The following is a 55863-nucleotide window of genomic DNA, read 5'->3' on the forward strand; positions in this document are numbered from 1 at the left end:
CGATGCGCATAAAAAATCCGAAACCAATCAATAGGTTTCGGATTTTCACACATCAGAAGGATCGGTCAATGGATCCTTAACTGATCGGCATTAGGAGCCAGGCTCCCCTCTTTTCATGCTCAGAGCGGATCGGCCTTGAGGCAGGAGACCGCATGGCTGAAGTTCCCCTCCAGCACGGGGCGGGTCTTGGCGCACTCGGGGCCGGCCTGGGGGCAGCGGGTGCGGAACACACAGCCCGACGGGGGATTCATGGGAGAGGGCAGGTCCCCTTCCAGGATCTGGATGGTCTTGCTGCGCTCCAGGTCCGGGTCCGGGATCGGTACCGCCGACATCAGGGCCTTGGTATAGGGGTGCAGGGGGTTGGCGTAGATCTCCTTGCCTTCACCGAGCTCCACCGCATTGCCCAGATACATCACCAGCACCCGATCCGAGATATGTTTGACCACGGAGAGATCGTGAGCGATGAAGATAAGCGACAGCCCCATCTCCTTTTGCAAGGACTTGAGCAGGTTGACCACCTGAGCCTGAATCGACACATCCAGCGCCGAGACCGGCTCGTCGCAGATGATCATCTTGGGCTCGAGGATGAGCGCCCGGGCGATGCCAATACGCTGACACTGACCACCGGAGAACTCGTGGGGATAACGGTTCACCAGGTTCGGCAGCAGGCCCACCTTGCTCATCATGGCGCGAACCCGTCCCTTCACCTCATCCCGGGTCAGGTTCGGGTAGAAGGTGATAAGCGGCTCGGCGATGATGTCGCCTATGGTCATGCGCGGATTGAGCGAGGCCAGCGGGTCCTGAAAGATCATCTGGATCTCTTTGCGCTTCTCGCGCAGCGCCTGGTGATCCAGCTTGGTCAGGTCGTTACCGAGCCACACCACCTTGCCCGCGGTGCTCGGCACCAGGCCTATGATGGCACGGGCGAAGGTCGACTTGCCGCAGCCCGACTCCCCCACCACACCCAGGGTCTCCCCCTCATAGAGGCGCAGGGTCACCCCGTCTACCGCCTTGAGAGTGGAGGGTTTGGCCCAGGGCCAGGCCCGATCGCTCTTGATACTGAAATGAACCTTGAGGTCGGAGACCTCGAGCAGCAATTTCTTCTCGACTGTCATACCGCCTCCTTGCCCATGACTTCAGAGACCCAGTGGCAGGCCCGCTGGCGCCCATCGCCAAACGGAGTCAGCACGGGGGACTGGCTGCGACAGAGGTCGCTCACCCGGTGGCAACGCTCCTGGAAGGGGCAGCCCACGGGCAGACGCAGCAAGTTGGGCGGGTTGCCCGGTATGGTCGGCAACACCTCACCCTCGGTGTCGAGGCGGGGAATGGCGCGCAGCAACCCTTCGGTATAGGGATGGCTCGGGCGGTAGAAGATGTCATTGACCTTGCCGTACTCCATGGTACGGCCGGCGTACATCACCAGCACCTTGTCGCAGATGCCGGCCACCACCCCGAGATCATGGGTGATCATGATGATGGCGGTGTTGAACTCACGCTTGAGCTCTGCCATCAACTCCATGATCTGGGCCTGTACCGTCACATCCAGCGCCGTGGTCGGCTCATCGGCGATAAGCAGCTGGGGCCGGCACAAGAGCGCCATGGCGATCATCACCCGCTGACGCATGCCGCCAGAGAACTCGTGGGGGTACATGCCCATGCGCTTGCGCGCCTCGGGGATCTTCACCGCATCGAGCATACGCACCGACTCCTCGAAGGCCGCAGCCCGGGTCAACCCCTTGTGCAGCATCAGCACTTCCATCAGCTGATCCTTCACCTTCATGTAGGGGTTCAGCGAGGTCATGGGGTCCTGGAAGATCATGGCGATCTTCTCGGAGCGAATACGGTTGAGCTTGGACTCGGGCAGGTTCAGGATCTCGTCGCCCTGAAACTTGGCCGAACCGGTGATGATGCCATTCTTGGCAAGCAGCCCCATGATGGCAAATGCGGTCTGGGACTTGCCCGAGCCGGACTCACCCACGATGCCGAGGGTCTCGCCGGCCGCCAGAGAGAAGTTGAGGTCGTTCACGGCCACCACATTGCCGTCCGGGGTCTTGAACTCGACCCGCAGATCTTTCACATCGAGCAACTGCATAAGAACTCCTTAGCGATCTTTCGGGTCGAGGGCGTCACGCAGACCATCCCCGAGGAAGTTGAAGCAGAACAGGGTCACCACCATGAAGCTGGCGGGGAACAAGAGCTGCCAGGGGGCGACTTCCATCGCCTTGGAGCCTTCATCCAGCAGGGCACCCCAACTGGTCATCGGCTCCTGGACCCCGAGGCCAAGGAAACTCAGGAAGGATTCGAACATGATCATGCCCGGCACCAGCAAGGTGGCGTAGACAGCCACGATGCCGAGCACGTTCGGCACGATATGGCGGGTGATGATCTTCCACTTCGACACACCGCAAACATGGGCTGCCTCGATAAACTCCTTGCTCTTTAGGCTCAGGGTCTGACCGCGCACGATACGGGCCATGTCGAGCCAGCTCACCGCCCCGATGGCAAGGAAGATAAGTGCCAGGTTACGGCCGAAGAAGGTCACCAGCATGATGACGAAGAACATGAAGGGGAAGGCGTTGAGCACCTCGAGCAGTCGCATCATCAGGCTGTCGACGCGTCCGCCGATAAAGCCCGATGCGGCGCCATACAGGGTACCTATGATGACGGCCACCAGGGCCCCCATGATGCCGACCATCAGCGAGATACGCCCACCGAGCAGGGTACGCACGAAGAGATCACGTCCCAGGCTGTCGGTACCAAACCAGTGACCCGTCTCCATGTCCGGAGCGGACTGCATGGCATTCCAGTCCGGATCATCGAAGGTGTACTGGGAGAGATGCGGACCCACCATGACCGCCACCGAGATGATGGCCAGAATGATAAGGCTGGTGAGCGCCGCCTTGTTACGGAAGAAACGCCGCCGTGCATCCTGCCACAGGGAGCGCCCCTCAACCTCCATCTGCTGGGCGAACGTTTCAACCGCAGCACGCTTTTCTGTTGATACAACCATGATCTACTCCCTGATCAGTAACGGATTTTCGGGTCGATAAAGGCATACAGGATATCGACCACGGCGTTGAAGGTGATGGTGAGTGCACCGACCAGAATGGTCAGGCCAAGCACCATGGAGTAGTCACGGTTCAGCGCTCCGTTGACGAACAGCTGACCTATTCCCGGCAGGCCGAAAATGGTCTCGATCACCACAGACCCCGTGATGATGCCCACAAACGCCGGGCCCAGGTAGGAGACCACCGGCAGCATGGCCGGGCGCAGGGCGTGGCGCAGTATGATGTAACGCAGGGGCAGCCCCTTGGCGCGGGCGGTACGGATGAAGTTGGAGTTCATGGTCTCGATCATGCTGCCACGCATGATGCGGGAGATAGCCGAGATGTAGTACATCATCATGCCAAACACCGGCAGCACCATAAACTGGATACCGCCCCCCTGCCAGCCACCGGCCGGCAGCCAGCCCAGGTGGATACTGAAGAAGAGCACCAGCAAGGGCGCCAGCACGAAGCCCGGGATCACCACCCCCGCCATGGCCGACGACATCAGCAGATAGTCGATAAGGGTGTTTTGCTTGAGAGCGGCTATGGTGCCGAAGGTCACCCCGAGCAGCACGGCAAACAGGAAGGCCACCGAGCCGATCTTGGCAGAGACCGGCAGCGCCTCACTCACCAGATCGTTGACGGAGAAGTCCTTGTACTTGAAAGAGGGACCGAGATCACCCTGCACCAGGTTACCCAGGTAGGTGAGGTACTGCACCCCGATCGGTTTGTCGAGCCCGTACTTGGCCTCGATGTTGGCCATGACTTCGGGCGGCAGGGAGCGTTCGCTGCTAAAGGGGTTACCCGGCGCGAAACGCATCATGAAAAAGGAGACGGTGATGAGCACCAGCAGCGTCGGAATCGCTTCCAGAAGACGCTTGAAGATAAATTTCAACATAGACAATACCTGTCCTAACTGCTTCCAAAGGGTCGCTTTGTAATGAGGGGCCCACCCGGCGGGTGGACCCCCTGCTTGTTATGCGACTCGACCCATCAATGGGCGATGATGTACATGTCCTTGCTGTAGAGGTTGTCCAGCGGGTTGGCCGGATAACCGCCCAGGTAGGGCTTGACCATACGAGCGGTCACGTACTGGTAGATGGGGGCGATGGGCATATCCTTGGCCAGGATCTCTTCGGCCTGGACATAGAGCTTGTTACGGGACTCGCTATCCACCTGGTTGCGCGACTCACTCATCAGCTTGTCGAACTCGGGGTTGGAGTACTTGCCGTCGTTGTTGCCATGGGTGGTCTGCATCAGATCCAGCATGGAGGAGGCTTCGTTGTAGTCAGCGATCCAGCCGGCACGGCCCACGTCAAACTGCCCCTGCTTCTTGGTCTCCAGGTAGGTCTTCCACTCCTGGTTGACCAGGCTCACCTGCACGCCGAGCTTCTTCCACATGGAGGCCACGGCCACCGCCACCTTCTTGTGGTTGTCATCGGTGTTGTAGAGCAGCTCGAACTTGAGGGGGTTGCCCGGACCGAAGCCGGCCTCGGTCAGCATCTCTTTGGCCTTGGCATCACGCTCGGCCTGGGTCAGCTTGGACCATGCAGGAGCGACCGGTTTGAAACCGTCGACGAAGTCCGGCACGAGCGTGTAGCCCGGGGTCTGCCCCTGACCCATCACCTTGTCGGCGATCACGTTGCGATCGATGGCGTAGGAGAGGGCGGTACGCACGCGCACGTCGTCAAAGGGCTTCTTCTTGAAGTTGTACTGGTAGTAGTAAGTTCCTACATAGCCGGTCACCTTCAACTCATCGCCTTTCTCTTTCTTCATCTGCTTGAAGCGCTCGATAGGCAGGTTGTAGGTCATGTCCACTTCACCGGCCAGATAGCGGTTCAATTCGGCATTGGTGGACTGGATCGGCAGATAGGTCACCTTGTTGATGACGGTCTTGGCGTCATTCCAGTAATTTTTGTTCCGCTCGAGCTCAACCTTCTCGTTGACTACCCAGTTTTTCAGCACGTAGGCACCGTTGGATACCATGTTGCCAGGCTGGGTCCACTTGTCACCAAACTGCTCGATCACCTTCTTCGGCACCGGGTAGGTGGTGGTGTGGGAGAGCATGCTGACAAAGTAGGGAATGGCTTTCTCGAGCTGCACCTCGAAGGTGTAGTCATCGGTCGCCTTGACGCCCAGGGTGTCGGCCGGTTTCTTGCCTGCGATGATGTCGGAGGCGTTGACGATGGTCGGGATCTCCAGATACCAGGAGTAGGGAGAGGCGGTCTTGGGATCCACGGCGCGCTGGAAGGCGAAGACAAAATCGTGAGCAGTGACCGGGTCACCGTTGGACCACTTGGCGTTTTTACGCAGGTGGAAGACGTAGTGCTTGTTGTCCTTGGTCTCCCAGGACTCCGCCATGGCAGGCAGCACTTCCCCGTTGGGGCCGGAGGCGACCAGTCCTTCAAACAGGTCGCGCAGAATATTGGATTCGACCGTTCCTTCAGTCTTGTGCGGGTCCAGGGTGGCAGGCTCGGAGCCGTTCCCCTTCACCAACTCTTGCACATCCGCCAGTTTGGTACCGGCGGGAACCTCGGCGGCCTGAACCGAACCGCCAAACAGGGCTGCAACCAACAGGGTATTTATAATCGTTTTTTGGTGAGTCATTTCCATACTCCAACAAGAACATTCCATGCTTACATCCATTCACGAGAAAAGAATCCCGCTTGGCGCATGATTCCCTGCACTATTGAATAATGCAATAGTTTCGTGCGCACACTATGGCTTTTCATGGATGAAAAACCATCAAATCCCAATCCTGGCAGAATTTCTCAACGCGAAAATGGCGCTTTTTTATACAAATCCGCTCGATTGTAGGGAATCGCCCCCCAAAAGGAAACAAATAAAAAACCGGCCAGAAGGCCGGTTTTTTATTGGTGAAAGCGATCACATCAGGGCAGGAAACATCGCCTTGATTCCGGCCACCATGATCTCGATGCCCAGAGCCATCATGATAAGACCCATGATACGGGTCACCACGTTGATACCCGTGTTGCCCATCAGCTTGAACAGCAGGGGCGCGGCGCGGAAGATGAGCCAGGAGCAGAACGAGAAGATCACCACCACGATGGACATGCCAATCAGCTGCTGCCAGTGGCTCTGGCTGGCATAGACGATGACCGAGGAGATGGCACCGGGGCCCGCCATCAGGGGAAGAGCCAGGGGTACGACAGCAATCGACTCACGGGCGGCCAGCTCCCCCTTCTCTTCTTTGTTATGTTTTACCTCGCCGAGTTTGCCTTGCAGCATGGACCAGGCGATCAGAGTGATGAGCGATCCGCCGGCGATACGAAACGAGGCCAGGGAAATACCAAACCCGTCGAGAATGAGCTGCCCCAGATACATGGAGACCAACAGGATCACCATGACGGCCAGGTTGGCGGTGGTATTGGTCTTCATCCGCTCGGCCGGGCTCTGGTGGCTGGTCAGGCTGACAAAGACAGGCAGCAACCCGAGCGGGTTGATGATGGCGATAAGGCCGATGAAAAATTTCAGGTAGAGGGAGAAGTCGAGTTCAGCCATGGCATCCTGTTCACACTGAGGGCACGATTAAATCGTGCGTAAATTTACATCAAGCCACCCGTCTCTACCAATTAGTTAATCTGGGTCATCTCCCCCCGTTCCAGATAATCCGGCTAATAACACACAAATATGCAACACGGCGTGCGTTAACAACCGCCCACCCACCACTACATCCGGAACAAATGCGCAACAAGGGCCCCACATTCCTCCCCTGATCCCCTGGCCTCTCCCCGAAGCAGGCTCATCGCCCTCGCCCAGGCAGACAAATTCACCCTCTTTAAGACATATTGGAAGAGAAAATCTCTGACGACTTTCTCCCTCTGCCCCTGCACACTCTCTAGCCAGAGGGGAGGCAAATACTGATAAAGGGGATAAAAACAGCAATAATGCATTGTTTTGAAAGAACAAAAAAAACGTATGTCGCATATAACACCGGCTGGAGCGCCAGGGGTTACACGATGAGCCCGTCCATGAAAAAAAATTTCTTTTGTTCTTTTGTTACATTTGATCGCGATCAATTTTTTGAGGCATCCCTCCCCCCTATAATCGGTGTCGAAAGCAGTTTAACAAGGCATGCAATACCCCGATGGGGTGAATGGATAACGCGGCTGTGGCTATAATTGCCGGGCCTGAAAAAATCTCACAACGTTTTGTTAAACAGTTTTCAAAAATCATCAGGAGATGACATCTATGGCAGTAACCAACCTGGCAGAACTGGATGCACTGGTCGCCCGTGTGAAGGAAGCTCAGCGTGAGTTCGCTACTTTCTCTCAAGAGCAGGTCGACAAGATCTTCCGCGCCGCCGCCCTGGCCGCCAACAACGCCCGTATCCCTCTGGCCCAGATGGCCGTCGAAGAGTCCGGCATGGGTATCATCGAAGACAAGGTGATCAAGAACCACTTCGCCTCCGAATACATCTACAACAAGTATAAAGAAGAGAAGACCTGCGGCATCCTGAGCGAGGATGACGAGATGGGCACCATCACCATCGCCGAGCCGGTGGGCATCATCTGCGGTATCGTACCGACCACCAACCCGACCTCCACCGCGATCTTCAAGTCCCTGATCTCCCTGAAGACCCGTAACGCCATCATCTTCTCTCCGCACCCCCGCGCCAAGAACGCCACCAACACCGCCGCCAAGCTGGTGCTGGATGCCGCCATTGCTGCCGGTGCCCCGAAAGACATCATCGGCTGGATCGACCAACCCTCCGTCGAGCTCTCCAACGCCCTGATGAAGCACAACGACATCAACCTGATCCTGGCCACCGGTGGCCCGGGTATGGTGAAGGCTGCTTACTCCTCCGGTAAGCCGGCCATCGGCGTGGGTGCCGGTAACGTACCGGTGGTCATCGACGAAACCGCCGATGTCAAGCGTGCCGTCGCCTCCGTGCTGATGTCCAAGACCTTCGACAACGGCGTAGTCTGCGCCTCCGAGCAGGCCGTCATCGTGGTTGACGCCGTCTACGACCAGGTCAAAGAGCGTTTCGCCTCCCACAAGGGCTATGTACTGGCCAAGGACGAAGCCGACAAGGTTCGCAAGGTCATCCTGATCAACGGTGCCCTGAACGCCAACATCGTGGGCCAGCCTGCGACCAAGATCGCCGAAATGGCCGGTGTCTCCGTGCCTGCCGACACCAAGATCCTGATCGGCGAAGGCCTCAAGATCTGTGAAGAGGAAGAGTTCGCTCACGAGAAACTCTCCCCGCTGCTCGGTATGTTCCGTGCCAAGACCTTCGAAGAAGCCGTCGAAATGGCCTGTGACATGGTCAACCTGGGTGGTATCGGCCACACCTCCGGCCTCTACACCGACCAGGATCGCAACGCCGACCGTATCAAGTACTTCGGCGACAAGATGAAGACCGCTCGTATTCTGATCAACACCCCGACCACTCAGGGTGGTATCGGCGACCTGTACAACTTCGCCATGGCTCCGTCCCTGACTCTGGGTTGCGGCTCCTGGGGTGGTAACTCCATCTCCGAGAACGTGGGTCCCAAGCACCTGATCAACAAGAAGACAGTCGCAAAACGGGCAGAAAACATGCTGTGGCACAAACTTCCGAAATCCATCTACTTCCGTCGTGGCTCCCTGCCGATCGCCCTGGGCGACCTGGAAGGCAAGAAGCGCGCCATGATCGTGACCGACCGTTTCCTGTTCAACAACGGCTATGCCGATGAAGTGGTTCGCCTGCTCAAGGGCATGAACATGGAAGTGGAAGTCTTCTACGAAGTGGAAGCCGACCCGACCCTGACCGTGGTGCGCAAGGGTGCCGAGATGGCCAACTCCTTCAAGCCGGACGTGATCGTCGCCCTGGGCGGTGGTTCTCCGATGGATGCGGCCAAGATCATGTGGGTGATGTACGAGCACCCGAACACCGCCTTCGAAGACCTGGCCATGCGCTTCATGGACATCCGCAAGCGTATCTACAAGTTCCCGAAGATGGGTGTGAAGGCCGAGCTGGTCTGTATCACCACCACTTCCGGTACCGGCTCCGAAGTGACTCCGTTCGCCGTGGTGACCGACGACGCTACCGGCGTGAAGTATCCGCTGGCTGACTACGAGCTGACCCCGAACATGGCCATCGTTGACGCCAACCTGGTCATGGGTATGCCGAAATCCCTGTGTGCCTTCGGTGGTATCGATGCCGTGACCCACGCCATGGAAGCCTATGTTTCCGTGCTGGCCAACGAGTACTCCGACGGTCAGGCTCTGCAAGCCCTGAAGCTGCTGAAGGACTACCTGCCCTCCAGCTACCAGAACGGCGCCAACGACCCGATCGCCCGTGAGAAGGTGCACAACGCCGCCACCATCGCCGGTATCGCGTTTGCCAACGCCTTCCTGGGTGTGTGCCACTCCATGGCCCACAAGCTGGGTGCCGAGTTCCACATTCCGCACGGCCTGGCCAACGCCCTGCTGATCAGCAACGTCATTCGCTACAACGCGAACGACAACCCGACCAAGCAGACCGCGTTCTCCCAGTACGACCGTCCGCAGGCTCGCCGTCGTTACGCCGAAGTGGCCGACCATCTGGGTCTGACTGCCGCCGGTGACCGTACCGCCGTCAAGATCGAGAAGCTGCTGACCTGGTTGGACGAGTTGAAAGCCACTCTGGGCATCCCGGCCTCCATCCGCGAAGCCGGTGTGCAGGAAGAGGCCTTCCTGGCTGCCGTTGACCAGCTGGCCGTTGAAGCCTTCGATGACCAGTGCACCGGCGCCAACCCGCGCTACCCGCTGATCAGCGAACTCAAGCAGGTGCTGCTGGACTCCTACTATGGTCGTCCCTTCACCGAAGGCACCGTCGCCGCCGCCGAAGCCCCCAAGGTAGAGAAGGCTGACAGCAAGAAAAAGGCCAAAGCCTAATATTCTTGGCCCCAAATGGAAGCCCGCGCACAGCGCGGGCTTTTCTTTTCTGCTATCTCCTTGCTAGGTTTAGCTATATCGCGCAAAGGGATAACACCATGCCACTGATCCAGGCCTCCATTGAGCAGTTGAGAGTCGGTCACTTCGTCCATCTCCCCGGGGGATGGAAGAACCACCCCTTCATGTTCAATGCGTTCAAGATAAAGGATGAGGATCAGCTCAACATCATTCGCCATCTGGACTCCGCCATGTTGGTGATGGTGGACACGGACAAGAGTGATCTCCCCCTCGAGCCACTGATCCGCGGTGAGGTGATCGAAGAGGCGCCTCCCCCACCCCAGATCGATGAGCCCTCCGGGCCTCCCCCTTTCGACGAGAAGGCGTTTCGTCGCTCCATGCGAGTGGCCGAGAAGGCCTTCAGCCAATCGGTCTCCGAGTTGCGCGATGCACTTGGTGCTCTCAACCTCAAGCCCGACGAAGGATTGGCCAACACGGCACAGATAGTGCGCAATGCCGCCGCCCAGATCGCCCTGCACGAGGGCCCCCTCGGCCTGCACCTTATCCGCTCGACTCACACGGACGTCCTGCTGCAGCACAGCCTCAACGTCGCCTATCTGGCCATGTTGATCGCCAGGGAGCTCGGCATGAATCCGGTCGAGATCGAGGAGGTGGGGCTGGCGGGGCTGATACATGACATCGGAGAGCTCAGGGTCCCGACCCAGATCACCCAAAAGCGCGGCGAGCTCAGCAAGGCCGAGATCAACTTCCTGCGCATGCATCCCCAGTACGGCTTCGAGATGCTGGCCCAACTCAAGGCCTTCGAACCCAAGGTGCGTGCCGTCGCCATTCAGCACCACGAGCGACTCGACGGTAGCGGCTATCCCAAGGGGCTCAAGGGGGAGGAGATCTCCCCACTGGCGCGCCTCATCGGTCTGGTCGATTACTATGACGAGCTGCTCCATCCGCGCATGAGTGGCTTTCCGGCCCCACCCAACCAGGTGGTCAGCCAGCTCTTCAAGCAGTCGCAAGGCAAGTTCGAGCCAGACCAGGTCAAGCTGCTCATCAAGATATTGGGGATCTATCCCCCGGGGACCCTGGTTCAGCTCTCGGACGAGAGTATTGCACTGGTGCTCTCCTCCGAGCCCTCCTCCACCCTCAAACCCAAGATCCTGCCCTACATCAAGGGACAGAGGCCTGAGGGGGTTGCCATGGTGGACCTCAAAGAGGATGAGCGCACCATAGTGCGAGCCTGCCTCATCGAGGAGCTCGACGAGGCGCAGCGTCAGTTTTTCAACCTGACCCGTCGCTTCAGTTATTATTTTGCTTTCTGAGTTATCCCCAGAAGCTGGGGATAACTCATTGGACAACCATGAATAATCAGCCCTGACCTCTCATTTCCAGCCCCGAGAAGGGGTGCGCAAAAAATCGACTGGTCTTGAGCCCGTTATCGCCGAAGGGGGGAAGTGTGAGAGGGATCCCGTTATGGCATCCCCACGCTTCCACTGCTGACCCCAGTGCGTACCATGGCGCCGGTTTTCAGCAAGGATGAATAAGATGCTGCTGGTTCTCTCCCTGCTGCAACAGATGAGCGTCTTTCTGGTCATCGCTTACCTCTTCTCCAAGACGCCCCTCTTCCACCCCCTGGTCAACTACTCGGTGCGCCTGCCCCACAAGGTGGTCATCTACTTTCTCTTCTCCTCGTTTTGCGTCATGGGCACCTATTTTGGCCTGGAGATCCAGGGGGCCATCGCCAACACCCGAGCCGTCGGAGCCGTGCTGGGAGGCCTGCTCGGAGGCCCTCTCACCGGCCTGCTGGTGGGTCTCACCGGTGGTCTGCATCGCTGGACCCTGGGCGGGTTTACCGATGTGGCCTGCGCCATCTCCACCACGGTTGAGGGACTGCTCGGTGGCCTGGTGCACTGGTATCTGCTGCGTCGGGATCGTCTCGATGCCCTGTTTCACCCTCAGGTAGCCCTCATCACCACCTTCGTGGCCGAGGCGTTGCAGATGATCATCATACTGCTGGTGGCCAAACCCTCCGGTGAGGCCCTGGAGCTGGTGCGCCATATCGCCATCCCCATGCTGACCGCCAATGCGCTGGGGGCAGCCCTCTTTATCAGCATGATCCGCGATCAGAAATGGATGTATGAGAAGTTCTCGAGCGATTCGTCGGCCAAGGCCCTGCGTATCGCCCAGCGCACTGTGGGGCTGCTCCACGACGGCTTTACCCCGGAGGCGAGCCGCGCCATCGCCCGCATCGTGCACGAAGAGACAGGCGTTGGCGCCGTCGCCATCACGGATCGACATGCCATCCTCGCCTTCACCGGTATCGGCCAGGATCACCACCTGCCCGGCACGCCCATCTCCTCGCCCCTCACCCTGGATGCCATGGCCCAAAACCGGGTACTGTTCGCCGATGGCAACAGCACGCCCTATCAGTGTTCGCTGGCCAGTCGCTGCCCCCTCGGCTCGGTGCTGGTGATCCCGCTGCAAGGGGAGCAGGAGGTGATCGGCACCATCAAGCTCTATGAACCCAGGCAGCGACTCTTTCTCAAGTTCAACCGGACTCTGGGTGAGGGCATCGCCACTCTGCTCTCCCACCAGCTGCTCAGCGGCCGTCTGGAGCAACAAAAACATCAGCTGATGCAGGCCGAGCTCAGGGTGCTGCACACCCAGGTCAATCCCCATTTCCTCTTTAACACCCTCAACACCATAGGCGCCATCACCCGCAGCAACCCCCAGCGCGCGCGGGAGTTGCTGCTGCACCTCTCCCGTTTCTTTCGCAAAAACCTCAAACGTCCGGAGGGACTCTCGACCCTGGCCGAGGAGCTGGCGCACTGTGACGACTACCTGGAGATAGAGCTGGCCCGCTTCGGGGATCATCTGAGCGTCGAGCGCCACATCGATCCCGCCCATCTGACGTTGAAACTGCCGAGTTTTACCCTGCAGCCCCTCATCGAGAACGCCATCAAGCACGGTACGGCGCAACTGCTGAGCCAGGGAAAGATCCTCATCGCCAGCGAAGAGAGGGGGGAGGAGATAGCACTCATCATCGAGGACAACGCCGGCCTGTGGCGCCAACATGAGGGGGGAGAGGGACTTGGCATGACGCTGGTGGAGCGTCGCCTCAAGAGCGCCTGTGGTCCCCGTGCCGCCCTGACGGTGGAGTGCCAACCCGACTGTCATACTCGCATCATACTGAGCCTGCCCAGAGAGCACCCATGATCACCGCCCTCATCATCGACGACGAACGCTATGCCCGTGCCGAGCTCAGGACACTGCTGGCCGAGCAGAGCGACTTCCAGATCCTCGGCGAGGCGGCCAACGCCATCGAGGCCCTCGCCCTGATCCGGCAGCACAGACCCGATGTGCTGTTTCTCGATATCCAGATGCCCCAGTTAAGCGGCATGGAACTGTTGGCCCTGCTCACCCCCCCCCTGCCCCGGGTCGTCTTCGTCACCGCCTTCGACGACTATGCGGTGCAGGCGTTCGAGGAGAACGCCTTCGACTATCTGCTCAAACCCATAGAGCCGTGCCGTCTCGAGAAGACCCTGCAGCGGCTGCGTCAGGATCTTACCCCCCAGGCTCTCGCCCCCCTGGTGCCGCCCCTCACCCGCCTGCCCGCATACTGCCACGACAGGGTCAGGGTCGTCCCCCTCGATGAGGTGGCGATCGCCTTCTCCGACCCCGGCGGCGTTCATATCTACACCCGTGAAGGGGAGCTGCTGCACACGCAGTTGACCCTCAAGACGCTGGAGGAGCGCACCCCCCTGATACGCTGCCATCGCCAGTATCTGGTCCACCCTGCCGCCATTCGGGAGCTGCGCACCGATGGTCATCAGGTGGAACTCATCACACCCGGCGATCAGGCCGTGCCGGTGAGCCGTCGTTTCCTGCGCCCCATCCGTGAGCAACTCGGCCTGGCGTGAGGCAGATCACAAGCGATGACCGCTTATCGAGCCAGATCGCCGCTCACGGCAAAGTGGCTGCCCCCTGGTCTGCACGCTCCTACTATGCGAGACACGATAAAAGAAAAGGAGCGTCGAAATGATCTGGTTCTTCCTCTGTGTCGGTCTGCTCGTGGCCGGCTACTTCTTCTACGGCAAGTTCGTAGAAAACATCTTCGGGCCCAGGCCCGAACAGGCTACCCCGGCAGTCACCATGGCCGACGGGGTGGATTACGTCCCCATGTCGGACAAGAAGGTCTACCTGGTACAGCTGCTCAACATCGCCGGCGTCGGTCCCATCTTCGGCCCTATCCTGGGTGCCCTCTATGGCCCGGTTGCCATGCTCTGGATCGTCTTCGGCTGCATCTTCGCCGGTGCGGTACACGACTACTTCTCCGGCATGCTGTCGGTACGGGCCAGAGGCGCGTCGGTCCCGACCGTGGTCGGTGAGCATCTGGGCAAGGCCGCCAAGCACTTCATGAACCTCTTCGCCGTGCTGCTTCTGATGCTGGTGGGCGTGGTGTTCGTACTGAGCCCGGCGGGTCTGCTCGCCAACCTCACCTCCATCGATCTGGTCTACTGGATTGGCGCCATCTTCGCCTACTACATCCTCGCGACCATAGTCCCCATCGACAAGATCATCGGTCGCTTCTACCCCATCTTCGGCGCCCTGCTGGTCTTCATGTCGGTCGGCCTCATCATCGGCCTCATCGCCTCGGGCAAGGGGTTCTACAACACAGGGATGGATTTTTCCAACCTGCACCCGACCGAGCTGCCCCTGTGGCCCCTGCTCTTCATCACCATCGCCTGCGGCGCCGTGTCCGGCTTTCACGCCACCCAGTCCCCGCTGATGGCGCGCTGCATGCAGAACGAAAAATCCGGCCGCTTCATTTTCTACGGCGCCATGATTGGTGAAGGGATCATCGCCCTCATCTGGTGTACCCTGGGCCTCTCTTTCTACGAGAGCACCGATGCCCTCAACGCCACGCTGGCCAATGGCGGCCCTTCTGCCGTGGTACACGAGGTCTCCACCAGCCTGCTTGGCAGTGTCGGCGGCATCCTGGCCATCCTCGGCGTGGTGATCCTGCCCATTACCTCGGGTGATACCGCGTTTCGCAGCGCCCGCCTCATCGTCGCCGACTTCCTGAACCTGACGCAGAAGCCGATGGCCAAGCGACTGCTCATCGCCATCCCCATGTTTATCATCGGCTTTATCATCTCCAAGGCTGAGTTTGGGGTGATCTGGCGCTACTTCGGCTGGGCCAACCAGACCACGGCTGTCATCATGCTGTGGACGGCGGCGGCCTACCTCATCAAGGAGGGCAAACTGCACTGGATCTGCACCCTGCCGGCCATGTTCATGACCACTGTGTGCATCACCTATCTGGCCAACGCCCCCATCGGCTTCGGCCTGGGGATGACCCTCTCCACTCTGATCGGAGTAGGCTCCACCCTGGCCATCACCACCGCCTTCCTGGTGAAGTTCCGACCGGCCGCCCTGGCCCGGGAACAGGAAAACGCCTGATATCCAGCCATAAAAGAGAGGGCTGCCCATGGGCAGCCCTCTTTGCTTCTCTTCGCCTCTTCCCTTACAGGGTGGCGGCGATCTCGTCGGAGATGGAGCCGTTGTGGTACACCTCCTGCACGTCGTCCAGATCTTCCAGCATATCGATGAGGCGCATCAGCTTGGGCGCGGTCTCGGCGTCCAGCTCGGCTTCGGTGGAGGGGATCATGGTCACTTCGGCGTTCTCGGCCTTGAAGCCGGCGGCTTCCAGGGCATCGAGCACGGTGCCGAAGTCGTTCGGGGTGGTGTACACCTCGATGGTGCCATCCTCTTCGCTCACCACATCGTCGGCGCCCGCTTCCAGGGCCGCTTCCATCAGGGCATCCTCATCGGCACCCACGAAGGTCAGTACCCCCTTCTTGGTGAACAGATAGGCGACGGAGCCGTCGGTACCCAGGTTGCCGCCGCACTTGCTGAAGGCGTGACGCACTTCGGCTACGGTACGGTTACGGTTGTCGGTCAGGCACTCCACCATGACAGCTGAGCCGGCCGGGCCGTAGCCTTCGTAGACGATGGTCTCGAGCTGCTCACCGTCACCACCACCGGCGCCGCGCTGGATGGCACGGTTGATGGTGTCACGGGTCATGTTGCCAGACAGGGCAGCTGCCACCGCGGCGCGCAGACGCGGGTTGTTGGCAGGGTCGGCATCGCCCATGCGGGCTGCGGTGGTGATCTCACGGATCAACTTGGTGAAGATCTTGCCACGCTTGGCGTCCTGAGCCGCCTTACGGTGTTTGATGTTGGCCCATTTACTGTGACCTGCCATATAAACTCTCCGTTATACTCTTTGAATTTCAATGATTTAATCGTTCAGCAACCACTGAACGGGCCGCGCAATGCGCGGCCACGTGCCTTACTCGTCGGCCTGGGCCGTGCTGGCGATGGCCAGCTCGCCCAGCTGGGCCGGGTTGGCAAAACTCGGGGCGTCGGTCATCAGACAGGCGGCCGCCGTGGTTTTCGGGAAGGCGATGACGTCGCGGATGTTCTCGGTGCCGGTCAGCAGCATGCTGAGGCGGTCCAGACCAAACGCCAGCCCCGCGTGGGGCGGAGTACCGTACTTGAGCGCGTCGAGCAGGAAGCCGAACTTCTGGCGCTGCTCGTCCGGGGCGATGCCCAGGATATCGAACACGGTAGACTGCATCTCGCCGTTGTGGATACGCACCGAGCCGCCACCGACTTCATAGCCGTTGATGACCATGTCGTAGGCGTTGGCATAAGCCGCCAGCGGGTTGGCCTTGAGCTCGCTCGCGCTCATGTCGCGCGGAGAGGTGAAGGGGTGGTGCATGGCCGCCAGACCGCCTTCGCCATCCTCTTCGAACATGGGGAAGTCGATGACCCACAGGGGCTTCCAGCTGTTCTCCAGCAGGCCCAGATCGCGGCCCACTTTCAGACGCAGGGCGCCCATGGCATCGCACACCACCTTCCTGGAGTCGGCGCCGAAGAAGATGATATCGCCGTTGGCCGCACCGGTACGGGCCAGGATCTCGCGCACGATGGCGTCAGAGAGGAACTTGGCTACCGGGGATTGCACGCCCTCGAGACCGTTGGCGGCCTCGTTGACTTTCATCCAGGCCAGACCCTTGGCACCATAGATGCCGACGAACTTGGTGTAGTCGTCGATCTGCTTGCGAGAGAGCTCGGCGCCGCCCGGCACCTTCAGGGCAGCCACACGGCCTTTCGGATCGTTGGCCGGGCCGGCGAACACGGCAAACTCGACGGCAGTCAAGAGATCTGCCACATCGACCAGCTCCATCGGCAGACGCAGGTCCGGCTTGTCGGAGCCATAGCGGCGCATGGCTTCGTCGAAGGTCATGATGGGGAAGTCGCCCAGATCCACGTCCAGGATGTGCAGCCAGAGTTTGCGGATCATCTCTTCCATCACTTCGCGCACCTGGGGTGCGGTCATGAAGGAGGTCTCCACGTCGATCTGGGTGAATTCCGGCTGGCGGTCGGCACGCAGGTCTTCGTCGCGGAAGCACTTGACGATCTGATAGTAACGGTCGAAGCCGGACATCATCAGCAGCTGCTTGAACAGCTGCGGGGACTGGGGCAGGGCGTAGAACTTGCCCTTGTGCACACGGCTCGGTACCAGGTAGTCACGAGCCCCTTCCGGGGTGGCCTTGGTCAGCATCGGGGTCTCGATGTCGAGGAAGCCGTGCTCGTCCATGAAGCGGCGAACGAAGGCGCTGGCCTTGGCACGGGTCTTCAGGAACCTGGCCATCTCGGGGCGACGCAAGTCCAGGTAGCGATACTTGAGGCTCACCTCTTCGCTGTTGACCTGGTTGAAGTCCAGCGGCAGGGGCTCGGCGCGGTTGATGATGGTCAGCTCGTGGCCGAACACCTCGATGGCACCGGTGGCCATCTCGCCGTTGCGCTGGGACTCAGGACGCAGACGGACCACACCCTTGACCTGGATACAGAACTCGCCGCGCAGCTCGGAGGCCAGGGCAAAGGCCTCGGGCCTGTCCGGATCGAAGAAGACCTGAACCAGCCCCTCACGGTCACGCATGTCGATAAAGATGAGACCACCGAGATCGCGACGGCGGTGCACCCAGCCACAGAGAGTAATGGTCTGCCCTTCATGGGCCTCGTTGACCTGTCCGCAATAATGTGTGCGCATGGACTTCTTCCTTCGGAAATAATGAGAGACGGTTAACCCTGAGCCGCCGGGCACGACTGGCAAGCACCGTCTGTCTCGCAGCTGGCCAGATTCTTTTTCTTGCCCGGTTTGAAGTCGGTCTCGTACCACCCCGACCCCTTGAGCCGGAAGCCGGCGGCGGAGATCTGTTTGACCAAGGCGCTCTTGTGACAAGCGGGGCAATCGGTCAGGGGGGCATCGGAGAGCTTTTGCAGTTTTGCCAATTCATGGCCACAGTCATCGCAACGATATTCGTAGATAGGCATGGGTCACAAGAATTTGGTAACAAAAGGGGGCACATTATAGAGGAAAAGCCCGCTCCGGGTAAAATGGCCCGATGCATCTCCCATCGTGAATCGTCCCATGCCACTCTATCTCGGTCTGCCCCAATGGAGTCACCCCGCCTGGCCCGGCCAGCTGCTCGGTCGCGCCACCCGTCCTGCCGACCATCTGGCCGACTACGCACAGGTGTTCAATGCCATCGAGGGCAACACCACCTTCTACGCCACTCCCACCCCGCAGACAATACGGCGTTGGCACGACGCCACGGGTGATCATTTTCGCTTCACCTTCAAGTTTCCCCAAACCATCAGCCACCAGAGCGACCTGCTCGACGTGGATCGGGAGGCGAGCGCCTTCATCGCACTGCTTGCCCCCCTGCACGCACGCCTCGGTCTGCTCAAGCTGCAACTGCCGGCCGGCTTCGGGCCAGCGAGCCTGCCACGGCTAGAGGCCTTCCTCGCTCGCCTGCCTGCCGACTTTGCCTATGCGGTCGAGGTGCGCCACCCGGCATTCTTCGCCAAGGGGGAAGCCGAGCGAGCCCTCAATCGCCTGTTGATGGCGCGCGGGGTCAATCGCATCATGCTCGACAGCCGTCCACTCTTCTCGGTGGCAGCCAGTGTCGCGGCAAAGAGTGCGGCCATGATCGATGCCCAGGGCAAGAAGCCAAGGCTGCCGGTGCACCTGCTGGCCACCGCCGACGCCCCCGTGGTGCGTTTCATCGGTTTACCCCATCCCGCCGACAACCACCCCTTCCTGCAGCCCTGGTTGCCGCGCTGGCGCCAGTGGCTCGATGAGGGCAAGTCCCTCTACCTCTTTATCCACACCGCCGACAACGCCCATGCCCCGATACTGGCACGAGAGGTGGCACAGCTCCTCGGGCACCCCCTCCCCCCGTTCGTGGGGGAAAACGATTCGGTGCGGCAAGGGCGTCTCGACCTGTGACGAGGCGGTCACGGGCAGCACTTTTTTTACTGTGAGCCCGGTCACCTCCCAAGACAAACCGGGTTCAATCCTCTAAAATGCGCCCCGTTGCCCATCCTTTACCGGGACAGATCCCGAGGTGGGCAGGACTGCGCACATTACCCGAACATGGGTTGCCCTCTTGCGGCAACCAGGCTGCACAACATGCACTCCAAAGATCAGATTTTTGCCGCTCCGATCGACCGGCTCGGGGACTTCTGCTTCGACGAACAGGTCGCAGAGGTCTTCCCGGACATGATCCAGCGCTCCATCCCGGGCTACAGCAACATCATCTCCGCCATCGGCATGATGGCCGCCCGCTACGCCCGCCCCCACACCCGACTCTATGATCTGGGCTGCTCCCTCGGGGCCGCGACCCAGTCCATGCGCCGCCATGTCAGCGCCGAAGGCTGCACCATCACGGCGGTGGATCTCTCCGCCCCCATGATAGAGCGCGCCCGCAAGCATCTGGCCGCCTTCAAGGGACTGCCGGTGGAGCTGGTGCAGGGGGACATCTGCGAGACCCCCATCGAGAACGCCTCCGTGGTGGTGCTCAACTTTACCCTGCAGTTTCTCGAGCCCGCCGCGCGTCTGACCCTGCTCCGGCGCATCCACGATGGTCTGGTGCCGGGTGGCCTGCTGGTGCTGAGCGAGAAGTTCCGCTTCGAAGACGACGCCGTCAACGACCTGCTCATCGATCTGCATCTGGATTTCAAGCGCGCCAACGGCTACAGCGAACTCGAGATCAGTCAAAAGCGCACGGCGCTGGAGAACGTGATGCGCACCGATTCCATTCCGACCCACAAGGCGCGCCTCCTGGAGGCCGGTTTCAGCCACGTGGATCTCTGGTTCCAATGTTTCAACTTCGGCTCCCTGGTAGCCATCAAGCAATCATGATCGACTTTGCCAACTTCTATCAGCTGATCGCCAAGACCCGTCTCAGCCACTGGTTGCATACCCTGCCGGCCCAGCTCCACACCTGGCGCCACGACAATCAGCACGGGGATCTGCCGCGCTGGGAGCGCGCCCTGGCCAAGCTGCCCCGGGTGCCGGCAACGTCCATGGACCTGGCCCACGCAGTGAGCGTCGGCGACGCACAGAGTCTCGCCGACGGGGAGCGCAAGAAGGTAGAGAGCCTGCTGCGCCAACTCATGCCCTGGCGCAAGGGCCCCTTCACGGTACACGGCATCCATATCGATACCGAGTGGCGCTCCGACTGGAAGTGGGAGCGAGTGCTGCCCCATCTCTCGCCGCTCGCCGGTCGCCATGTGCTGGACGTGGGCTGTGGCAGTGGCTATCACCTCTGGCGCATGGTGGGTGAAGGGGCAAAGCTGGCCGTCGGCATCGATCCTAGCCCACTGTTCCTGTGTCAATTCGAAGCTATTCGCCATTTCCTTGGCGGCGACCAGCGCGCCCACCTGCTGCCGCTCGGCATTCAGGAGCTGCCTCCCTTGCGCGCCTTCGATACCGTCTTCTCCATGGGGGTGCTCTATCACCGCAAGTCCCCCATCGAGCACATCGAGCAGCTGCGCAGTCAGCTGGTGGACGGGGGGGAGCTGGTGCTCGAGACACTGGTCATCGATGGTGACGAGCATCAGGTGCTGGTGCCCGAAGATCGCTACGGCAAGATGCGCAACGTCTGGTTTATCCCCTCGAGCCAGGCCCTCAAGCGCTGGGTTGAGCGCTGTGGCTTCATCGACGTGCGCATCGTCGATGAAAATGTGACCAGCACCGACGAACAACGTCGTACCGACTGGATGATTAATGAGTCCCTTGGTGACTATCTGGACCCTGCCAACCCCACCCTGACGGTGGAGGGTTACCCGGCCCCGAAACGGGCCGTACTGATCGCCCGCAAGGCCAAAGACTAGCCGATGAACTCAAGGACAGTTACACTGACTCCATTCTTGGAAGCCCAATAAAATGAAGCACATGAACAGCACAATCAAAGGCATGACCCTGCTCTCCCTGTTCACCTTGGGTGGTTGTGTGGCCATGGAGAAGGCCCCCCAGACGCCGCCCGCCACTCTGGCCGAGATCAAGAGCGAGCTCTCCCTGAGCGAGCAGCGGCTCCAGTCCAACCTGATGCAGCAGCAGAAGCAGTTGATCCAGCAGCAATCCGATCTCATTGCTCAACTGACCAGCGACCTCAAGCGTATGAAACAGACCGTCAGCAAGGTGGACGACAAGCTCGATAACTTGCCGGGCACCGAACCCAAGCCGGTGGTGATCCCCACTGCCAAGTGTCCCGCCCCCGCCCAGGGCCATACTCTGGATGGCAAACTGCTGGTCGGCGAAGCCGAGTGGCTCTGGGTGGATGCCGCCAACGACGCCTTCCAGGCCCGGGTTGACACGGGCGCCACCACCTCCTCCATCAGCGCCCAGGACATCACCATCTTCGAGCGCAACGGCAAGAACTGGGTACGCTTCTACCTGAGTCACCAGGAGATGGATGACCGCATCCAGATCGAGGCACCGCTGGTGCGTCACGTTCGGGTGCGTCAGGCCTCTGCCGACGAGCTGGATCGCCGTCCCGTGGTGCGGCTGGCCGTTCGTCTGGGCGACATGACCGAGAAGGCCGAATTCACCCTCAAGGATCGCAGCGACATGGCCTTCCCCGTGCTGCTCGGCCGTGAGTACCTCAAAGACATCGCCGTGGTCGACGTGGCCCGCGAATATATCCAGCCCAAACCCCAGCTCAAGGATGTGAAGTAATCCATGGTTTCTCGCAAGCCGTTTTATCTGCTGGTCGCCCTGCTCTATCTGGTCGGCCTGGGCATGACCATCTATCACCATATTGCGCTGGACGTTCCCCTGACTCCGGGGGAGAAGCGTCAGATCTGGTCTATCGAGGCCAAGCTGGAATTTGATGCCACCGGTGAGCCGGTGATCGCCTCTCTGGCCATCCCCGGCACCCAGAAGGGCTTCACCCTGATGAACGAGAACGCCGCCAGCCCGGGCTATGGTCTCTCGTTTGTGGAAAAAGACGGGGATGCCCGCGCCGAGTGGTCGATTCGCTCGGCCACCGGTCGTCAGGAGCTCTACTATCGCGTCGATATGATGGCCGACAGCTTTGCCAAGCCGGCTGCGATCTCCCAACCTCCGGCCATCGAGAAGGAGATCGAGAGCGAGCCTTATGCCACCGCCATGGCCCAGATCCTCGAGCGGGCCCAGGAGCGCTCCGCCGATGCCTATACCCTGACTCGCGAGATCATCAAGGAGATGGACAACCAGAGTCAGAACGCCGAGCTGCTGAAAAACCACAAGCGCCGTGCCACCCTGATAGCCCAACTGCTCAACAATGCCGAGGTTCCGGCCCGGGTGGTACACGCCCTGAAGCTGGAAGACGGTCGTCGCCGCCAGGAGCTGGTGGACTATCTGCAGGTGTTCAAGGGCAAGGATTTCCTGCTGTTCGATCCCAAGACGGGCCAGCAGGGACAACCCAATAATCTGCTGCTGTGGGAGTACAACTCGGGCGCCCTGCTGGATGTAACCGGCGGTCACAACTCTCGCGTCACCTTCTCCATGATTGAGCAGGAGCAGCCGGTGAGCGTGGCCCTGGCCAAGAAGTACGAGAAATCGGACTGGCTCAACTTCTCCATCCACAGCCTGCCGCTCGAGGAGCAAACCCTGTTCAAGGGGCTGCTGCTCATCCCCATCGGTGTCTTGATGGTGGTGTTCCTGCGGGTACTCGTCGGCATCAAGACCTCCGGCACCTTCATGCCGGTGCTGATTGCCGTCGCCTTTATCCAGACCCAGCTCTTCACCGGCCTGGTGGGCTTCTTGCTCATCGTCGGCACGGGTCTGGTCATCCGCTCCTATCTCTCCAGGCTCAACCTGCTATTGGTGGCCCGGATATCGGCGGTCATCATCATGGTCATCTCGATGATCGGCATCTTCTCGGCACTGGCCTTCAAGCTGGGGCTGACCGATGGCATGAAGATCACCTTCTTCCCCATGATCATCCTCTCCTGGACTATCGAGCGGATGTCGATCCTGTGGGAGGAAGAGGGCCCGAAAGAGGTGATGAAGCAGGGGGGCGGTTCCCTGATGGTGGCGGTCATCGCCTATCTCGCCATGGATAACGAGCTCATTCGTCACCTCACCTTCAACTTCCTCGGCCTGCAGTTGGTGCTGATGGCCACCGTACTGCTGATGGGTAACTACACCGGTTACAAGCTGAGCGAGCTCAAGCGCTTCAAGCCGCTGGTGGATGAAATGAGTGCCGGCAAGGGCAACGGGGACAAGCACTAAGATGGCGTTCTGGGAAAAGTACACCTGGCCCTGGAAGCTCTCGGAAGCGGGCATCCTCGGTATGAACAAGCGCAACCACTCCTACATCAGCCGCTACAACCCGCGCCGCCTCTACCCGCTGGTGGATGACAAGCTGCAGACCAAGCGGATCGCGCTGGATGCGGGAGTGACGGTGCCGAAACTTATCGGCACCATCAGTGAGCAGCACGAGGTGAGCCAGATTGCCGACATGGTCCGTGACTGGCCCGGCTTCTGTATCAAGCCGGCACGCGGCTCCGGGGGCAAGGGGATCCTGGTGATCCTGCGCCACGAGGATGGCCTCTACTACAAACCCAACGGCAAGGCCGAGACGGTGCCGGACCTGGAGCGTCACATCTCCAACATCCTGGCCGGTCTCTACTCCCTGGGGGGAAAGCCCGACAAGGTGCTGGTCGAAGACCTCATCAACTTCGATGACGTGTTCGATGGTTACTCCTTTGAAGGGGTGCCCGATTCGCGGGTCATCATCTTCAAGGGTTTCCCGGTGATGGCCATGATGCGCCTCTCCACCGCCGCCTCGGACGGCAAGGCCAACCTCCACCAGGGCGCCGTGGGGGTGGGCTTGTGCCTGCGTACCGGCCGGGCCCTGCGCGCCGTGCAGTTCAACCAGCCCATTCGCCACCATCCGGATACCGGCCTCGATCTCTATGAGCTCAAGGTGCCCCACTGGGATACCCTGCTGACCCTGGCCGCCTCCTGCTACGAGATGTCGGGGCTCGGCTACATCGGCACCGACATGGTGCTCGACAAGCAACGCGGTCCCATGCTGCTCGAACTCAACGCCCGCCCGGGTCTCTCTATCCAGATCGCCAACGGTCGTGGCCTGGTGCCCAACCTCAAGGCGGTGGAGCGTCTGGGCAGCAGCAAGATGAATGTGGCCCAGCGCATCGCTTTCTCCAAGGAGCACTTCGGCGTCTTCGACGACTGATCCCGGCGCAGGCTACCGCCATAAAAAAACCGACACCCTGACGGGTGCCGGTTTTTTCTTTATGCCGCCCTTAGAAAGAGGTGCGGCGATAGCGACGGTACTCGGGGTGCCAGAAGTTGGCTTCGATCGCCTTGTCGATCACCTCATCCGGGGTCTGTACCGCCTTGCCTTGCAGCATGGCCGTCTTGGCCACCATCTTGGCGATGTGACGGGAGACCTGCTGAATATCCGCCAGATCCGGCAGCAGGGACTCACCGGTTCCCTTGGCGAGCGGCGAACATTCGGCAAGGGCACGGCTGGCCGACATCAGCATGGCGTCAGTCACCCGCTTGGCACCGCTCGCCAGCACCCCCAATCCAATCCCCGGGAAGATGTAGGAGTTGTTGCACTGGGCGATGGGGTAGAGCTTGCCCTTCACGTCCACCGGCGCAAACGGGCTGCCAGTGGCCACCAGGGCCTGACCGTCGGTCCAGCGCAGGATATCCGCCGGGGTCGCCTCGACCCGGGAGGTGGGGTTGGAGAGGGGGAAGACAATGGGACGGGCACAGTGCTTGTGCATGGTGCGAATCACCTCCTCGGTAAAGAGACCCGGCTGACCGGAGACACCGATGAGAATATCCGGACGGCCATGCTCCATCACCTCGAGCAGGGAGATGTTATCCCCCACCGGCCAGTCGGCGACCCGCTCCAGCGGCTGGGAGAGCCGACGCTGAAACTCGAGCTGGTTGGGGATCTTGTCGGTGATAAGGCCGAATCTATCCACCATGAAGACCCGGGCCCGGGCCTCACCGTCGTTCAGCCCCTCGGCCTTCATCTGGGCCACGATCTGCTCGGCAATGCCGCAGCCGGCGCTGCCGGCGCCGAGGAAGGCGACCCGCTTCTCGGAGAGCTTGGCACCGGAGGCCTTGCAGGCGGCGATGAGGCTGCCCAGGGTCACGGCGGCGGTGCCCTGGATGTCGTCGTTAAAGCAGCAGAGATCGTCCTTGTAGCGGCCGAGCAGCGGCATGGCGTTGGTCTGGGCGAAGTCTTCGAACTGCAGCAGCACATCCGGCCAGCGGCGTTTGACCGCCTGGATAAAGGCATCGACGAACTCGGCGTACTCTTCCCCCGTGATGCGCGGGTTGTGCCACCCCATGTAGAAGGGGTCATTGAGCAGTTGCTGGTTGTTGGTACCCACATCCAGCACCACCGGCAGGCAGTAGGCCGGTGAGATGCCGCCACAGGCGGTGTAGAGGGAGAGCTTGCCGATGGGGATCCCCATGCCGCCGATCCCCTGATCCCCCAGACCCAGGATCCGCTCCCCGTCGGTCACCACGATCACCTTGACGTTCTGCTTGGTGGCATTTTGCAGCAGATCGTCGATCCGTTCCCGATCCGGGTAGGAGATGAAGAGGCCGCGGGCACGGCGATAGATGTTGGAAAACTCCTGACACGCCTGTCCCACGGTCGGGGTATAGATGATCGGCATCATCTCCTTGAGATGATTCGCCAACAGGCGGTAGAAGAGGGTTTCGTTGGTGTCCTGAATGTTGCGCAGATAGATATGACGGTCCATGTAGTTGCCAAACGCCTGATATTGGCGATAGGCGCGCTCCGCCTGCTCCTCTATGGTCTCGATGTTGTGCGGCAGCAATCCTTCGAGGTTGAAGGAGGCTCGCTCCTCGGCGGTGAAGGCACTCCCCTTGTTGAGCAGGGGCGTTTCGAGCAGTGCCGGACCGGCGTAGGGAATATAGAGGGGACGTTTCTGATTATTATCTTCAAACATGGTGTTCACCTTGCTGTGGTTGCCCGCCGATCCTAGGGGCTTCACTCCTCAATTTCAAAGGGTTTGCAGACCGGGAGGCGGCCACTCCTGCGAAATTCGCCCGGCGTCACACCCGTGTGGCGACGAAAGCGGTTGGCAAAGTTGGCCCCATCGCTGTAACCGACCCGAGCCGCCAGTTCGCTCAAGGACCAGTCGGTGTAGAGCAGCCACTGCTTCGCCTTCTCCATGCGCAGCCGGGTGAGGTGAGCCATGGGGCCACAGCCGAGCCACAGCTGGCAGAGGCGGTGAAGGTGAGGCACAGAGCAGGGATGCAAGGCCGCCAGGGTACGCACACTCCAGGGTTCGGCCAGGCGCCCCTCCACCACCCGAAACAAGTGGTGCAACCGGCGCTCCGGCGCCTCCTGTCCTTCCTCCTTGAGCGAGCGCTCGATGACGCTCAGCAGCAGGGTGAGCAGATCCGGTAGCAGGGGGGAATCGGGCCGCTCTCCATGCAGCAGGGCGAGCAGATGATGCAGCGTCTCGACCTGATCGCTGTGACGGACCAGATGACCGAGTCGATGCAGATGGTGCCAGCGTGGCACATCGTCGAGCAGCACCCAGCTGGTCTGCCAGCTGGCACCGGTCAGGGCCAGCCCTCCCGGCACCCTGGCAGGCAGAAAAACCAGGCTGCCGGCAGGGATAGGCTGAGCCCCCTCGGGCAACAACAGGGCCCCTCCCTCATCATGACTCATCAGCAAGATATGAAAATCGGGGCGGTTGCGGCGAATGAGATAGTGATCCCGCAGCACCGATAGCCCGGTCAGGAAGAGCCCGGCCTCCCCCAGCAAAGGGTAGCCCTCACGCCCCACCATCCGCTCCACACAGGTGGGTGCTATGTCGAGACACTCTCGTAAAAATGCCATAGCCCTCGCTCACAATGATAGTTTCAAACAATAAAGTGGAGAGTCTGCCACAGCGTCTCCATCCACACAGTTCCTTATCATATAAGCACTGAAAGTCACTTTTTTCGATCCGGTTGTTCTTAATGACTCATTGGCAAGCAATTTTAAAACAAACCACCGACCGCGACTTCATGAGGCGTCTGTGGCGACTGGCGCTGCCGGTATCGCTACAATCCATGATGTTTTCCCTGCTCGGCCTCATCGACATCATGATGGTGAGCCAGCTCGGCACCACAGAGGTGGCGGCGGTGGGTCTTGGCAACCGGATCTTTTTCTTCAACCTCTTGGTGATCGCCGGCCTGTGTGGCGGGGTCTCGGTATTGGCGGCCCAATACTTCGGTCGCGGGGATCTGGCCGGTGTGCGCCGCTCCCTCGCCCTGGCCTTGCTCGGCGCCATGCTGGTGACACTCCCCTTCGCCCTGCTCTATCTCACCCACCCTGAGTGGATCATCCGCCATGCAACCAGCGACCCCCGACTCATCCCTCTGGCGGTGCAGTACCTGCTGATCACCGGGGGCTCTGTGCTCTGTACCGCCATAGTGGTACCGCTGGAGTCAGCCCTGCGCGCCGTGGGTCAGGCCGCGGCGCCGACCCGAATCGGCCTCGTCGCCATCCTCGCCAACGTACTGCTCAATTATGCCCTTATCTTCGGTCACTGGGGATTCGAGGCCATGGGGGTGGCGGGGTCGGCCTGGGGCACCACGCTGTCACGCTGCCTGCAAACGGTGCTGCTGCTGGTCTACCTCTGGCGTGCCCGCCGGGATCTGCTACCGACCCGGGCCGACTGGCACCGGGCTCTGACCCGGGTCGAGACGCGCCGCTTTGCCCTCATCGCCCTGCCGCTGCTGCTGCACGACGGACTGTGGGCCTTTGGCATGATGCTCTACGGCTTTCTCTACGCGCATCTGGGGGTCGACGAGCTCGCTATCATGACCACCCTGGGTGCCCTGGAGGGGATCCTCATCTCCCTCTTCTTTGGTCTGGCGGTGGCCTGCGCCACCCTGCTCGGTCACCAGCTGGGCGCTCAGGAGTACCAGCGCGCCTGGCAGCACTCCCAGCTCTTTCTGCTGCTCGCTCCCTTTGGCGCCCTGCTGGTGGGGGCTGTCGTCTGGCTGCTGCAAGCACCGCTACTCGGTGCCATCGGCAATCTGCACAGCGATCCGGGCTCTCTGGCCAGCCAGGTGCTGGCCATTGTCTGCATCGGCATGCTGGTCAAGGTGTTCAACATGGTGGGGATCGTCGGGGTACTGCGCTCTGGGGGTGATGTGAACTACACCATCTTCATCGACATCGTCAGCATGTGGTGCATCGGTCTGCCCCTGGCCGCCCTCACCGTCTGGCTGGGCTGGCCACTGCCGGCCGTGGTCGCCCTGGTGCTGCTCGAGGAGATCGCCAAGTGTCTGCTGGTGCTGCGCCGCATCGGGCGCCGCCGCTGGTTGCGCAACCTGATCCTGGAGTAACCCGATGCACAGGGCTCACGACTGCGCTATCATCCTCGGCCTCGCACCATGAGGAGAGTTGTATGCATACGCAAAGAGAATCTATCGGTCGGGAGGCGCTGCTCACCATCGCCAATCAAATGATCCGTGAACATGAAGACTTCATCCACGGCATGCAGGCCGACGATGTCGAGCAGCGGGGCGATGTGCTGGTGTTCAAGGGGGAGTACTTCCTCGCCGAAGATGGCACCCCCACTCCCAAGACCATGGCGGTCTTCAACATGTTCAAGTATCTGGCTCACCAGCTCTCTGACAAGTACCGTCTCGCCTGATCTCAGACCGCCATCGACTGGCTCGATGGCGGTGTCACCACCACACAGTTTCGCCCGTTGATCTTGGCCTGGTAGAGACACTCGTCGGCCCGGTTGAGCAGCGCCTGCACCCCCTCCCCCCGCTTGGCCAGCGCCACCCCGATACTCACCGTCACCTCGATCATCTCATCGGAAGCGGGGCTCTTGACCGCCCTCGCCTCCACCGACAGGCGCAGACGCTCGGCAATCTGCCGTGCCTGCTCCAGGGTCGCACAACGGGGTAACAGGATGGCGAACTCCTCTCCCCCGTAGCGGCCGAGCACATGCTGCTTCTCGAGCTGCTCTCCGAGGGTGGTCGCCACAGTGTGAAGCACCGCATCCCCGGCCAGATGGCCATAGTTGTCGTTGATCCGCTTGAAGCGATCGAGATCGAGCAGCAGCAGGGCGAAGGGGCGATCCCGGCTCATCAGGGCGGCCCTGGCCTGCTCCAGCTGTTTCATCAAGAGACGACGGTTCATCATGCCGGTCAGCTCGTCCGTGGTGGACTCCCGGTAGAGGCGCAGCAACATGTTGAGCTGGCCCGCCTGCACCCAGGCGGCAGTGAGGGTAAAGAGCAGCAGCAACCAGAGCTGGTTGAGGGTCTCCATGCCAAAGAGCGCCTGATCGAGCAGTATGCTGCGCCCCAGCAACAGGACACAGAAGATGAAGAGGGCAACACCAAAACCGATCATCAGAGGGATGGGAAAGACCGCAAACAGACTGATCATCAGGTAGGGAAAGACGGTATAACCCATCTGCAGCCCCTCGACGTGACCGAGCCCCGCCATGCAGATCAGGGCGAAGGCGAGCATGACGCTCATCAGGTAACCGAGGGCCGCCCGCATTCGCGAGAGGCGGTAGTTAATGAAAAACGAAAAGGGAATTAAGGGAGAGAGAGCCAGAAAGGTGGTCATCCTGACCTTGAGCAAGAAGGCATACTGCCCGGCACTGAGGGTCAACCAATCCACCACAGACCAGGCCGGCAAGCCGACCATCAGCAGGCACACCAGCCAGCGAAACCGCACCGTCATAAACTCGATACGAGTCATGGTGAAGTCTTCGGAGTGATTCCTGGCACTCCATATCTCGGACATCCTCAGCACAGACAACCTCACACCGCTCGTCGAAAGGGGTCATTCTAATCCGGTCCGGCCAGATTATCATGCAAGGAGTCAGTAATCCGAGAGTTAAATCATGCAGTGAGCCCGGTCGAAACCGGGCTCACTCTAGAAATCAGGCCGTTTGAGTCTCCCCTTCCGGCTCAGCGCTATCGCGCCGGGCAAAGAAGGCCCGGGTTTCGGCCACCACCACATGGCGCAGGCCGATAAGACCGATGAGGTTGGGTACCGCCATCAGGCCATTGACGATATCTGCCAGCAACCAGATGAGATCCAGGTGGAGGAAGGCGCCGCTGGCCACCAGCGCCAGATAGGTGAGGCGATAGGGCTTGATGGCCTTGACCCCGAACAGATACTCGGTGCAGCGCTCACCATAGTAGTTCCAACCGAGGATGGTGGTGAAGGCAAAGAAGAGCAGGCCTATGCTCACCAGGTACTGGCCCACATGGGGGTTAAGTCCCTGGGCGAAGGCAGCACTCGTCATGGCCGCACCGCTCAGATCGCCGCTCCACACCCCGGTCACCACCAGGGTGAGGCCGGTCATGGTGCAGATGATGATGGTGTCGAAGAAGGTGCCGGTCATGGAAACCAGCCCCTGCTCGACGCAAGAGTCGGTCTTGGCCGCCGCCGCTGCGATAGGGGCCGAGCCAAGGCCCGACTCGTTGGAGAAGACACCGCGCGCCACCCCGGACTGGATTGCCAGCATCACGCCGGCACCGACGAATCCGCCGGTCGCCGCCTGACCGGTGAAGGCCGAGGTGAGCACCAGGGAGACCGCATCAGGCAGTGCCGAGGCATTGGCCACCAATACCCCGAGGCAAGAGACGATATAGAAGAGGGCCATGAAGGGCACCACCTTGCTCGACACGCTGGAGATGGAGCGGATCCCCCCCAGCGTCACCAGCCCGACCAGCAGGGTCAGCACTACGGCGGTCGCCTCACGGGGCACCGCAAACGACAGGGTCATGGCGTCGGAGATGGCATTGACCTGAGGGAAGGTGCCGATACCAAAGAAGGCCACTCCGATGCCAAACAGGGCAAACAGCTTGGCCAGCGGCCTGGAGCCGAGACCACGCTCGAGGTAATACATGGGGCCACCGGCCATCTGGCCATTGGCATCGGTCACCCGGTACTTCACCGCCAGCAGACACTCGGCATACTTGGTCGCCATGCCAAAGAAGGCGGCCATCCACATCCAGAACAGGGCACCCGGACCGCCCAGCTTGATGGCGGTGGCGACCCCGACGATGTTGCCGGTGCCTATGGTGGCGGAGAGAGCGGTACACAGCGCCGCGAAACTCGACACATCCCCCGCCTTGCCCTGTCCCTGATCGCGGCCAAATACCAGACGCAGGGCAAGGGGCAGCCGCAAGACCTGCAACAGTCCGAGACGGGCGGTGAGATAGATGCCGGTACCGACCAGCAAGATAAGCAGGGGAGGCCCCCAGATGAAACTGTCGATGGCCAACAAGGCCGCTTGAATTGATGACATGCATCCTCCTTAAACAGAAAAATTAAGGAGGAGAAGGATGATCTTCCCAATAGCAATACGATCGCAGAGGCGATGCGAAGGGCCAAAGCCCGGGTACAACCATCCCATCCCCTCTGTCCTTTTGCCTGAGAGTTTCCGGCTGCCGCACGGGTCGGCAGCCTTGCTCCTTCGGCGCCCGATTTAACGGGTCTCTCCAGAGTATCGTCCAGTGGCAGTCCACACCGGTTGCCCGGTACCTGAAAGATTCACTTCTTCGGTGGATGGTTTCCCATCGCTCTCCTGCCACCTTCATCCGAACTAAATTTGGATTAGGCCGGCGCATGGTAATCAAAAAAACGTGAGCTGTCTCCCATTCATGCCGGCTTTTTCGTCTTGTTTACCTTCATTAACAATCACACAACCTGGCATCAGCCTCCCCCGGAAACCATGCAGTTTCCTCTGTCGTCTCAATCAGAAAAACTCAACAACATACCCACCCACGCATATTGCACAAAAATGCAATGAGACCATAATCACGCGCATAACCAAGCACCCACGCGAGCTTGGTTCGCGCCTGAGCCGGCCGCCGCCGGTTCACTGTGACTGGACTGGGCACTGCGCCCCCTAAGGATGATGACACGACAATGAACGAGACCTCTCAGGCTCTGGATTACCGCCAACTGATTGAACAATACGGCTCCCCTCTGCTGCTCCTCGACAAGGCCAGCGTCCGCAAACAGTACCGGGCACTGGCCGCCGCCCTCCCCGATGTGCGTTTGCACTATGCACTCAAACCCCTTCCCCACCCCGCGCTGGTCGAGGTGCTCAAGGAAGAGGGAGCCTGTTTCGATCTCGCGACCAACGGCGAAGTGGATCTGGTCAAGAGCCAGGGGGTACGCCCCGGGCGCTGCATCCATACCCACCCCATCAAGCGTGACGGCGATATTCGCCACGCCCTGGAGTACGGCTGCACCGTGTTTGTCTATGACAACCCCTGGGAACTCGACAAGTTTCTCCCCTACAAGGACGAGGTCAAACTGCTGCTGCGCGTCAGCTTCCCCAACCCCGAGACCAAGGTGGACCTTTCCAAGAAGTTCGGTTGCACCCCGGAGCAGGCCCTGCCCCTGATGCAGCTGGCCCAGGCCAAGGGGCTCAAGGTCATGGGGCTCTCCTTCCACGTCGGCTCCCAGGTGCCCAACCCCAGGCGCCACGTGCAGGCCATCGATGCCTGCCGCGCCATCCTGGAGCAGGCGTGGGATCTCGGCCTCAAGCCCTGGGTGCTGGATATCGGCGGTGGCTTCCCGGTCGACTATGAGGGGGGCGAGTTCGATATCGACACCTTCTGCGCCCCCATTCGTGACGCCCTGGCCAGGCTCCCCGCCACGGTGCAGAAGCTTGCCGAGCCCGGCCGCTTCATCTCGGCCCCGGCCATGACCTCGGTGGCCAGCGTCATGGGCAAGGCCCATCGCGGCGACAAGATCTGGTACTACCTGGATGATGGCCTCTATGGCAGCTACAACGGCCAGATGTACGACCACGTCACCTACCCGGTGAGTGTGCCCTATGTCAGTGGCGATCCGCACCGCAGCGTGCTGGCCGGTCCCACCTGCGACAGCGTGGATGTGATCCGCGATGAGATCCCGCTGCCCGAGCTGGAGATAGGGGACCTGGTGGTCGGCCGCGTCATGGGTGCCTACACCTGGGCCTCCGCCTCCACCTTCAACTTCTTCCCCAAGGCCGACATCCTGGTGATCGACTCGAGCCAGCAAGAGCTGCGACTCACCGCCGTCGCCTGACCCCAACGAAAAGGGGAGCCTCGATGGCTCCCCTTCTTCTATTGCCAAGACTCAGAACTGAGTGCCCAGCAACCAGAGGGTATAAGCCACATAGGCGGTCAGCAGCAAACCCCCTTCGGCCCGATTGATGCGACCCTGTCCCTTGCGGCCCACGCACATAAACAGCAACACCAGGGTCAGCCCCATCATGACGCTCCAGTCCCGCGAGAGCACCGCCGGATCCACATCCAGCGGGTGAATGCCGGCGGCGATCCCCACAACCGCCAGGGTATTGAAGAGGTTCGAGCCCAGCACGTTACCAAGAGCCAGGTCGTGCTCCTTCTTCTTGATGGCCATCAGGGACGAGGCGAGCTCCGGCAGGGAGGTGCCCACCGCCACTATGGTGAGGCCGATGACGAGATCGCTGATCCCCAGGCTATGGGCTACCTCGACCGCCCCCCACACCAGCAGGCGAGAGGCGCCCACCAGCAGCACCAACCCCAGAACCAGCCAGAAGAGGGCACGCTTGAGGCTCATCCCCTCGCTCTCGATATCCTCGCTCACCTCCGCATCGAGGGCATCCCCACGACCCGTCATCCCCTGCCAGATGGACCAGCCCATCAACACAAAGAACACCACGATCAGGATCAGGGCATCCCCGCGCCCCAGATGCCCATCGAGCAGCAGCCCCCCCGAAAGCAGTGTGATACCGAGCAGGACGGGGATCTCCTTGCGTACCACCTGAGAGGCGACGGCAATGGGGCTGATCAGGGCCGTCAGACCCAGAATGAGCGCGATATTGGTGATGTTGGAGCCATAGGCATTGCCCAGGGCAAGGCCCGGGTTGCCCTGAGAAGCGGCCAGGGCCGACACCACCATCTCGGGGGCCGAGGTGCCAAAGCCGATGATCACCATGCCGATAAGCAAGGGAGGCATACCGGCATAGCGGGCGGTCGCCGCCGCCCCATCCACAAATTTATCCGCGCTCCACACCAGCAGGGCCAGTCCGGCTACGATGGCCAACAGGGACAAGGTCATCTCGTTTTACATCCTCTACGCATAAAAAATGGCCTGCTGACTGCAGGCCTCACAAGTTGCCGTTAGTGTAAACGGTCGGCGTTTAAATTACAGCAGGGCCAGCAGGCTCTCGGCATCCGACACCTCGAACTTGCCCGGCGCCTCGACCCGCAGTGCCGTCACCACGCCATCCTCGGCGATAAGGGCAAAACGCTGGGCGCGCAGGCCACCAAAGGTGCCCGTCTCCTTGGCCAGCCCCAACTGACTGGCGAAGGCGCCATCCCCGTCCGCCAGCATGGTGATGGCCTCGGCGTTTTGCTCCCGCTGCCAGGCTGCCATCACGAAGGCATCGTTGACCGAGAGGCAGCAGAGGCTATCGACCCCGGCAGCCGCAAACGCCTGCGCCTTGACCACATAACCCGGTAGATGGGCGTTGGAGCAGGTCGGGGTGAAGGCCCCCGGCACGGCAAACAGCACGACGCGCTTGCCGCCGAAGAGATCGGCACTGCTACGGGTGACCTTCCCCTCCGGGGTAATAAAGGTGAAATCGTGCTCTGGCAATCGGCTTCCGATGGCGATCATGGGCTACTCCTTGAGTTGGGTGAAGGCGCCGCGTCGGCGCAGCTCGGCGATGGCAATGAGGGAGTCCGGGGTGAATTCGTCGGCTCGGGCGGCAATCTGCTCCAGGGTGAGCTCCTCGATAGACTCAACTTCTTCGGCCTGCAACGTCAGCTCGCCATCATAGGTGCACAGATAGAGCCCCCCCCAGACATGGTAGAGGTCACTGCGTGAGTAGAAGGTACCAAAACCGTGCAGAGGCACCCCCTGCACCCCCAGCTCCTCGGCCAGTTCGCGCAGGGCGCTCTCGTCATACTGCTCACCGGCACTCACCACACCGCCGCAACAGGCATCGAGCATACCGGGACAAAAATCCTTGCAAAGGGTCCGACGCTGTACCACCACCCGGCCATCGCTGCGCCGCACCAGGATATAGGTGGCTCTGTGAGCCAGATTATCCCGCCGGATCTCGTCCCTGGGAGCAATCCGCACAGCCCTGTTCTGCTCGTCCACCACCTCGACCAGTTCCATCCCTGATTATTCCTGACTGCATGAAAAGAGTTGCAGTATAAAGCCATTATTCTGCAGGCGACATCTCCCCATGAATGATTAACAAAGGGCGACGAGACCGTTCATCTTACCGTCATCTGATACTGTTATAGTGAGAATGACTAATCAAACTGTCGAGGAACAGATGAAAATTTTCAAACGCTTCTCACCGGTTCAGATCGCCCGTTATGTAAAAAGCTTCCACCGGGGTGCCTTCGCGGTGGAGTCGGTGGGTGAATTTCGTTTCTGCGACGGGCGCGTCAGGCTCGAAGGGCAGCGCGAGCAGCGGGCATTGGCCGGCCAGATCAACCAGTTGCTGCGCACCCTGCGCCCGGGTCTCGCCCCCTGCTAAGGGATGGCCCGCGACGACTCTCCCGGCGGGCCATTCTCGATCTCGACCACCTCGCCGTTGACCACGGTCACCATCTGCATAAAACGCTGCTTGCCAAAGTTATAAGTCCAGCGCTCGCCGTATTTGACCGTGATCTTCGCCCCGAAGCCGTTCTCCTCGAAACGGGTGAGATCCTCTTTGAGGAGGGGTTCGCCGCACTTGATCAGCAGCAGGGCCGTGCTGTCCCCCTCCGTGATCAGGGTATCCTTGCAACGCACCGTATCGGCCAGCGCCGCTGGCACCATACCCAGCAGCCAGAACACCAACAGACACTCTCTCATCATCCCCTCCCCTTGCTGTCATGATGACCACTATAACCCCAAAAAGAACGGCGGCCACAGGGGCCGCCGTCAGGGTCTACCGCTTGGTGTGGATCACAGGATGTCCAGCAGCTCGACTTCGAAGACCAGTGCAGAGTAGGGGGGGATGGAGCCGGCACCGCGGGCACCATAGGCCAGATCCTGCGGGATGTAGAGCTTCCACTTGGAACCCACCGGCATCAGCTGCAGCGCCTCAACCCAACCCTTGATGACGCCGGTCACCGGGAACTCGGCCGGCTGGCCACGGCTGACGGAGCTGTCGAAGACACGACCATCGGTGAAGGTACCGTGGTAGTGAACACGTACGGACTGACCGGCAACCGGTGTTTCACCGTTACCCTCTACCAGCACTTCATACTGCAGGCCGGAGTCGGTCACCTGCACCTCGGCACGCTTGGCGTTGTCGGCCAGGAAGGTCTCACCCTCGGCGGCGGCGGCCTTGGCGGTGGCCTCCTGCTCGGCCTGCATGCGCTCGGTGATGATACCGAAGGCTTCGTTGATCTCGTCGCGGCTGACGGCAAACTCGAGGCCGTTCAGGGCATCGGCCAGACCTTGCTGCAGGGCCGGAATATCCAGACCGCTGAACGCCTGCTGGGCCAGTTGCTCGCCCATGTTACGGCCGACGCCGTAGCTGGCCTTCTGTTCGGTGGTGTTGTATTGGGACATGTCGCTCTCGCTTGTCTCGAGGGTAAATGAGGGGCCGATGATAACAGAGCCGACGCCCCCTGTCGTGTCAGCCGAGCAGTCGACGCACGGCGGCGATCTTGCCGGCATCGGTGACATTGATGCGGCCATCGTCGGCACTCCCCATGGAGACGCCGCTCGCCATGGCGCTGCCACGCCAGCCCATGCCGGACATATGCACCTCAGCGGCCCCGCTCTCGGCCAGGATCCGCAGCACATTGTCCCCATTGACCCCGGCCCCCGGCATCAGGCTGGCCCGCCCGGCGAGCAGGGCCTGCATCTCGCGCAAGGTCACCAGCCCCGCCTCGGCGCTGGCCGCCTGGCCCGAGCTCAGGATGCGTTCGCAGCCGGCGGCTATGATGATCTCAAGATCGGCACGCCAGTCGCTCGAGAGATCGATGGCCCGGTGAAAGGTCACGCCAAGCGGACCCGCGGCCTGCACCAGACGCCTGAGCCGCTCACCCGGCACCCGGCCTCGCTCGTCGAGCAGCCCCACCACCACCCCCTGCAGACCGGCCGAGCGGGCCGCAGCGATATCCAGCTCCATCAGCGCCATCTCCTCCTCGGAGAAGCAAAAATCCCCGGCCCTGGGTCGTATCATGGCGTAGACAGGGACACGGGCAAGGCGGGCAGCCAGCTGCATCAGGCCATGGGAGGGGGTGAGCCCCCCCAGCCCCAGGGCACTGCACAGTTCGATGCGATCTGCTCCGGCCGCTTGGGCCGTGTGCAGGGATTCAAGGTTATCGATGCAAACTTCGAGTCTCGTCATGGCTTGGTGCGGGTATGGCCCGCTCTCATCTGGTCAGGTTAAGGAGAGCTGCCCCACGAACCCCGCCGGCCCCGCCGAAGCGGGCCTGGCGAATGGCCGGCAGCGCCACCCCGGGCAGCAGATGGCCGGGCAGACGCAAGGGCAGCTGTTCATAGAGGATGGGTAGCCCGCTGAGCCCCCCCCCCAGCACCACCACCTCGGGATCCAGGGTGGAGAGGGCACAAGCCAGCCCGGCGGCCAGCACGTCGAGCCAACCGTCGATCACCGCCCGAGCCGCGGCCTCCCCCGCCTCAAGGCGGGCCACAATCTGCTGACCGCTCTGGCGCTCACCGGTGTGATGGTGATAGAGGCGCTCCAGGCCGCTGCCCGAGGCGAGGGTCTCAAAGCAGATGAGACGACCACAGCCACAGCGCAGGCGGGGCAGATCCGGATATTTCAGCAACAGAGTGCCCGGCAACGGGTAGTGTCCTATCTCGCCGGCCAGCCAGTTACGGCCCTGATGAATGCGGCCATTGAGGTAGACACCGCCACCAATGCCGGTGCCTATGGTCATGCCAAGGGCCGAGGCGGCGCCGTCGGCGCTGCCTTCCTGAACTTCGGACCAGAGGAAACAGTTGGCGTCATTGTCGACGGCGACCGGACGATCCAGCCTGGCGCCGAGATCCCTCCCCAGATGGCGACCATTGATAGCGGGCAGGTTGGCGGCCACCACGCTGCCATCCTGGGCGTTGATGATACCGGGGAAGCCGATCCCCACCGAGCCGCGAACCCCGAAGCGCACATCGGCCTGGCGCACCTGCTCGGCCAGCAGATCGAGCAGTCCCTCGTAGTCGTCCTTAGGGGTCGCCAGACGCAGCTCGTGGCGCAGTGCCAGGCCGCCATCGTAAGCGGCAAACGCTATCTTGGTGCCACCGATATCGAATCCGTAATACATGCCTTCCTCCCTGATATGGAGCAACCCAATCCTCAAGAGGCTCTATTGTATTAATTCGCAAAAAAAATAAAGTGACGAGGGGCGTAAAACGGGGTCACAAGGGGCGAGCCAGTTGATGCTGCACACAGTCTCGACCGAGTGTCTGCAGGGTTCGGCGCTCACCGGTTGGACGAAACCCGTGCTTGAAATAGAAACCGGCACCGATGCGGTTGCCACCGAGCAGCCAGAGGCGCGCCTCACGACAACCGGCCCGGCGCATCTGCACCATCACCACCTGCCACAGACGACGACCCAACCCTTGACGCCAGATGTCGGGATCGAGGTAGAAGGCGCGCAGCCAGGCGAGATCCCCTTCCTGCTGCCAGTAGAGCAGCCCGACCGGTTGCTCCTCCAGGCAGATCAACATGGGGCGGGGGTCGGTCTCGGTGAGGCGACGCTCCCACACCCGGTGGTGGGCCGCCTCATCCATCTGCTCGAGCACGTCTTCACCCAGCACGCTGCCATAGGCCATGCGCCAGCTGGCACGCTGCAACCGGACCATGGCCGCCACGTCCTCGAGACGGGCGATGCGCAGGCTTATTTCCGACACTGGGGGCTCCTGCCTGCGGCACGGGCCTGCTGATAGATGGGATCAACCCGGGCCAGGTCGGCCTGCAGCGCCTCGATACGCTGGGTGTCACTCGGGTGGGTCGAGAGCAGCAGTGGCGGCTTGTTGCCACCGCTCTGGGCACTCATGCGCTGCCACAGTGCAACCGACTCGGCAGGGTTGAAACCGGCACTCGCCATCAGATCGAGCCCCATCTTGTCGGCCTCGCTCTCCTGAGCACGGCCATAGGGGAGCAGATAACCCACCTGTACCCCCAGTCCCAGCGCCGCCATGGTGGCCCCCCCATACTCGCTGGAGCCAAGCGCCACGTCGGCCGCCGCCAGACCGATACCGGCCAGTTGGCTGCGGGAGAGGCGCTCGTTGGAGTGCTGGGCCAGCACATGGGTGATCTCGTGGCCGATGACGGTCGCCAACTGATCCTGATTGGCCGCCACCTTGAGCAACCCGGTATAGACACCGATTTTACCTCCGGGCAGGGCGAAGGCATTGACCTGTTTATCGTCAAACACCACCACCTCCCAGCTCTTGATGCCGTAGTGGGCCGGCACCTGGGCAGTCACCGCGCCGGCGACACACTGCACATAGGCGTTTACCTTCTTGTCCGTGCTGATCTTCGCCTGCTTTTTCATCTCCTCGAAGGAGCTGGCGCCCAGCTGGTTCATCTGCTGGGGGGAGTAGAGCAGCATCTGACTGCGTCCGGTCGGGGATTGGGCACACGCGGCCAGCAGGGTGGCCCCGCACAGCAAGGAGAGCAGACGAACAGAGCGGGTGGTGAGCGACATGAAGCATCCTTTGGGAAACGACTTCACTCTATTGTCAAAAAAGGGGGGGCGCTGCGCAAGTCATCAGGGAGTGGGTAAATAAAAAGCGGGCCCGACGGGCCCGCTTTTTACAGCGCAGATCTTACATCAGACCCAGGGTCTTGAGGTCACGCTCGACCACCTTGGCCGGGAGCGGGATATAACCATCCTTGGCAACTATGGTCTGGCCGCTCTTGGAGAGGATCATCTTGATGAACTCTTGCTCCATGGGAGAGAGGGGCTTGTTGGGGTGCTTGTTCACGTAAACGTAAAGGAAGCGGGAGAGCGGATACTTGCCGGTCAGGGCGTTCTGCTCGGTCGCCTCGACAAAGCTCTTGCCATCCTTGGAGAGGGGCACGGCGCGCACACCGGAGGTGACATAGCCAATACCGGAGTAACCGATGCCATTGAGGGAGGAGGAGACAGACTGCACCACGGAGGCAGAGCCCGGCTGCTCGTTCACACCGCTCTTGAAGTCACCCTTGCACAGGGCGTGTTCCTTGAAGTAGCCATAGGTACCGGAGACGGAGTTACGACCGTAGAGCTGGATATCCTTGGCCGCCCAACCCCCTTCGAGGCCCACATCGGCCCAACGGGAAGCCTGCTGGGCACCACCACACTTGAGGGTGCTGGAGAAAATCGCGTCGAGCTGCTCCATGGTCAGCCCCTTGACGGGGTTGTCCTTGTTGACGAACACCGCCAGGGCATCCACGGCGACCGGGATCCCGACCGGCTTGTAGCCAAAACGCTTCTCGAAGGCCTCGATCTCGCCGGCCTTCATCTCGCGGCTCATGGGGCCAAACTGGGCGACCCCTTCGGTCAGGGCGGTGGGGGCGGTGGAGGAGCCGGCGGCCTGGATCTGAACGTTGACGTTCGGATACATGCGCTTAAATTCTTCGGCCCACAGGGTCATCATGTTGGCCAGGGTGTCAGATCCAACTGAAGACAAGTTACCGGAAATACCGCTAACAGGCTGATACTCCTGCAGATTTTTGTCGACACCTGCTGCCATGCTGTGGGCAGAAAACAGGGTCACGGCAGAGACAGCAATAACGCCAGCCAATTTGTTGAGTTTCATCCAATCTCTCCAAAAGTAACGAGGGTCTGTTCCAAGACGGCGCCAGTATCTGGCCGTGCCATGACAAAGATATGGACAATCTGTGACACTTTCATGACATGCCAAGCCATTATCGGTCAACGCACGAAAGAGAGAGGGCTGCCCGGGCAGCCCTCTGTATGGTTGGTCAGGCGCTCTTGCGCTGATCGGCAATCAGCTGGGGAGGCATGAGGAAGCTGAAACGGCTCCCCCGGCCGAGTCGGCTCTCTATCTCCAGATGGGTATCGTGATGGCTCAGGGCATGCTTGACGATGGCCAGCCCCAATCCCGACCCCCCGGTGTGGCGCGAGCGTGCCCGATCCACCCGGTAGAAACGCTCGGTAAGGCGCGAGAGGTGCTCGGGAGCAATGCCCTCCCCCTCATCGGTCACGGCAAACAGGGCATACTGCCCCTGACGCCGCCACTCCACCAGAATCCCCTTGCCGGGCGGGGTATAGTGCACCGCGTTATAGACCAGATTGGAAACGGCACTACGCAGCAGATCCGGATCCCCGTGCACCCTCAAGTCGGGCTGGACCTGGAAACGGATGAGATGGGCCCGCTCTCCGGAGAGGGCATTGGCCTCCTGCTCGAGCAGGGCCAGCATGGCCGGTATATCCACCACCCTGGCCAGATCCACCTCGCTCGCCGCCTCGATACGCGACAGGGTGAGCAACTGGTTGACCAGATTGTCCATGCGCAGGGTCTGCTCATGCATCACCCTGTGTACCTTGCCCCACATACCGGGAGCCGGCAGCTCCTCGGTCATCTCCAGATATCCCTTGAGCACGGTAAGCGGTGTACGCAGCTCGTGAGAGACATTGGCCACGAAGTGTTTGCGGGTCTTCTCGAGGCTGCGCAGACGCGTCACATCCCGGGCCACCAGGATCGCCTGATCCAGGGCATAGGGCATGATACGAAACTCCAGCAACTTGTCGTCGTTGACCGGTGAGTGCAGCTCGAGGGGATCCTCGTAGTCCCCCCTGGCCAGGTAGGCGGTAAAGGCCGGCGCGCGAATGAGGTTACCGATGTGCTGACCGGCATCTTCGGGCCAGCGAAAGCCGAGCATCTTCTCCGCCAACTTGTTGCACCAGAGGATGGAGCCATCCTCCCGATAGACGACGGCCGCATCGGGCAGCGCCTCGGCCCCCTCGCGAAAGCGGCGGATGAGGCCCGCCAGCTCCCGGCGGCGGCCGCGCTGACGCTGCTGCAGCTTGTAGATGCCGTTGAAGATGTACTCCCAGCTACCGCTGCCGGAGGGGGGCACCAGGCTGCGATCATGCCACAGCCAGTGGGCCAGCCGGTGTTGCTGCTGATAGTGCCAGACGAGATGAAGGGTGGTCGCAACCAACAGGGTTGCGGCCACGTGGTCGAGCAGCCAGCCAAGCAGGGCGAAGGGGATATAAAACCCAATCATGCGCCAGAGCTGACGGCGCCAACTGTACGGTTGCAACATGGCGTGTTCCTACAGCCGGGTCGAAAAGCGGTAGCCCGCCCCCCTCACGGTCTGGATGAGACGGTCGTGACCCGTCTCTTCGATGGCCTTGCGAAGGCGGCGGATATGCACATCAACCGTCCTGTCTTCCACATAGACGTTGGTGCCCCACACATTGTTGAGTAGCTGCTCACGGCTGTAAACCCGTTCCGGGTGAGTCATGAAGAAATGGAGCAGTTTGAACTCGGTTGGCCCCATGTCGAGAGGCTTCTCCTCCACGCTGACCCGGTGAGAGAGGGGGTCAAGACGCAGCCCCTGCACCTCGATCGCCTCCTCCACCGAGGTAGGCGACACCCGGCGCATCACGGCATGCAGGCGGGCGGTGAGCTCCTTGGGGGAGAAGGGTTTGGTGATGTAGTCGTCGGCACCGGCCTCGAGACCGCGTACCTTGTCCTCTTCCTCACCACGGGCGGTGAGCATCACCACCGGGATCTGACGGGTCAGCTCCTCTTGCTTGAGCTGCTTGAGAAACTGGATACCACTGCCACCGGGCAACATCCAGTCCAGCAGGATCAGTTCGGGATAGGGCTCTTTCAACTTGACCAGCCCATCGTCGAAGTCCTGGGCCTCGATGACATCATATCCCTTCTGCTCCAGCACGAAGCTGAGCATCTCGCGGATTGGGGCCTCATCCTCGACCACCAGAATTCGCTTTGCCATTTCCCTCTACTCTCCCGCGTTAAGAAACGTGCGCCAATTATTGGAACCTTTTATGACACTTTTATGACTTGGGGGACAAGCTCCCCATTCGGGGACCCGGCGCCATCCCATTGTTTTTTTTGAGTGCAAATTATTTTAACCCTGTCCGGCACCAAGAGTGCGCCTGGCAAAGGGTAAAAAAGTGACCAAAGACGACCAAAAGGCGCACTGGAAAACGTTGCCAGCCCTTTTATCGCGGCCTGTTCACGAAAGTTCCCCGGGAAGGTCTGATTTTTTTGCACTCTGTCATACTTTTGAAAATTGAGGCAATCAGGCGATTGATATTTCGCGGTGCGAAAGTACTCTTGAGGTGTCCGAAGGCCAAGTTCGGAACGAGATTAAAGAGAATCGATGAAGTGTTTGCATCCACGGGGGCCAAGACCCGGGAGAGCGACACAAACAAGATAAAGAGCAGGCCGAAAGGCCAGATGCCATCACCGAGCGGCGGGCTGTGACCCGGCCGCCCGAAAAATGCTAAGTCCATAAAATCAGGAGCATTATCAATGGAAAGAGTGATCTTCAAGCGTGCCGCTTTGAGCGCCGCTGTCGTTGCCGCACTGGTGGCCCCGGGTCTGGCTGTGGCCGCCCAGGATATGATGAGCCCGGAATACGGCAAGTCTTATGAAGCGTTTGTGAACGATGCCAAGATCACCGGTGGCCTCTTCTACTTCCAGCGTGATCGTCAGCGTATCGACGGTGACCCCACTGCCAAAAACAAGGAAGGCAAGTACCAATCCAACCTGAGCCACGCCACCACCCAGATGGCTCTGAACTTCAACTCCGGCTATGCCTGGGACACCGTCGGTCTGGATCTGGGCGGCTTTGGTGCCTATGACCTGGCCGTGACCGAGAATCACCCGGTCAATCAGGAAAACGAGTTCTCCTTCGCCGGTGGCAAGTGGGGTGAAAACTACGCCGATGGCTCCCCCGAAGGTGGCGTCAGCCTCTCCAACGCAGCCCTCAAGCTGAAATTCATGGACGGTGCCATCACCGCCAAGGGTGGTCTGACCCAGCTCTATGTTCCGGGTATCATGGGCGTCAACTGGTCCTATCAACCGGGTACCTACCGTGGTGGCCAGATCGAAGGTAACTTCGGCGGTCTCTACCTGACCTATGCCATCGCTGACGAGTACAAGGCTCCCTGGTACAAGCAGACCCAGAAGTTCTCCCGTGCCAAGGCATGGATGGATCCGTTCGCTTCCGAGAACGTCATCGATTATATCCACGGTCTGGCCGCTCGTTACACCTTCGAAAACGGCACCGCCGTCACCGCCGCCTTCGGTCAGTCCGAAGGCTACATGGACAGCTACCACTTCAAACTGGCTCACAAGTTTGACGTGCTCGGTGGCCTCTCCACCAGCTACCAGTTCTACGGCTCCGAGACCGACACCTATGAGAAGGGTGGTAGCAAGATCGAGACCTACGACGGTCTGGCATGGCAGCAGGCTCTGACCGCCGCCTGGAATGCCGGCCACTACGGTTTCCGTCTGGAAGGAATGTGGACCAAGGCCGAGGGTGCCGAGGGTAACTATCTGCCCCGTCTGACCCGTGGCTACGCCAACTCCCAGGGCGCCAACGAGATTTGGTGGGATTCCCGCTCCGACTGGAACGCCAACAACGAGAAGGCCCTGTTTGCCGGCGTGACCCGCTCCCTGGATGATCTGGTGGGCGCTCCGGGCTGGTCCGTGGGTGTCTCCGGTGCCTACGGCTGGGATATCGAGGATGGCCAGGGCAAGAAGGCCGCCAACGGTGAAGACACCGAGTGGGCCGTCAACTTCGACGTCAGCTATACCGTGCAGGATGGCAAGCTCAAGGGCACCCTGTTCAAGCTGCACTACACCGACTACAACAACGACATCACTCAGGACGGTGGTTGGACTCACTATCCGAACATCTTCGCCTCCGAGCATGACGTCAAGTTCCACGTCATCATGCCGTTCACCATCATGTAATTGCGCGAACGCCATGCAATCCAACCGGGCCCCTGTGGCCCGGTTTCATTTTGCGCTACCCTGAGCCCTCTTCATCTCAAGGACCCCATGATGGCCAACCGTTACGTACTCATCACCGGCTGCTCCAGCGGCATTGGTCTGGCCGCGGCCCGCGCCCTGCGCGCTCACGGCTTCTCGGTGATTGCCTCGACCCGCACGGAAGAGGATGCGGCCCGCCTGCGCAAGGAGGGGCTCACCGCTCTGCGTCTGGACTTAAGCGATCCCGCCAGCATCGATGAGGGGGCGGCCGAGGCGCTCTACCTCGCCGGTGGACGCCTCTATGGCCTGTTTAACAACGGCGCCTATGGCCAGCCAGGGGCGCTGGAGGATCTGCCGACCCAGGCCCTGCGTGATCAGCTCGAGACCAACCTCATCGGCTGGCACCATCTGATCCGTCTGGTACTGCCGGCCATGCTCGAGGCCAAAGAGGGGCGTATCGTACAAAACAGCTCTGTGCTGGGGCTGGTGGCCATGAAGTTTCGCGGCGCCTACAACGCCAGCAAGTTCGCCCTGGAGGGGTACAGCGACACCCTGCGCCTCGAGCTGGCTGGCAGCGGCGTCCACGTTAGCCTCATCGAACCGGGCCCTATCGACACCCGTTTTCGTGAGCATGCCCGGGATGCCTTCCTGCGTCATATCGATGTGAAGGGGAGCCGCCACCAAAAAGCCTATCGCCAGACCCTGGAGCGGCTGGAGCGGGAGGGACCGAGCGGACGCTTCACCCTGCCCCCCGAATCCTGCATCCCGCCCCTGGTGCATGCCCTCTCGAGTCGCCGCCCCAGAGCCCGTTACCCGGTCACCTTCCCGACCCGTCTCTTCTCCTGGTTGCGGCGCCTGCTGCCGACCCGGCTACTGGATCGGTTGCTGGCCAAGGCGGCCTGAGTGTCAAAAATGAGCGCCATCGCTGTAGTAAGCGTGGCGCGCCAGGGGGAAGAAGAGCACGGCAATCTTGACCCCCTCTCCCACGATGTCACGCACCCGCGTCGTGATGAGGCGCGCTGCCGCATCCTGCTGCTCCTGAGGGCGGGCAAACCAGTGCACCTCTATCATGGGGGATCCATGAACGGGCCAGCCGTCGGCGACGAAGGTGCTCTCGAGCCGCTCCAGGGTGAAGTGGGCCGGGTCGGCCCTCAGTAGAGCCGCAAGCTCTGTGATGAGGGTCAGGCTCAGTCGCTCCACATCCGGTTGGGACATGGCGCGGCAACGCAGGTGAGGCATACAAACTTCCCTTTGTGTTAGTGTGAGGCGCCCCCAGTGTGCAACATAAGGTTTTTCATGATCAAATCCCTGCGTCTGTGGCTGCTGCTGCCCCTGTTGACCTGGTCCCACCTGCTGCTGGCCGATCCCGCCTTCTACCGCCTCGAGAAGGGCGATCAAACCCTCTGGCTGCTCGGCTCTGTCCATGCGGGGACCCCGGCGCTCTACCCCCTTCCCGCCCCCGTCGAGGCAGCCTGGCGCCAGAGCCGGCAGCTGGTGGTCGAGGTGGATCTCACTCGCATCCCCCCCGAAGAGCTGGCCACCATGGGCCCGCTGACCCGCCTCCCCCCTCCGCAGACCCTGCGCCAGGTGCTACCCGCCCCCCTGCATCAGAGGTTGACCACCGCCGCTCGCGATGTGGGACTCTCCCCGGAAGGGCTGGAGGGGCTGCAGCCCTGGTTTGTCGCCCTCACCCTGACCCAGGCGGCCATCACTCGCCACGGTTTCAATCCTGCCCTCGGCATCGACAACCACTTCCTCGAATTGGCAGGCAAAGAGGGCAAACCGGTCATCGGACTGGAAGGCTTTGCCGAGCAGCTCGGCTATCTCGCCAGCGTGGCCCCATATCAGGAGGCGATGCTGTCAGGCACCCTCGACGAGCTGACCGGATTCAAGGAGACCTTCGAGCAGGTACTCAAGGCCTGGCAGGCGGGGGATGAGAAGACCCTCACCGCCTTGCTGCGCGAGGAGATGGGCCCCGCCGAGCTGCAGGTCTGGCTCGAACAAAAACTGCTGGCCGAGCGCAACCGCCGCTGGCTGGCCAAATTCCCCACCCTGCCTGCACAGAGCCTGGTGGTGGTGGGAGCGCTGCATCTCTATGGGGCCGACGGCCTGCTGGAGGGGGCGAAGAGAAGTGGTTACCAAGTGAAGCCCGTCACAAATTAAGGCGCCGATTAAATAGGCGTCATTGACCCTTGATCGAGATCAGTTTCATACGGTTAAGATGCATCCATGATGCTTCTCATCCCCCAAGGAAGAGGAGTCAATCATGGAGTTCTGGATGCAGCTGATGTTTGGCAATGACGTAGGCCTGATGTCCATGCTGGTCATCATCTTCACCATACTGCTGGTCTGCTTCTACGCCGGCTACTTCATCTACAAGATCAACCACGACGAACCCAAGCAGGGGCACTAGTCACCACGGGCAGGCCTCCTGCCCGCCACGGTTTTTCCTGTCGGGGCGCGGCGGTATACTCTGGCAAAAACTGCCAGGAACCATCGCCGTGCACCACGACGAGCATCAGTTGTTTATGGCGGAGATGAGCGGCGTCAAGCCAATTAGCTCCGACCGTGTCCAAACACCCCCAACCGCCCACCTCCCGAGCGATGCCCAGCTCGCCCGGCGCGATGCCGCCATGGGCACGCAGGGTTGCGATCTCGACTATCTCTCCATGGAAGCCGTCGACATGCTGCGCCCCGATGATTCGGTCGGCTTCAAGCGTGACGGTGTTCAGGAGGGGGTCTACAAGAAACTGCGTCTCGGTAAGTACGAGTTGCAGGCCTGCCTGGATCTGCATCAGCACACCCTGCGTGAGGCGCGCATGGTGCTGCTGCAATTTGTGCGCGACTGTCAGGAGCGGGACATCCGCGCCGTGCTGGTCCTGCACGGCAAGGGCGAGCGTAGCCAGCCCCAGGCCCTGCTCAAGAGCTATGTGAGCGCCTGGCTGCCCCGGATCCCCGAGGTGATGGCCATCCACAGTGCCGAGCGCCGCCATGGCGGCAGTGGCGCCCTCTATGTGCTGCTGAAAAAGAGCGAGCGCAAGAAGGCGGAAAACCGGGAGCGCCACATGAGGAGGTTGGGATGAAGGTCGATGCCATCGTCGTGGGAAGCGGCCCGGGCGGTGCCTCGGTTGCCCTCACCCTGGCCCGTGAGGGTGCCAGGGTACTGGTGCTGGAGCGGGGCCAGGCCCCCAAACAGTGCGGCACCTTTTCCCGCCTGCTACCCATGGCCTGCATACCGGGCCAGAGCAGTTTCATCAGCAAAGACGGCATGCTCATCATGCGCGCCCTCACCCCGGGGGGCTCAGGTTTTATCAACTACGCCACCGCAGGCGACCCCCCCTTGAGCCTGTTTCGGCGCCATGGCATCGACTTGGCGCAAGATCTTGCCGCCGTGCGTGCAGAGCTGCCCATCGCCCCCCTCAAGGCGTCGCTGATCGGCCCCCGTGCCCGCCTGCTGCGCGAGGCGGCGCTCGCTCTCAAACTCCCCTGGCAAGCCCAGGAGAAGCTCATCGAACAGGCAAACTGCCGCAGCGACTGCCACCGCTGTACCTATGGCTGCCCATTCCAGGCCAAGTGGCACCCCGGGCTCTGGGTACAGGAGGCGGTCAGACTCGGGGCTCGTCTCGAGACCGGTGCCCGGGTGGAGCGGGTGATCGAGCGGCAGGGGCGCGCGGTCGGAGTGCGTTATCGCCAGGGAGGACGCTGGCAGGAGGCCTGGGCCAACCGGGTTATCGTCGCGGCCGGCGGGCTCGGCAGCCCGGCGATCTTGCGCCGAAGCGGGCTCACCGAGGTGGGAGAGTCCCTGTTTGTCGATCCTGTGCTGGCGGTGATGGGAGAGCTGCCCACCGCCCCCGGCTCGGGGCGCGAACTCCCCATGGTCTTTGGCCTGCACGCCCCCGAGCAGGGTTACCTGCTGACGGATCTCGCCCTGCCGGCTCCCCTGCTGCATCTCTTTGCCGCTCAGGTGGGACGACGCATCGACCCGCACCGAAGCCTCTGCCTCATGGTCAAGGGACGGGACAGCCTGACCGGACGCGTCGGCCCCCTGGAGTGGCCAGTCAAGAGCCTGAGCGGGCAGGACAAACAGGTGCTGGCCATCGGCCGGCAACAGGCCGAAGCCATCTTGTGCCAGGCGGGGGCAACCCGGTTGGTGTGCAGCCACCCGTTTGCCGCCCATCCCGGTGGCAGCGTGGCCCTCGGCGAGCATCTGGACGAGGGGCTGGAGACGCGCCTTCGCGGTCTGCATCTGTGCGACGCCTCGCTGATCCCCGAGCCCTGGGGCCTACCCCCAACCCTGCCCCTGCTCACCCTGGGGCGCTATCTGGGTCGACGCCTCGGCAAGGGAGGCGCCCCGTGATAGGCTAGGCTTCCCGGCATCACCGGGGCCAGGCCCGTGATAGGCCAGGCCTCCCTGCATCACCGGGGCCAGGAAAGCATCGACAAGGAAATAACAACAGATGTCATATCAAAAGCTTGAACAACACCAGCAACAGATCCATCGCCTGCAACACCTGGCCGCCATCTGCGGCTGGGATCAGGCCACCATGATGCCGGAGGGGGGCAATGATGCCCGTGCCGAGGCCATGGCAGAGCTCGAGGTGCTGCTGCACGAGAAGCAAACCGCCCCCGACGTGGGCGACTGGATTGCCGCGGCCGAGGGGGAATCCCTGAGCCCACCACAGCAGGCGAACCTGCACGAGATCCGCCGCCACTGGCAGGATGCGCGCCTGCTGCCGGCCGATCTGGTCGAGGCCCTCTCCCTGGCCGGCAGCAAGTGCGAACACGCCTGGCGCCGTCAGCGCAAAGAGAACGATTGGGCCGGCTTTGCCCCGAACCTCGAGGAGGTGGTGCGCCTGTCCCGCGAGGTCGCCCGGCTGCGTGCCGAGGCGCTCGGGGTGCGTCCCTACGACGCCATGCTGGCGCTGTATGAGCCGGGCATGAGCGTGACCAGGCTGGATCAGGTGTTCGGGGATCTTGCCACCTGGCTGCCCGGGCTCATCACCGAGGTGACCGAGCGCCAGCGCGGGGCGGCGATACTCACACCGGTCGGCCCCTTCCCCGTCGAGCAACAGAAGGCGCTCGGCCTCGAGGTGATGGGGATCATCGGCTTTGACTTCAACCACGGCCGCCTGGATGTGAGCACCCACCCCTTCTGTGGTGGTGTGCCGACCGATGTGCGCATGACCACCCGCTATAACGACGACGAGTTCGTCTCGAGCCTGATGGGCATCATCCACGAGACAGGCCACGCCCGTTATGAGCAGGGACTGCCGCGCGACTGGCTGGGCCAGCCGGCCGGCGAGGCGCGCTCCATGGGCGTGCACGAGAGCCAGAGCCTGTTTTGCGAGATGCAGCTTGGTCATCACCCGGCGTTTCTGTCGCTCATCGCGCCGCACATCCGCACCCATTTCGGCGATCAGCCGGCACTGGCACCGGCCAACCTGGAGCGGCTCTATAACCGGGTCGAGCCCGGCTTTATCCGGGTCGACGCTGACGAGGTCACCTACCCGGTCCACGTGATTCTGCGTTACGAGCTGGAGCGCGATCTCATGGAAGGCCGTATCGAGGTGCGCGACATCCCTGAGCTGTGGGATCAGAAGATGCGCCACTGGCTCGGGATCAGCACGGCAGGCAACTACCGGGACGGCTGCATGCAAGACATCCACTGGACCGATGGCTCGTTCGGTTACTTCCCGAGTTACACTCTGGGTGCCATGACGGCGGCGCAGCTGCGCTTCGCGCTGGAGCGCGATCTCGGCGAGACGGGAGAGCTGATCGCGGCGGACAAGCTGCCGGCGATCTTCGATTGGCTAAAGCAGAAGATCTGGCAACAGGCGAGCTTCCTGCCAACCGACACCCTGATGGTGCAGGCCACAGGCGAGAGCCTGTCGCCCCACTGGCTACGCCGCCATCTGGAGCAGCGTTATCTGGGACGTTGATTTAACCAGGGCCGCCATCGCGGCCCTTTGCACATCAGTTGTCCGGCTCCCACTGACGCAACTGAAACAGATTGCCTTCCGGATCGAACGCATTACGCACCACAAAGCCGGGGCCACTCCACTGCTCGGGGAGCATGCCACCGCCGAGATCGGCCACCTTGACTTCGGCGCGCGCGAGACTCGGCACCGAGAAAAACAGCTTGATGGCACACTGTTCACGCAAGGTCGGTGGCACTGAGATGACGATCTGCTCCACATAAGGTGCAGGCATCCGATGTAACACAAGCTGAGTGTCCCCGTTATCGAGCACGGCATATTGTGCATCCTGATGCAGCACCTGCATGCCAAGCAGAGCCTGATAAAACTGCGCCTGCCGCGCAAGATCCGCCACATAGATGAGTGCGCCTGCGCGCGCTGCTCCCGCCATGACCACCTCCTTTATCCTGTCACCCTACCCTCGCACACCCTGAGCGCCGGGGCGACGACTTTTCTTTCGATTGCCGTCCGTTTTTGGCTAGTCTTGCGGTGTTTCTACCTCTAGTCTGCGTTCATGATCCCAGGAGATGTTATGACGCTGACCCCTGAGCAGTGCCGCGCCGCCCGCCTCGCTCGCGATGCCCGCTTCGATGGCCGCTTCTTTACCGGCGTGCTCTCGACCGGCATCTACTGCCGGCCTGTCTGTCCTGCACGCCCCCCCCTCGAAGCTAACGTGCGCTACTTCTTCTCGGCTGCCGCCGCCGAGCAGACAGGGCTCAGGCCTTGTCTACGTTGTCGTCCCGAGCTTGCTCCGGGAGAGCGCCACGCCCTGCCGACCGGGCTGGCGAGAGCCATTAACGCCATCGAGCGGGGCGACCTTGCCGATCTGACTCTGGATGAGCTTGCGGCTCGCTGCGCCATGACGGCACGCACGTTGCGGCGCCAGTGCGAGCAATATCTTGGCCTCTCCCCACACAAGCTGGAGCAAACCCGGCGTCTGTTGCTGGCGAAGCAACTGCTCACTGACACCTCTTTGTCTGTCACCGATGTGGCCTTCTCGGCCGGTTTTCACAGCCTGCGCCGCTTCAACGATGCCTGGCTTAACGCCTATGGTCTCTGCCCGAGTGCCTTGCGCAAACGCATGGATCCGATCGCTTGCGGTGAGGGACTGGTACTGCGTCTGGGATACCGGCCACCGTATGACTTTGCCGCCTTGCTGTCGTTCTTTCGGGTACGCGCCATCAAGGGTATCGAGGAAGTGAGTGCACACGGCTACGTTCGCCACTTAACGCCTGGTGATGACGGGATGCCGGCACGCATCGAGGTGTGCCAGGGGGATGGCCATCACCTCAGGGTCACTTTTTATGGGGTTGCTCCCAAGGCGTTGCCTGCACTGCTGCACAAGGTGCGTCGCCAATGGGACCTCGATGCCGATCAACTCCCCATTGTGGCGCGACTGCAGGAGGGGGGACTCGCCCCCTGGATTGCGGCGGCCCCCGGTCTGCGCCTGCCGGGAGGCTGGAGTCCTCTCGAAGTGATGCTGCGCGCCATCATAGGTCAGCAGATCTCGGTGAAAGGAGCCATCACCCTGCTTGGGCGGCTGGTGGCACGCCGCGCCGAGCTGTTTGGTGCGTCGCGACTGCCCGATGCGGCCGAGCTGAAGGCGATGAGCCTGGATGGCCTGGGGCTGACCGGCAGCCGGGTTCGCACCCTCAAGGGGCTGGCCGAGGCGCTGCTGGGTGGCCTGAACCTGGAGACGGCGCAAGATGCCGAGCTGCTCGCCCTGCCCGGCATAGGCCCCTGGACGGTCGCTTACTGGCGCCTGCGCTGCGGCCAGGATCCGGATGCGTTCCCGGCCAGCGATCTGGTGCTGCAGAAGGCCACGATCCCGGGCACCCGCCTGTCGGTGGCCGAGCTCACGGCGCTGGCCGAGCCATGGCGCCCGTGGCGTGCCTACGCCGCAAACTGGCTGTGGCATGGGGCCACCCATAGGCTGCCGTTTTCAGTGATGGATGCACGACAAGGAGCACCCGATGATCCGCTTTGATGTGATGGACACCCAATGCGGCCCCCTGCTGGTGGCCATCAACCGGCAAGGGCTGGCCCACGTGGACTTTCTGCATGGTCTGCGCGCCCTGCCAAGCCAGGAGGGGTGGCTGCGTGACCGGCATGCACTCGCCCCGTTTATTCATGAGTTTAGGGAGTACTTCGCCGGACGACTGCGCTCGTTCAGCGTGCCATGCGCCCCGAGCGGCACGCCGTTTCAACACGCGGTGTGGCAGGCCCTGTGCGACATTCCCTACGGCCAGACCCGCAGCTATGGGGAGCTGGCCGCCGCCCTTGGCAAGCCGAGCGCGAGCCGCGCGGTGGGCGCCGCAAACGGGCGCAATCCGCTGTCAGTCATAGTCCCGTGCCACCGGGTGATCGGCAAAGATGGCCGCCTGACCGGCTATGCGGGCGGACTCGGCATCAAGCAGGCCCTGCTGCAACTCGAAGGGATCGCCTCATTTGCTGGCGCTGGCCAGCAGGCACTCGCCGCCGACTTCAAACCCTGACGCCGACTCGAAGCGGCGCATCTCCAGCGCAATCTCGTCCCACGCGGCGCGCTGCGCTGCCTCTGGCAGGTGCGCCATCATGGCGTTGAGCCCCCCAAACGCCTCCCGGGCGACTTGCACAAACGCCTCGGCGCAGGCTGCCCGGTGCGGCACCGGCACGGCGCGCACAACAGGAAATTCGAACCCCGCCTCGCGCAGCAAGGCGTCAAGCAGACCCGGCGCCCCCAGGCTGAACGGACCGGGCTGCCCGACGGCAGGGGCCGCGAGCCCGGCGTGACGCCGGATAATGGCGGCCGGCACAGCCCCCCAGTCGTTGTGTTCCGGAGTGGAGAAGACCACCAGGGCAACCCGGCCACCGGGTTTAAGCGCCCGGCGCCATTCACGCAAGGCATCGAGTGGATGCGGCATGTACATCAGGCCGAGCCGGCAGATCACGGCGTCAAACGTGGCATCCGGCAGATCGAGCCGCTCACCGTCCATCACCCGGGTATCCACCTGGTTCAAAGCGCGCCCGTGCACCTCCTCCCTGGCGAGCGCCACTATCCCCTCGGACAGATCGGTGGCGAGCACATAGCCGTCGGGCCCGACCCGCTCGGCGGCACTGATCGCCGGCTCCCCGGCTCCGGCGGCGATGTCGAGGATGCGCTGACCGGGCCGGATCCCGGCGCTATCGAGCATCAGACGCGTCACCTCTCCGTACCAGCGATCCAGCACAGGGTTCCAGCGCCGCCACGCGGCACCATCCCGGTTCCACTGCGCACGCTGCGCGCGCTTGTACTGCGCAGCATCGAAAGGTTGCAGCCCGGTCATCTCTCTCCTGTGACGCATTATTGGCCATGCTCCTTGGTATAGACGACCCATCGCGGGAAAGCGCGGAGGCATCGGTTGTCCCTCCTCTGGTCCCGCACACCAGGGCGCCAGGATGCGGCGCCGGCACCCTGGGGATCACACACCGGCACCCTGAGCAGGAGCGGTATGACACGTCTAGACTTCAGTAGTGATTGCAGTAAAGGAAGCGGTTATGACGTCCCTTCAACTTCGCTGGAACGGCCAACACTGGGATGGCGGTGAACTGGCCCCGTTTAACCATTCCAATACTCTGGTTCTTCTGTTTGGTGATCTGCCGCGCTTTACCGATGCGATCGACGCCCTGAGGGAGACATTACCCCTGGCCCGGCTGGTCGGCTGCACCACGGCCGGGGAGATCTCCGCTCTTGGCACGTCGGATGGCACCCTGATCGCCACCCTGATCGGGTTTGACTCGGTCAGGTTGCACCTCGTCACCGCCGAGATCGATGATCGCAAGGCCTCCTACCAGGCGGGCCAGCGCCTCGCCCTTGCTCTGGACTCGGAAGGATTGCGTTACATCATGGTCATCAGTGAAGGGGTCACGGTGAACGGCAGCGAACTCACCAAGGGGCTCTGTGACACCCACCCCACGATACCCATCACGGGGGGACTGGCCGGCGATGGAGAATGTTTCAAGGAGACGAGTGTGCTTGCCAATGAGAGGTTGGCCTCACATCTGGTGGTCGCCATCGGTTTTTATGGAGAGCGACTGCGAGTCGGCTATGGCTCGCGTGGGGGCTGGACCCCCTTCGGTCCCGTCCGAACCGTCACCGCCGCCGACGGCAATGTGCTCAAAGAGCTCGACCACGAGAGCGCCCTCACCGTCTACCGCCGCTACCTCGGGGAGCTGGGATGCGATCTGCCCGCCGCGGGGCTCAGATATCCACTGGAGATCCAGGAGGCCAACAAGCCCACCACAGTCGTTCGGACCCTGCTCGCCATCGACGAGCATAGCGGCAGCATCACCTTCGCCGGTGATATCCCTCAGGGAGCGAGCGTCAGAATGATGCGGGCCAATGCAGAGTCGCTCATCGAGGGGGCAAGCCAGGCCGCCAGCGTCTGTCAGCAAGGGGAAGCGAGCCAGCCCGAGGTGATCATATTGATAAGCTGTGTCGGCCGTCGTCTGCTACTGCGGCAACTGGCAGACGACGAGATCGACCAGGTGGTAGAGGTACTGGGAAAGCAAGCCCAGGTGTGTGGTTACTACTCCTACGGCGAGATAGCTCCCTTTGAACTGGGCAACTGCGCCGAGTTG

At 61.6% G+C, this 55863-nt stretch carries 53 protein-coding genes and 1 riboswitch (1 of these 54 only partly in view); of the genes, 25 read left to right on the forward strand and 28 right to left on the reverse strand.

The window, feature by feature from the left end; translation table 11 throughout:
* Positions 1–119: 119 nt before the first annotated feature.
* From oppF to AB5Y48_RS06375, 6 genes are all read right to left on the reverse strand, one after another.
* Entirely contained in the window at positions 120–1115 is a 996-nt protein-coding gene (gene oppF / locus AB5Y48_RS06350; protein WP_050667028.1) for a murein tripeptide/oligopeptide ABC transporter ATP binding protein OppF, read from the reverse strand.
* A complete protein-coding gene (locus AB5Y48_RS06355) occupies positions 1112–2092 on the reverse strand; it encodes an ABC transporter ATP-binding protein (protein WP_050667027.1) in 981 nt (326 codons plus the stop codon). Before AB5Y48_RS06355 ends, oppF begins: the two co-directional genes overlap by 4 nt.
* Positions 2093–2101: 9 nt before the next feature.
* Positions 2102–3010 carry an oligopeptide ABC transporter permease OppC gene (gene oppC, locus AB5Y48_RS06360; RefSeq protein WP_050667026.1) on the reverse strand — a complete coding sequence of 303 codons (909 nt, stop codon included), beginning with the start codon at positions 3008–3010 and terminating at the stop codon, positions 2102–2104.
* A gap of 14 nt (positions 3011–3024) precedes the next feature.
* Entirely contained in the window at positions 3025–3945 is a 921-nt protein-coding gene (oppB, locus tag AB5Y48_RS06365; RefSeq protein WP_050667025.1) for an oligopeptide ABC transporter permease OppB, read from the reverse strand.
* A gap of 95 nt (positions 3946–4040) precedes the next feature.
* Complete coding sequence (locus AB5Y48_RS06370) at positions 4041–5654, reverse strand: ABC transporter substrate-binding protein (protein WP_368164027.1); 1614 nt, start codon at positions 5652–5654, stop codon at positions 4041–4043.
* Positions 5655–5933: 279 nt separating this feature from the next.
* Complete coding sequence (locus tag AB5Y48_RS06375; protein ID WP_050667023.1) at positions 5934–6569, reverse strand: YchE family NAAT transporter; 636 nt, start codon at positions 6567–6569, stop codon at positions 5934–5936.
* Positions 6570–7250: 681 nt separating this feature from the next.
* Between AB5Y48_RS06375 and adhE the strand changes: the two genes are divergently transcribed.
* From adhE to AB5Y48_RS06400, 5 genes are all read left to right on the forward strand, one after another.
* Entirely contained in the window at positions 7251–9929 is a 2679-nt protein-coding gene (gene adhE, locus AB5Y48_RS06380; protein WP_082178011.1) for a bifunctional acetaldehyde-CoA/alcohol dehydrogenase, read from the forward strand.
* Between the two features lie 98 nt (positions 9930–10027).
* Positions 10028–11260, forward strand: a complete 1233-nt coding sequence (locus tag AB5Y48_RS06385) for an HD-GYP domain-containing protein (protein WP_060584852.1) — start codon at positions 10028–10030, stop codon at positions 11258–11260.
* 223 nt (positions 11261–11483) lie between these two features.
* A complete protein-coding gene (locus AB5Y48_RS06390; protein WP_368164028.1) occupies positions 11484–13154 on the forward strand; it encodes a LytS/YhcK type 5TM receptor domain-containing protein in 1671 nt (556 codons plus the stop codon).
* Positions 13151–13858 carry a two-component system response regulator BtsR gene (btsR, locus tag AB5Y48_RS06395; protein ID WP_368164029.1) on the forward strand — a complete coding sequence of 236 codons (708 nt, stop codon included), beginning with the start codon at positions 13151–13153 and terminating at the stop codon, positions 13856–13858. Before AB5Y48_RS06390 ends, btsR begins: the two co-directional genes overlap by 4 nt.
* A gap of 118 nt (positions 13859–13976) precedes the next feature.
* The gene (locus AB5Y48_RS06400; protein WP_224162715.1) at positions 13977–15401 is read left to right on the forward strand and encodes a carbon starvation protein A; all 1425 of its coding nucleotides are present in this window, start codon (positions 13977–13979) and stop codon (positions 15399–15401) included.
* Between the two features lie 64 nt (positions 15402–15465).
* On the opposite strand, the gene AB5Y48_RS06405 is transcribed toward AB5Y48_RS06400, so the two are convergent.
* From AB5Y48_RS06405 to AB5Y48_RS06415, 3 genes are all read right to left on the reverse strand, one after another.
* Positions 15466–16206, reverse strand: a complete 741-nt coding sequence (locus AB5Y48_RS06405) for a YebC/PmpR family DNA-binding transcriptional regulator (RefSeq protein ID WP_050667017.1) — start codon at positions 16204–16206, stop codon at positions 15466–15468.
* 87 nt (positions 16207–16293) lie between these two features.
* Positions 16294–18060, reverse strand: coding sequence for an aspartate--tRNA ligase (aspS, locus tag AB5Y48_RS06410; RefSeq protein WP_060584846.1), 1767 nt, complete (start codon positions 18058–18060; stop codon positions 16294–16296).
* Positions 18061–18092: 32 nt separating this feature from the next.
* Positions 18093–18344, reverse strand: a complete 252-nt coding sequence (locus AB5Y48_RS06415; RefSeq protein WP_050667015.1) for an FmdB family zinc ribbon protein — start codon at positions 18342–18344, stop codon at positions 18093–18095.
* 97 nt (positions 18345–18441) lie between these two features.
* On the opposite strand from AB5Y48_RS06415, the gene AB5Y48_RS06420 reads away from it, so the two are divergent.
* The 6 genes from AB5Y48_RS06420 to AB5Y48_RS06445 all read left to right on the forward strand — a co-directional run bounded on the left by AB5Y48_RS06420 (position 18442) and on the right by AB5Y48_RS06445 (position 24541).
* Positions 18442–19302 carry a DUF72 domain-containing protein gene (locus tag AB5Y48_RS06420; protein ID WP_050667014.1) on the forward strand — a complete coding sequence of 287 codons (861 nt, stop codon included), beginning with the start codon at positions 18442–18444 and terminating at the stop codon, positions 19300–19302.
* Positions 19303–19485: 183 nt separating this feature from the next.
* Complete coding sequence (cmoA, locus tag AB5Y48_RS06425; protein ID WP_224162713.1) at positions 19486–20217, forward strand: carboxy-S-adenosyl-L-methionine synthase CmoA; 732 nt, start codon at positions 19486–19488, stop codon at positions 20215–20217.
* The gene (gene cmoB / locus AB5Y48_RS06430; RefSeq protein WP_224159650.1) at positions 20214–21191 is read left to right on the forward strand and encodes a tRNA 5-methoxyuridine(34)/uridine 5-oxyacetic acid(34) synthase CmoB; all 978 of its coding nucleotides are present in this window, start codon (positions 20214–20216) and stop codon (positions 21189–21191) included. Before cmoA ends, cmoB begins: the two co-directional genes overlap by 4 nt.
* A gap of 52 nt (positions 21192–21243) precedes the next feature.
* Positions 21244–22035, forward strand: a complete 792-nt coding sequence (locus AB5Y48_RS06435) for an ATP-dependent zinc protease (protein WP_050667011.1) — start codon at positions 21244–21246, stop codon at positions 22033–22035.
* A 3-nt stretch (positions 22036–22038) separates the two neighbouring features.
* A complete protein-coding gene (locus tag AB5Y48_RS06440) occupies positions 22039–23574 on the forward strand; it encodes an inactive transglutaminase family protein (RefSeq protein WP_050667010.1) in 1536 nt (511 codons plus the stop codon).
* A gap of 1 nt (position 23575) precedes the next feature.
* Positions 23576–24541, forward strand: a complete 966-nt coding sequence (locus AB5Y48_RS06445; RefSeq protein ID WP_050667009.1) for an alpha-L-glutamate ligase-like protein — start codon at positions 23576–23578, stop codon at positions 24539–24541.
* A 70-nt stretch (positions 24542–24611) separates the two neighbouring features.
* Here AB5Y48_RS06445 and AB5Y48_RS06450 read toward each other — a convergent pair whose 3' ends face one another.
* Positions 24612–26306 carry an NAD-dependent malic enzyme gene (locus AB5Y48_RS06450; RefSeq protein WP_368164030.1) on the reverse strand — a complete coding sequence of 565 codons (1695 nt, stop codon included), beginning with the start codon at positions 26304–26306 and terminating at the stop codon, positions 24612–24614.
* 41 nt (positions 26307–26347) lie between these two features.
* Positions 26348–27208 carry an AraC family transcriptional regulator gene (locus tag AB5Y48_RS06455; protein WP_060584837.1) on the reverse strand — a complete coding sequence of 287 codons (861 nt, stop codon included), beginning with the start codon at positions 27206–27208 and terminating at the stop codon, positions 26348–26350.
* 122 nt (positions 27209–27330) lie between these two features.
* On the opposite strand from AB5Y48_RS06455, the gene AB5Y48_RS06460 reads away from it, so the two are divergent.
* Complete coding sequence (locus AB5Y48_RS06460) at positions 27331–28707, forward strand: MATE family efflux transporter (RefSeq protein WP_136613132.1); 1377 nt, start codon at positions 27331–27333, stop codon at positions 28705–28707.
* A 62-nt stretch (positions 28708–28769) separates the two neighbouring features.
* Positions 28770–29018, forward strand: a complete 249-nt coding sequence (locus AB5Y48_RS06465) for a YciN family protein (protein WP_050667005.1) — start codon at positions 28770–28772, stop codon at positions 29016–29018.
* A 2-nt stretch (positions 29019–29020) separates the two neighbouring features.
* Here the strand turns inward: AB5Y48_RS06465 and AB5Y48_RS06470 are convergent, their stop codons facing one another.
* The gene (locus tag AB5Y48_RS06470) at positions 29021–30139 is read right to left on the reverse strand and encodes a GGDEF domain-containing protein (RefSeq protein ID WP_050667004.1); all 1119 of its coding nucleotides are present in this window, start codon (positions 30137–30139) and stop codon (positions 29021–29023) included.
* A gap of 130 nt (positions 30140–30269) precedes the next feature.
* Complete coding sequence (locus tag AB5Y48_RS06475) at positions 30270–31646, reverse strand: sodium:alanine symporter family protein (protein ID WP_050667003.1); 1377 nt, start codon at positions 31644–31646, stop codon at positions 30270–30272.
* A gap of 103 nt (positions 31647–31749) precedes the next feature.
* Positions 31750–31853, reverse strand: a riboswitch (glycine riboswitch).
* 416 nt (positions 31854–32269) lie between these two features.
* Here AB5Y48_RS06475 and AB5Y48_RS06480 point away from each other — a divergent pair.
* Positions 32270–33421 (forward strand): type III PLP-dependent enzyme, encoded by a 1152-nt coding sequence (locus tag AB5Y48_RS06480; RefSeq protein ID WP_368164031.1) that lies wholly within the window; start codon positions 32270–32272, stop codon positions 33419–33421.
* A gap of 51 nt (positions 33422–33472) precedes the next feature.
* Here the strand turns inward: AB5Y48_RS06480 and AB5Y48_RS06485 are convergent, their stop codons facing one another.
* From AB5Y48_RS06485 to yfcD, 3 genes are all read right to left on the reverse strand, one after another.
* Positions 33473–34438, reverse strand: a complete 966-nt coding sequence (locus AB5Y48_RS06485) for a calcium/sodium antiporter (RefSeq protein ID WP_368164032.1) — start codon at positions 34436–34438, stop codon at positions 33473–33475.
* Between the two features lie 87 nt (positions 34439–34525).
* A complete protein-coding gene (locus AB5Y48_RS06490; protein WP_050667000.1) occupies positions 34526–34999 on the reverse strand; it encodes a peroxiredoxin in 474 nt (157 codons plus the stop codon).
* Between the two features lie 3 nt (positions 35000–35002).
* Positions 35003–35506 (reverse strand): NUDIX hydrolase YfcD, encoded by a 504-nt coding sequence (gene yfcD / locus AB5Y48_RS06495; protein ID WP_368164033.1) that lies wholly within the window; start codon positions 35504–35506, stop codon positions 35003–35005.
* A 163-nt stretch (positions 35507–35669) separates the two neighbouring features.
* Here yfcD and AB5Y48_RS06500 point away from each other — a divergent pair, with 163 nt between their 5' ends.
* A complete protein-coding gene (locus AB5Y48_RS06500) occupies positions 35670–35876 on the forward strand; it encodes a DUF1107 family protein (RefSeq protein WP_050666998.1) in 207 nt (68 codons plus the stop codon).
* Here the strand turns inward: AB5Y48_RS06500 and AB5Y48_RS06505 are convergent.
* From AB5Y48_RS06505 to phoB, 9 genes are all read right to left on the reverse strand, one after another.
* On the reverse strand, positions 35873–36160 hold the full coding sequence (locus tag AB5Y48_RS06505; protein WP_050667160.1) for a DUF2845 domain-containing protein: 288 nt from the start codon (positions 36158–36160) through the stop codon (positions 35873–35875). The genes AB5Y48_RS06500 and AB5Y48_RS06505 overlap by 4 nt on opposite strands.
* Positions 36161–36289: 129 nt before the next feature.
* Positions 36290–36901: an FKBP-type peptidyl-prolyl cis-trans isomerase gene (locus tag AB5Y48_RS06510; protein WP_050666997.1), complete on the reverse strand. Its 612-nt coding sequence runs from the start codon at positions 36899–36901 to the stop codon at positions 36290–36292.
* 67 nt (positions 36902–36968) lie between these two features.
* Positions 36969–37688, reverse strand: a complete 720-nt coding sequence (locus tag AB5Y48_RS06515) for a copper homeostasis protein CutC (protein WP_368164034.1) — start codon at positions 37686–37688, stop codon at positions 36969–36971.
* A 25-nt stretch (positions 37689–37713) separates the two neighbouring features.
* Positions 37714–38622, reverse strand: coding sequence for an ROK family protein (locus AB5Y48_RS06520; RefSeq protein WP_060584823.1), 909 nt, complete (start codon positions 38620–38622; stop codon positions 37714–37716).
* Between the two features lie 94 nt (positions 38623–38716).
* Positions 38717–39211 (reverse strand): GNAT family N-acetyltransferase, encoded by a 495-nt coding sequence (locus AB5Y48_RS06525; protein WP_136613123.1) that lies wholly within the window; start codon positions 39209–39211, stop codon positions 38717–38719.
* Positions 39199–40011 carry a M48 family metallopeptidase gene (locus tag AB5Y48_RS06530; protein ID WP_050666994.1) on the reverse strand — a complete coding sequence of 271 codons (813 nt, stop codon included), beginning with the start codon at positions 40009–40011 and terminating at the stop codon, positions 39199–39201. Before AB5Y48_RS06530 ends, AB5Y48_RS06525 begins: the two co-directional genes overlap by 13 nt.
* A gap of 121 nt (positions 40012–40132) precedes the next feature.
* The gene (locus AB5Y48_RS06535; RefSeq protein ID WP_050666993.1) at positions 40133–41107 is read right to left on the reverse strand and encodes a PstS family phosphate ABC transporter substrate-binding protein; all 975 of its coding nucleotides are present in this window, start codon (positions 41105–41107) and stop codon (positions 40133–40135) included.
* A 166-nt stretch (positions 41108–41273) separates the two neighbouring features.
* A complete protein-coding gene (gene phoR / locus AB5Y48_RS06540; protein WP_050666992.1) occupies positions 41274–42581 on the reverse strand; it encodes a phosphate regulon sensor histidine kinase PhoR in 1308 nt (435 codons plus the stop codon).
* Between the two features lie 9 nt (positions 42582–42590).
* Positions 42591–43280 (reverse strand): phosphate regulon transcriptional regulator PhoB, encoded by a 690-nt coding sequence (phoB, locus tag AB5Y48_RS06545; RefSeq protein ID WP_050666991.1) that lies wholly within the window; start codon positions 43278–43280, stop codon positions 42591–42593.
* 542 nt (positions 43281–43822) lie between these two features.
* Between phoB and AB5Y48_RS06550 the strand changes: the two genes are divergently transcribed.
* Positions 43823–45271, forward strand: coding sequence for an OprD family outer membrane porin (locus AB5Y48_RS06550; protein WP_368164035.1), 1449 nt, complete (start codon positions 43823–43825; stop codon positions 45269–45271).
* Positions 45272–45361: 90 nt separating this feature from the next.
* Entirely contained in the window at positions 45362–46192 is an 831-nt protein-coding gene (locus AB5Y48_RS06555) for an SDR family oxidoreductase (RefSeq protein ID WP_060584814.1), read from the forward strand.
* A gap of 3 nt (positions 46193–46195) precedes the next feature.
* On the opposite strand, the gene AB5Y48_RS06560 is transcribed toward AB5Y48_RS06555, so the two are convergent.
* Positions 46196–46528 carry a DUF1904 family protein gene (locus AB5Y48_RS06560; protein ID WP_368164036.1) on the reverse strand — a complete coding sequence of 111 codons (333 nt, stop codon included), beginning with the start codon at positions 46526–46528 and terminating at the stop codon, positions 46196–46198.
* A gap of 57 nt (positions 46529–46585) precedes the next feature.
* On the opposite strand from AB5Y48_RS06560, the gene AB5Y48_RS06565 reads away from it, so the two are divergent.
* The 5 genes from AB5Y48_RS06565 to AB5Y48_RS06585 all read left to right on the forward strand — a co-directional run bounded on the left by AB5Y48_RS06565 (position 46586) and on the right by AB5Y48_RS06585 (position 51228).
* The gene (locus tag AB5Y48_RS06565; RefSeq protein WP_368164037.1) at positions 46586–47452 is read left to right on the forward strand and encodes a TraB/GumN family protein; all 867 of its coding nucleotides are present in this window, start codon (positions 46586–46588) and stop codon (positions 47450–47452) included.
* A gap of 103 nt (positions 47453–47555) precedes the next feature.
* A complete protein-coding gene (locus tag AB5Y48_RS06570) occupies positions 47556–47702 on the forward strand; it encodes a DUF3149 domain-containing protein (protein ID WP_082177880.1) in 147 nt (48 codons plus the stop codon).
* 88 nt (positions 47703–47790) lie between these two features.
* A complete protein-coding gene (smrA, locus tag AB5Y48_RS06575; RefSeq protein ID WP_082177879.1) occupies positions 47791–48372 on the forward strand; it encodes a DNA endonuclease SmrA in 582 nt (193 codons plus the stop codon).
* Positions 48369–49646 carry an FAD-dependent oxidoreductase gene (locus AB5Y48_RS06580; protein ID WP_224159639.1) on the forward strand — a complete coding sequence of 426 codons (1278 nt, stop codon included), beginning with the start codon at positions 48369–48371 and terminating at the stop codon, positions 49644–49646. The genes smrA and AB5Y48_RS06580 overlap by 4 nt, the downstream gene beginning before the upstream one ends.
* Positions 49647–49746: 100 nt before the next feature.
* Positions 49747–51228: a carboxypeptidase M32 gene (locus AB5Y48_RS06585; RefSeq protein WP_368164038.1), complete on the forward strand. Its 1482-nt coding sequence runs from the start codon at positions 49747–49749 to the stop codon at positions 51226–51228.
* A 34-nt stretch (positions 51229–51262) separates the two neighbouring features.
* Here the strand turns inward: AB5Y48_RS06585 and AB5Y48_RS06590 are convergent, their stop codons facing one another.
* Entirely contained in the window at positions 51263–51655 is a 393-nt protein-coding gene (locus tag AB5Y48_RS06590) for a VOC family protein (RefSeq protein WP_368164039.1), read from the reverse strand.
* 141 nt (positions 51656–51796) lie between these two features.
* Here AB5Y48_RS06590 and AB5Y48_RS06595 point away from each other — a divergent pair, with 141 nt between their 5' ends.
* Both AB5Y48_RS06595 and AB5Y48_RS06600 read left to right on the forward strand, forming a co-directional pair.
* Positions 51797–53251, forward strand: coding sequence for a DNA-3-methyladenine glycosylase 2 family protein (locus AB5Y48_RS06595; protein WP_368164040.1), 1455 nt, complete (start codon positions 51797–51799; stop codon positions 53249–53251).
* On the forward strand, positions 53238–53759 hold the full coding sequence (locus AB5Y48_RS06600; RefSeq protein ID WP_368164041.1) for a methylated-DNA--[protein]-cysteine S-methyltransferase: 522 nt from the start codon (positions 53238–53240) through the stop codon (positions 53757–53759). The genes AB5Y48_RS06595 and AB5Y48_RS06600 overlap by 14 nt, the downstream gene beginning before the upstream one ends.
* On the opposite strand, the gene AB5Y48_RS06605 is transcribed toward AB5Y48_RS06600, so the two are convergent.
* Positions 53709–54587, reverse strand: coding sequence for a class I SAM-dependent methyltransferase (locus AB5Y48_RS06605; RefSeq protein ID WP_368164042.1), 879 nt, complete (start codon positions 54585–54587; stop codon positions 53709–53711). The two genes, AB5Y48_RS06600 and AB5Y48_RS06605, sit on opposite strands and share 51 nt — an antisense overlap.
* 193 nt (positions 54588–54780) lie before the next feature.
* Here AB5Y48_RS06605 and AB5Y48_RS06610 point away from each other — a divergent pair, with 193 nt between their 5' ends.
* A protein-coding gene (locus AB5Y48_RS06610; RefSeq protein WP_368164043.1) for an FIST signal transduction protein crosses the window boundary here: on the forward strand, positions 54781–55863 show its 5' portion. 63 nt of this gene lie beyond the right edge of the window; 1083 of the gene's 1146 nt are visible here — the first part of the coding sequence; the start codon lies at positions 54781–54783; the stop codon falls past the right edge of the window.

The sequence above is a fragment of the Aeromonas sp. R6-2 genome (assembly GCF_040908155.1).
Classification (GTDB): domain Bacteria; phylum Pseudomonadota; class Gammaproteobacteria; order Enterobacterales; family Aeromonadaceae; genus Aeromonas; species Aeromonas schubertii.

Excerpts from the sequence above, each read along its gene's own strand:
- oppF (WP_050667028.1), bottom strand. The coding sequence starts at position 1,115 with ATGACAGTCGAGAAGAAATTGCTGCTCGAGGTCTCCGACCTCAAGGTT.
- AB5Y48_RS06355 (WP_050667027.1), bottom strand. The coding sequence starts at position 2,092 with ATGCAGTTGCTCGATGTGAAAGATCTGCGGGTCGAGTTCAAGACCCCG.
- oppC (WP_050667026.1), bottom strand. The coding sequence starts at position 3,010 with ATGGTTGTATCAACAGAAAAGCGTGCTGCGGTTGAAACGTTCGCCCAG.
- oppB (WP_050667025.1), bottom strand. The coding sequence starts at position 3,945 with ATGTTGAAATTTATCTTCAAGCGTCTTCTGGAAGCGATTCCGACGCTG.
- AB5Y48_RS06370 (WP_368164027.1), bottom strand. The coding sequence starts at position 5,654 with ATGACTCACCAAAAAACGATTATAAATACCCTGTTGGTTGCAGCCCTG.
- AB5Y48_RS06375 (WP_050667023.1), bottom strand. The coding sequence starts at position 6,569 with ATGGCTGAACTCGACTTCTCCCTCTACCTGAAATTTTTCATCGGCCTT.
- adhE (WP_082178011.1), top strand. The coding sequence starts at position 7,251 with ATGACATCTATGGCAGTAACCAACCTGGCAGAACTGGATGCACTGGTC.
- AB5Y48_RS06385 (WP_060584852.1), top strand. The coding sequence starts at position 10,028 with ATGCCACTGATCCAGGCCTCCATTGAGCAGTTGAGAGTCGGTCACTTC.
- AB5Y48_RS06390 (WP_368164028.1), top strand. The coding sequence starts at position 11,484 with ATGCTGCTGGTTCTCTCCCTGCTGCAACAGATGAGCGTCTTTCTGGTC.
- btsR (WP_368164029.1), top strand. The coding sequence starts at position 13,151 with ATGATCACCGCCCTCATCATCGACGACGAACGCTATGCCCGTGCCGAG.
- AB5Y48_RS06400 (WP_224162715.1), top strand. The coding sequence starts at position 13,977 with ATGATCTGGTTCTTCCTCTGTGTCGGTCTGCTCGTGGCCGGCTACTTC.
- AB5Y48_RS06405 (WP_050667017.1), bottom strand. The coding sequence starts at position 16,206 with ATGGCAGGTCACAGTAAATGGGCCAACATCAAACACCGTAAGGCGGCT.
- aspS (WP_060584846.1), bottom strand. The coding sequence starts at position 18,060 with ATGCGCACACATTATTGCGGACAGGTCAACGAGGCCCATGAAGGGCAG.
- AB5Y48_RS06415 (WP_050667015.1), bottom strand. The coding sequence starts at position 18,344 with ATGCCTATCTACGAATATCGTTGCGATGACTGTGGCCATGAATTGGCA.
- AB5Y48_RS06420 (WP_050667014.1), top strand. The coding sequence starts at position 18,442 with ATGCCACTCTATCTCGGTCTGCCCCAATGGAGTCACCCCGCCTGGCCC.
- cmoA (WP_224162713.1), top strand. The coding sequence starts at position 19,486 with ATGCACTCCAAAGATCAGATTTTTGCCGCTCCGATCGACCGGCTCGGG.
- cmoB (WP_224159650.1), top strand. The coding sequence starts at position 20,214 with ATGATCGACTTTGCCAACTTCTATCAGCTGATCGCCAAGACCCGTCTC.
- AB5Y48_RS06435 (WP_050667011.1), top strand. The coding sequence starts at position 21,244 with ATGAAGCACATGAACAGCACAATCAAAGGCATGACCCTGCTCTCCCTG.
- AB5Y48_RS06440 (WP_050667010.1), top strand. The coding sequence starts at position 22,039 with ATGGTTTCTCGCAAGCCGTTTTATCTGCTGGTCGCCCTGCTCTATCTG.
- AB5Y48_RS06445 (WP_050667009.1), top strand. The coding sequence starts at position 23,576 with ATGGCGTTCTGGGAAAAGTACACCTGGCCCTGGAAGCTCTCGGAAGCG.
- AB5Y48_RS06450 (WP_368164030.1), bottom strand. The coding sequence starts at position 26,306 with ATGTTTGAAGATAATAATCAGAAACGTCCCCTCTATATTCCCTACGCC.
- AB5Y48_RS06455 (WP_060584837.1), bottom strand. The coding sequence starts at position 27,208 with ATGGCATTTTTACGAGAGTGTCTCGACATAGCACCCACCTGTGTGGAG.
- AB5Y48_RS06460 (WP_136613132.1), top strand. The coding sequence starts at position 27,331 with ATGACTCATTGGCAAGCAATTTTAAAACAAACCACCGACCGCGACTTC.
- AB5Y48_RS06465 (WP_050667005.1), top strand. The coding sequence starts at position 28,770 with ATGCATACGCAAAGAGAATCTATCGGTCGGGAGGCGCTGCTCACCATC.
- AB5Y48_RS06475 (WP_050667003.1), bottom strand. The coding sequence starts at position 31,646 with ATGTCATCAATTCAAGCGGCCTTGTTGGCCATCGACAGTTTCATCTGG.
- AB5Y48_RS06480 (WP_368164031.1), top strand. The coding sequence starts at position 32,270 with ATGAACGAGACCTCTCAGGCTCTGGATTACCGCCAACTGATTGAACAA.
- AB5Y48_RS06485 (WP_368164032.1), bottom strand. The coding sequence starts at position 34,438 with ATGACCTTGTCCCTGTTGGCCATCGTAGCCGGACTGGCCCTGCTGGTG.
- AB5Y48_RS06490 (WP_050667000.1), bottom strand. The coding sequence starts at position 34,999 with ATGATCGCCATCGGAAGCCGATTGCCAGAGCACGATTTCACCTTTATT.
- yfcD (WP_368164033.1), bottom strand. The coding sequence starts at position 35,506 with ATGGAACTGGTCGAGGTGGTGGACGAGCAGAACAGGGCTGTGCGGATT.
- AB5Y48_RS06500 (WP_050666998.1), top strand. The coding sequence starts at position 35,670 with ATGAAAATTTTCAAACGCTTCTCACCGGTTCAGATCGCCCGTTATGTA.
- AB5Y48_RS06505 (WP_050667160.1), bottom strand. The coding sequence starts at position 36,160 with ATGGTGCCAGCGGCGCTGGCCGATACGGTGCGTTGCAAGGATACCCTG.
- AB5Y48_RS06510 (WP_050666997.1), bottom strand. The coding sequence starts at position 36,901 with ATGTCCCAATACAACACCACCGAACAGAAGGCCAGCTACGGCGTCGGC.
- AB5Y48_RS06515 (WP_368164034.1), bottom strand. The coding sequence starts at position 37,688 with ATGACGAGACTCGAAGTTTGCATCGATAACCTTGAATCCCTGCACACG.
- AB5Y48_RS06520 (WP_060584823.1), bottom strand. The coding sequence starts at position 38,622 with ATGTATTACGGATTCGATATCGGTGGCACCAAGATAGCGTTTGCCGCT.
- AB5Y48_RS06530 (WP_050666994.1), bottom strand. The coding sequence starts at position 40,011 with ATGTCGCTCACCACCCGCTCTGTTCGTCTGCTCTCCTTGCTGTGCGGG.
- AB5Y48_RS06535 (WP_050666993.1), bottom strand. The coding sequence starts at position 41,107 with ATGAAACTCAACAAATTGGCTGGCGTTATTGCTGTCTCTGCCGTGACC.
- phoR (WP_050666992.1), bottom strand. The coding sequence starts at position 42,581 with ATGTTGCAACCGTACAGTTGGCGCCGTCAGCTCTGGCGCATGATTGGG.
- phoB (WP_050666991.1), bottom strand. The coding sequence starts at position 43,280 with ATGGCAAAGCGAATTCTGGTGGTCGAGGATGAGGCCCCAATCCGCGAG.
- AB5Y48_RS06550 (WP_368164035.1), top strand. The coding sequence starts at position 43,823 with ATGGAAAGAGTGATCTTCAAGCGTGCCGCTTTGAGCGCCGCTGTCGTT.
- AB5Y48_RS06555 (WP_060584814.1), top strand. The coding sequence starts at position 45,362 with ATGGCCAACCGTTACGTACTCATCACCGGCTGCTCCAGCGGCATTGGT.
- AB5Y48_RS06560 (WP_368164036.1), bottom strand. The coding sequence starts at position 46,528 with ATGCCTCACCTGCGTTGCCGCGCCATGTCCCAACCGGATGTGGAGCGA.
- AB5Y48_RS06565 (WP_368164037.1), top strand. The coding sequence starts at position 46,586 with ATGATCAAATCCCTGCGTCTGTGGCTGCTGCTGCCCCTGTTGACCTGG.
- AB5Y48_RS06570 (WP_082177880.1), top strand. The coding sequence starts at position 47,556 with ATGGAGTTCTGGATGCAGCTGATGTTTGGCAATGACGTAGGCCTGATG.
- AB5Y48_RS06580 (WP_224159639.1), top strand. The coding sequence starts at position 48,369 with ATGAAGGTCGATGCCATCGTCGTGGGAAGCGGCCCGGGCGGTGCCTCG.
- AB5Y48_RS06585 (WP_368164038.1), top strand. The coding sequence starts at position 49,747 with ATGTCATATCAAAAGCTTGAACAACACCAGCAACAGATCCATCGCCTG.
- AB5Y48_RS06590 (WP_368164039.1), bottom strand. The coding sequence starts at position 51,655 with ATGGCGGGAGCAGCGCGCGCAGGCGCACTCATCTATGTGGCGGATCTT.
- AB5Y48_RS06595 (WP_368164040.1), top strand. The coding sequence starts at position 51,797 with ATGACGCTGACCCCTGAGCAGTGCCGCGCCGCCCGCCTCGCTCGCGAT.
- AB5Y48_RS06600 (WP_368164041.1), top strand. The coding sequence starts at position 53,238 with ATGATCCGCTTTGATGTGATGGACACCCAATGCGGCCCCCTGCTGGTG.
- AB5Y48_RS06605 (WP_368164042.1), bottom strand. The coding sequence starts at position 54,587 with ATGCGTCACAGGAGAGAGATGACCGGGCTGCAACCTTTCGATGCTGCG.